This is a genomic window from Halosolutus amylolyticus, assembly GCF_023566055.1.
GTDB classification, from domain to species: Archaea; Halobacteriota; Halobacteria; order Halobacteriales; family Natrialbaceae; genus Halosolutus; species Halosolutus amylolyticus.
On record NZ_JALIQP010000002.1, the window covers coordinates 391,607 to 446,424 of the forward strand.

Annotated in this window: 57 protein-coding genes, 1 tRNA gene and 1 pseudogene (1 of these 59 cut by a window edge); 29 read left to right on the forward strand and 30 right to left on the reverse strand. The window is 64.5% G+C overall.

The window, feature by feature from the left end:
• The first annotated feature begins 82 nt into the window (after window positions 1-82).
• The 3 genes from MUN73_RS08320 (at window position 83) to MUN73_RS08330 (ending at window position 2,286) form a co-directional block, all read left to right on the forward strand.
• Window positions 83-1,174 (forward strand): ComEC/Rec2 family competence protein, encoded by a 1,092-nt coding sequence (locus tag MUN73_RS08320; RefSeq protein WP_250139997.1) that lies wholly within the window; start codon window positions 83-85, stop codon window positions 1,172-1,174.
• Window positions 1,171-1,449 carry a DUF3006 domain-containing protein gene (locus tag MUN73_RS08325; RefSeq protein WP_250139998.1) on the forward strand — a complete coding sequence of 93 codons (279 nt, stop codon included), beginning with the start codon at window positions 1,171-1,173 and terminating at the stop codon, window positions 1,447-1,449. Before MUN73_RS08320 ends, MUN73_RS08325 begins: the two co-directional genes overlap by 4 nt.
• 372 nt (window positions 1,450-1,821) lie before the next feature.
• Window positions 1,822-2,286, forward strand: a complete 465-nt coding sequence (locus MUN73_RS08330; protein ID WP_250139999.1) for a DUF5799 family protein — start codon at window positions 1,822-1,824, stop codon at window positions 2,284-2,286.
• 47 nt (window positions 2,287-2,333) lie between these two features.
• Here MUN73_RS08330 and MUN73_RS08335 read toward each other — a convergent pair whose 3' ends face one another.
• A complete protein-coding gene (locus tag MUN73_RS08335; RefSeq protein ID WP_250140000.1) occupies window positions 2,334-2,477 on the reverse strand; it encodes a DUF7557 family protein in 144 nt (47 codons plus the stop codon).
• Window positions 2,478-2,606: 129 nt separating this feature from the next.
• Between MUN73_RS08335 and MUN73_RS08340 the strand changes: the two genes are divergently transcribed.
• Entirely contained in the window at window positions 2,607-2,897 is a 291-nt protein-coding gene (locus MUN73_RS08340; RefSeq protein ID WP_250140001.1) for a DUF7545 family protein, read from the forward strand.
• A gap of 85 nt (window positions 2,898-2,982) precedes the next feature.
• Here the strand turns inward: MUN73_RS08340 and MUN73_RS08345 are convergent, their stop codons facing one another.
• A complete protein-coding gene (locus tag MUN73_RS08345; protein ID WP_250140002.1) occupies window positions 2,983-6,885 on the reverse strand; it encodes a DUF7282 domain-containing protein in 3,903 nt (1,300 codons plus the stop codon).
• Between the two features lie 472 nt (window positions 6,886-7,357).
• Between MUN73_RS08345 and MUN73_RS08350 the strand changes: the two genes are divergently transcribed.
• From MUN73_RS08350 to MUN73_RS08360, 3 genes are read left to right on the forward strand one after another with little or no spacing between them, the layout of a single operon-like run.
• Window positions 7,358-7,942 carry a biotin transporter BioY gene (locus MUN73_RS08350; RefSeq protein WP_250140003.1) on the forward strand — a complete coding sequence of 195 codons (585 nt, stop codon included), beginning with the start codon at window positions 7,358-7,360 and terminating at the stop codon, window positions 7,940-7,942.
• A gap of 22 nt (window positions 7,943-7,964) precedes the next feature.
• The gene (locus MUN73_RS08355) at window positions 7,965-8,684 is read left to right on the forward strand and encodes an energy-coupling factor ABC transporter ATP-binding protein (RefSeq protein ID WP_250140004.1); all 720 of its coding nucleotides are present in this window, start codon (window positions 7,965-7,967) and stop codon (window positions 8,682-8,684) included.
• Between the two features lie 3 nt (window positions 8,685-8,687).
• Window positions 8,688-9,392, forward strand: coding sequence for an energy-coupling factor transporter transmembrane component T family protein (locus MUN73_RS08360; protein ID WP_250140005.1), 705 nt, complete (start codon window positions 8,688-8,690; stop codon window positions 9,390-9,392).
• Between the two features lie 239 nt (window positions 9,393-9,631).
• Here MUN73_RS08360 and MUN73_RS08365 read toward each other — a convergent pair.
• A tRNA-Thr gene (locus MUN73_RS08365) sits at window positions 9,632-9,705 on the reverse strand.
• Between the two features lie 68 nt (window positions 9,706-9,773).
• Window positions 9,774-10,766, reverse strand: a complete 993-nt coding sequence (locus MUN73_RS08370) for a class I SAM-dependent methyltransferase (RefSeq protein ID WP_250140006.1) — start codon at window positions 10,764-10,766, stop codon at window positions 9,774-9,776.
• 149 nt (window positions 10,767-10,915) lie between these two features.
• Here MUN73_RS08370 and MUN73_RS08375 point away from each other — a divergent pair, with 149 nt between their 5' ends.
• Both MUN73_RS08375 and dph5 read left to right on the forward strand, forming a co-directional pair.
• Window positions 10,916-11,437 (forward strand): Rieske (2Fe-2S) protein, encoded by a 522-nt coding sequence (locus MUN73_RS08375; RefSeq protein ID WP_250140007.1) that lies wholly within the window; start codon window positions 10,916-10,918, stop codon window positions 11,435-11,437.
• Window positions 11,438-11,551: 114 nt separating this feature from the next.
• Window positions 11,552-12,334, forward strand: coding sequence for a diphthine synthase (dph5, locus tag MUN73_RS08380; RefSeq protein WP_250140008.1), 783 nt, complete (start codon window positions 11,552-11,554; stop codon window positions 12,332-12,334).
• Between the two features lie 109 nt (window positions 12,335-12,443).
• On the opposite strand, the gene MUN73_RS08385 is transcribed toward dph5, so the two are convergent.
• The 13 genes from MUN73_RS08385 to MUN73_RS08445 all read right to left on the reverse strand — a co-directional run bounded on the left by MUN73_RS08385 (window position 12,444) and on the right by MUN73_RS08445 (window position 23,596).
• Window positions 12,444-13,511: an alpha/beta hydrolase gene (locus tag MUN73_RS08385; RefSeq protein WP_250140009.1), complete on the reverse strand. Its 1,068-nt coding sequence runs from the start codon at window positions 13,509-13,511 to the stop codon at window positions 12,444-12,446.
• A gap of 89 nt (window positions 13,512-13,600) precedes the next feature.
• Window positions 13,601-14,083, reverse strand: coding sequence for a PTS fructose transporter subunit IIB (locus MUN73_RS08390; protein ID WP_250140010.1), 483 nt, complete (start codon window positions 14,081-14,083; stop codon window positions 13,601-13,603).
• 88 nt (window positions 14,084-14,171) lie between these two features.
• Window positions 14,172-14,444, reverse strand: a complete 273-nt coding sequence (locus MUN73_RS08395) for an HPr family phosphocarrier protein (protein WP_250140011.1) — start codon at window positions 14,442-14,444, stop codon at window positions 14,172-14,174.
• Window positions 14,444-14,902, reverse strand: a complete 459-nt coding sequence (locus tag MUN73_RS08400; protein ID WP_250140012.1) for a PTS sugar transporter subunit IIA — start codon at window positions 14,900-14,902, stop codon at window positions 14,444-14,446. Before MUN73_RS08400 ends, MUN73_RS08395 begins: the two co-directional genes overlap by 1 nt.
• Before the next feature lie 29 nt (window positions 14,903-14,931).
• Window positions 14,932-16,059 (reverse strand): PTS fructose transporter subunit IIC, encoded by a 1,128-nt coding sequence (locus MUN73_RS08405; protein ID WP_321575759.1) that lies wholly within the window; start codon window positions 16,057-16,059, stop codon window positions 14,932-14,934.
• A gap of 3 nt (window positions 16,060-16,062) precedes the next feature.
• The gene (gene pfkB, locus MUN73_RS08410) at window positions 16,063-16,971 is read right to left on the reverse strand and encodes a 1-phosphofructokinase (protein WP_250140014.1); all 909 of its coding nucleotides are present in this window, start codon (window positions 16,969-16,971) and stop codon (window positions 16,063-16,065) included.
• The gene (gene glpR / locus MUN73_RS08415) at window positions 16,968-17,729 is read right to left on the reverse strand and encodes an HTH-type transcriptional regulator GlpR (protein WP_250140015.1); all 762 of its coding nucleotides are present in this window, start codon (window positions 17,727-17,729) and stop codon (window positions 16,968-16,970) included. The genes pfkB and glpR overlap by 4 nt, the downstream gene beginning before the upstream one ends.
• 53 nt (window positions 17,730-17,782) lie before the next feature.
• Window positions 17,783-17,983, reverse strand: a complete 201-nt coding sequence (locus MUN73_RS08420) for a hypothetical protein (RefSeq protein ID WP_250140016.1) — start codon at window positions 17,981-17,983, stop codon at window positions 17,783-17,785.
• Window positions 17,980-19,107, reverse strand: coding sequence for an ABC transporter ATP-binding protein (locus MUN73_RS08425; RefSeq protein ID WP_250140017.1), 1,128 nt, complete (start codon window positions 19,105-19,107; stop codon window positions 17,980-17,982). The genes MUN73_RS08420 and MUN73_RS08425 overlap by 4 nt, the downstream gene beginning before the upstream one ends.
• Window positions 19,108-19,155: 48 nt before the next feature.
• On the reverse strand, window positions 19,156-20,076 hold the full coding sequence (locus tag MUN73_RS08430) for a carbohydrate ABC transporter permease (RefSeq protein WP_250140018.1): 921 nt from the start codon (window positions 20,074-20,076) through the stop codon (window positions 19,156-19,158).
• Window positions 20,073-21,002 (reverse strand): carbohydrate ABC transporter permease, encoded by a 930-nt coding sequence (locus tag MUN73_RS08435; RefSeq protein ID WP_250140019.1) that lies wholly within the window; start codon window positions 21,000-21,002, stop codon window positions 20,073-20,075. Before MUN73_RS08435 ends, MUN73_RS08430 begins: the two co-directional genes overlap by 4 nt.
• A gap of 42 nt (window positions 21,003-21,044) precedes the next feature.
• On the reverse strand, window positions 21,045-22,313 hold the full coding sequence (locus MUN73_RS08440) for a sugar ABC transporter substrate-binding protein (protein ID WP_250140020.1): 1,269 nt from the start codon (window positions 22,311-22,313) through the stop codon (window positions 21,045-21,047).
• A 302-nt stretch (window positions 22,314-22,615) separates the two neighbouring features.
• Entirely contained in the window at window positions 22,616-23,596 is a 981-nt protein-coding gene (locus MUN73_RS08445) for an isocitrate/isopropylmalate dehydrogenase family protein (RefSeq protein ID WP_250140021.1), read from the reverse strand.
• 172 nt (window positions 23,597-23,768) lie between these two features.
• Between MUN73_RS08445 and MUN73_RS08450 the strand changes: the two genes are divergently transcribed.
• Window positions 23,769-24,149 carry a CBS domain-containing protein gene (locus MUN73_RS08450; RefSeq protein ID WP_250140022.1) on the forward strand — a complete coding sequence of 127 codons (381 nt, stop codon included), beginning with the start codon at window positions 23,769-23,771 and terminating at the stop codon, window positions 24,147-24,149.
• A gap of 115 nt (window positions 24,150-24,264) precedes the next feature.
• Here MUN73_RS08450 and leuD read toward each other — a convergent pair whose 3' ends face one another.
• From leuD to MUN73_RS08490, 8 genes are all read right to left on the reverse strand, one after another.
• Window positions 24,265-24,900, reverse strand: a complete 636-nt coding sequence (gene leuD, locus MUN73_RS08455; RefSeq protein WP_250140023.1) for a 3-isopropylmalate dehydratase small subunit — start codon at window positions 24,898-24,900, stop codon at window positions 24,265-24,267.
• Entirely contained in the window at window positions 24,893-26,323 is a 1,431-nt protein-coding gene (leuC, locus tag MUN73_RS08460; protein WP_250140024.1) for a 3-isopropylmalate dehydratase large subunit, read from the reverse strand. Before leuC ends, leuD begins: the two co-directional genes overlap by 8 nt.
• The gene (locus MUN73_RS08465) at window positions 26,320-26,604 is read right to left on the reverse strand and encodes a DUF7989 family protein (RefSeq protein ID WP_250140025.1); all 285 of its coding nucleotides are present in this window, start codon (window positions 26,602-26,604) and stop codon (window positions 26,320-26,322) included. Before MUN73_RS08465 ends, leuC begins: the two co-directional genes overlap by 4 nt.
• Window positions 26,605-26,627: 23 nt before the next feature.
• Window positions 26,628-27,674 (reverse strand): ketol-acid reductoisomerase, encoded by a 1,047-nt coding sequence (ilvC, locus tag MUN73_RS08470; RefSeq protein WP_250140026.1) that lies wholly within the window; start codon window positions 27,672-27,674, stop codon window positions 26,628-26,630.
• A complete protein-coding gene (gene ilvN / locus MUN73_RS08475; protein ID WP_250140027.1) occupies window positions 27,667-28,332 on the reverse strand; it encodes an acetolactate synthase small subunit in 666 nt (221 codons plus the stop codon). The genes ilvC and ilvN overlap by 8 nt, the downstream gene beginning before the upstream one ends.
• Window positions 28,329-30,146 carry a biosynthetic-type acetolactate synthase large subunit gene (gene ilvB, locus MUN73_RS08480; protein WP_250140028.1) on the reverse strand — a complete coding sequence of 606 codons (1,818 nt, stop codon included), beginning with the start codon at window positions 30,144-30,146 and terminating at the stop codon, window positions 28,329-28,331. Before ilvB ends, ilvN begins: the two co-directional genes overlap by 4 nt.
• Window positions 30,147-30,466: 320 nt before the next feature.
• The gene (locus MUN73_RS08485; RefSeq protein ID WP_425492725.1) at window positions 30,467-31,723 is read right to left on the reverse strand and encodes a LeuA family protein; all 1,257 of its coding nucleotides are present in this window, start codon (window positions 31,721-31,723) and stop codon (window positions 30,467-30,469) included.
• A 464-nt stretch (window positions 31,724-32,187) separates the two neighbouring features.
• A complete protein-coding gene (locus tag MUN73_RS08490; RefSeq protein WP_250140029.1) occupies window positions 32,188-32,781 on the reverse strand; it encodes a winged helix-turn-helix transcriptional regulator in 594 nt (197 codons plus the stop codon).
• Window positions 32,782-32,879: 98 nt separating this feature from the next.
• On the opposite strand from MUN73_RS08490, the gene MUN73_RS08495 reads away from it, so the two are divergent.
• From MUN73_RS08495 to MUN73_RS08505, 3 genes are all read left to right on the forward strand, one after another.
• Complete coding sequence (locus tag MUN73_RS08495) at window positions 32,880-33,335, forward strand: ferritin-like domain-containing protein (RefSeq protein WP_250140030.1); 456 nt, start codon at window positions 32,880-32,882, stop codon at window positions 33,333-33,335.
• A gap of 133 nt (window positions 33,336-33,468) precedes the next feature.
• Entirely contained in the window at window positions 33,469-33,759 is a 291-nt protein-coding gene (locus MUN73_RS08500) for a DUF5779 family protein (RefSeq protein ID WP_250140031.1), read from the forward strand.
• 67 nt (window positions 33,760-33,826) lie between these two features.
• Window positions 33,827-34,264 carry a MaoC/PaaZ C-terminal domain-containing protein gene (locus tag MUN73_RS08505; protein ID WP_250140032.1) on the forward strand — a complete coding sequence of 146 codons (438 nt, stop codon included), beginning with the start codon at window positions 33,827-33,829 and terminating at the stop codon, window positions 34,262-34,264.
• A 16-nt stretch (window positions 34,265-34,280) separates the two neighbouring features.
• On the opposite strand, the gene MUN73_RS08510 is transcribed toward MUN73_RS08505, so the two are convergent.
• Window positions 34,281-34,967, reverse strand: a complete 687-nt coding sequence (locus MUN73_RS08510) for a VOC family protein (protein ID WP_250140033.1) — start codon at window positions 34,965-34,967, stop codon at window positions 34,281-34,283.
• A gap of 165 nt (window positions 34,968-35,132) precedes the next feature.
• Here MUN73_RS08510 and MUN73_RS08515 point away from each other — a divergent pair, with 165 nt between their 5' ends.
• Window positions 35,133-35,816 carry a hypothetical protein gene (locus tag MUN73_RS08515; protein WP_250140034.1) on the forward strand — a complete coding sequence of 228 codons (684 nt, stop codon included), beginning with the start codon at window positions 35,133-35,135 and terminating at the stop codon, window positions 35,814-35,816.
• A 212-nt stretch (window positions 35,817-36,028) separates the two neighbouring features.
• Complete coding sequence (locus MUN73_RS08520; RefSeq protein ID WP_250140035.1) at window positions 36,029-36,478, forward strand: JAB/MPN domain protein-containing protein; 450 nt, start codon at window positions 36,029-36,031, stop codon at window positions 36,476-36,478.
• A 232-nt stretch (window positions 36,479-36,710) separates the two neighbouring features.
• Here the strand turns inward: MUN73_RS08520 and MUN73_RS08525 are convergent, their stop codons facing one another.
• A complete protein-coding gene (locus tag MUN73_RS08525; RefSeq protein WP_250140036.1) occupies window positions 36,711-36,920 on the reverse strand; it encodes a ribbon-helix-helix domain-containing protein in 210 nt (69 codons plus the stop codon).
• Between the two features lie 109 nt (window positions 36,921-37,029).
• On the opposite strand from MUN73_RS08525, the gene MUN73_RS08530 reads away from it, so the two are divergent.
• Complete coding sequence (locus MUN73_RS08530) at window positions 37,030-37,359, forward strand: DUF5789 family protein (RefSeq protein WP_250140037.1); 330 nt, start codon at window positions 37,030-37,032, stop codon at window positions 37,357-37,359.
• A 61-nt stretch (window positions 37,360-37,420) separates the two neighbouring features.
• Here MUN73_RS08530 and aglJ read toward each other — a convergent pair whose 3' ends face one another.
• The gene (aglJ, locus tag MUN73_RS08535) at window positions 37,421-38,431 is read right to left on the reverse strand and encodes an S-layer glycoprotein N-glycosyltransferase AglJ (RefSeq protein ID WP_250140038.1); all 1,011 of its coding nucleotides are present in this window, start codon (window positions 38,429-38,431) and stop codon (window positions 37,421-37,423) included.
• A gap of 161 nt (window positions 38,432-38,592) precedes the next feature.
• Between aglJ and MUN73_RS08540 the strand changes: the two genes are divergently transcribed.
• The 4 genes from MUN73_RS08540 to MUN73_RS08555 all read left to right on the forward strand — a co-directional run bounded on the left by MUN73_RS08540 (window position 38,593) and on the right by MUN73_RS08555 (window position 43,867).
• A complete protein-coding gene (locus tag MUN73_RS08540; RefSeq protein ID WP_250140039.1) occupies window positions 38,593-38,775 on the forward strand; it encodes an HVO_A0556 family zinc finger protein in 183 nt (60 codons plus the stop codon).
• A 66-nt stretch (window positions 38,776-38,841) separates the two neighbouring features.
• A complete protein-coding gene (locus tag MUN73_RS08545; RefSeq protein ID WP_250140040.1) occupies window positions 38,842-39,816 on the forward strand; it encodes an NAD-dependent epimerase/dehydratase family protein in 975 nt (324 codons plus the stop codon).
• Between the two features lie 177 nt (window positions 39,817-39,993).
• Window positions 39,994-40,935, forward strand: coding sequence for an NAD-dependent epimerase/dehydratase family protein (locus tag MUN73_RS08550; RefSeq protein WP_250140041.1), 942 nt, complete (start codon window positions 39,994-39,996; stop codon window positions 40,933-40,935).
• A gap of 169 nt (window positions 40,936-41,104) precedes the next feature.
• Entirely contained in the window at window positions 41,105-43,867 is a 2,763-nt protein-coding gene (locus MUN73_RS08555; protein WP_250140042.1) for a YegP family protein, read from the forward strand.
• Between the two features lie 9 nt (window positions 43,868-43,876).
• Here the strand turns inward: MUN73_RS08555 and MUN73_RS08560 are convergent, their stop codons facing one another.
• Complete coding sequence (locus tag MUN73_RS08560) at window positions 43,877-45,466, reverse strand: HTTM domain-containing protein (protein WP_250140043.1); 1,590 nt, start codon at window positions 45,464-45,466, stop codon at window positions 43,877-43,879.
• A 224-nt stretch (window positions 45,467-45,690) separates the two neighbouring features.
• On the opposite strand from MUN73_RS08560, the gene MUN73_RS08565 reads away from it, so the two are divergent.
• Window positions 45,691-46,107 carry a thiol-disulfide oxidoreductase DCC family protein gene (locus MUN73_RS08565; RefSeq protein WP_250140044.1) on the forward strand — a complete coding sequence of 139 codons (417 nt, stop codon included), beginning with the start codon at window positions 45,691-45,693 and terminating at the stop codon, window positions 46,105-46,107.
• Between the two features lie 76 nt (window positions 46,108-46,183).
• Here the strand turns inward: MUN73_RS08565 and MUN73_RS08570 are convergent.
• Window positions 46,184-46,285, reverse strand: a pseudogene (locus MUN73_RS08570) (UTP--glucose-1-phosphate uridylyltransferase); the annotation flags it as partial.
• A gap of 60 nt (window positions 46,286-46,345) precedes the next feature.
• On the opposite strand from MUN73_RS08570, the gene MUN73_RS22690 reads away from it, so the two are divergent.
• From MUN73_RS22690 to MUN73_RS08605, 8 genes are all read left to right on the forward strand, one after another.
• The gene (locus MUN73_RS22690; protein WP_321575763.1) at window positions 46,346-46,528 is read left to right on the forward strand and encodes an HVO_A0556 family zinc finger protein; all 183 of its coding nucleotides are present in this window, start codon (window positions 46,346-46,348) and stop codon (window positions 46,526-46,528) included.
• A 157-nt stretch (window positions 46,529-46,685) separates the two neighbouring features.
• Window positions 46,686-47,828 (forward strand): glycosyltransferase, encoded by a 1,143-nt coding sequence (locus MUN73_RS08575; RefSeq protein WP_265339163.1) that lies wholly within the window; start codon window positions 46,686-46,688, stop codon window positions 47,826-47,828.
• 37 nt (window positions 47,829-47,865) lie between these two features.
• Window positions 47,866-48,996 (forward strand): glycosyltransferase, encoded by a 1,131-nt coding sequence (locus tag MUN73_RS08580; RefSeq protein ID WP_250140046.1) that lies wholly within the window; start codon window positions 47,866-47,868, stop codon window positions 48,994-48,996.
• Window positions 48,993-49,664, forward strand: coding sequence for a glycosyltransferase family 2 protein (locus MUN73_RS08585; protein ID WP_250140047.1), 672 nt, complete (start codon window positions 48,993-48,995; stop codon window positions 49,662-49,664). Before MUN73_RS08580 ends, MUN73_RS08585 begins: the two co-directional genes overlap by 4 nt.
• Window positions 49,665-49,666: 2 nt before the next feature.
• The gene (locus tag MUN73_RS08590) at window positions 49,667-50,986 is read left to right on the forward strand and encodes a sulfatase-like hydrolase/transferase (protein WP_250140048.1); all 1,320 of its coding nucleotides are present in this window, start codon (window positions 49,667-49,669) and stop codon (window positions 50,984-50,986) included.
• 742 nt (window positions 50,987-51,728) lie between these two features.
• Window positions 51,729-52,829, forward strand: coding sequence for a sulfatase-like hydrolase/transferase (locus MUN73_RS08595; RefSeq protein WP_250140049.1), 1,101 nt, complete (start codon window positions 51,729-51,731; stop codon window positions 52,827-52,829).
• Window positions 52,826-53,731 carry an alkaline phosphatase family protein gene (locus MUN73_RS08600; protein WP_250140050.1) on the forward strand — a complete coding sequence of 302 codons (906 nt, stop codon included), beginning with the start codon at window positions 52,826-52,828 and terminating at the stop codon, window positions 53,729-53,731. Before MUN73_RS08595 ends, MUN73_RS08600 begins: the two co-directional genes overlap by 4 nt.
• A protein-coding gene (locus tag MUN73_RS08605; protein ID WP_250140051.1) for a lipopolysaccharide biosynthesis protein crosses the window boundary here: on the forward strand, window positions 53,728-54,818 show its 5' portion. The gene runs 349 nt beyond the window's last position; 1,091 of the gene's 1,440 nt are visible here — the first part of the coding sequence; its start codon is at window positions 53,728-53,730; its stop codon lies off the right edge, out of view. The genes MUN73_RS08600 and MUN73_RS08605 overlap by 4 nt, the downstream gene beginning before the upstream one ends.

Consider the following 54,818-nt stretch of genomic DNA (forward strand, 5'->3'; position numbering starts at 1 on the left):
CCGCCGGTCGCGACGAGGCGACTACTGTCATCCAGTGTGAACTAGTCACAACCCACATATTCGTCCGCCCCCACGTCCGGATATGCGCCGTGGACTGGTGGTCGTGCTCGTCGCCGGACTGGTCGTCTCCGCCGGCTACGCCGTCGGGTTCGGCGCGAGCGACGAGTACGAGTCCGAGAACGCAGATCTCGACGGCGAACTCGAGGTACACCACGTCGACGTCGGGCAGGGCGACGCGACGCTGATCGTCACCCCACACGGCGAGACGATCCTGATCGATTCGGGCGACTGGCGGGACGACGGGCGAGACGTCATCGACTATCTCGAGTCCCAGGGGATCGATCGGGTCGATCACCTGATCGCGACACACGGCCACGCCGATCACATCGGCGGGCACGCCGCCGTTATCGAGCACTTCGAGGAGCACGGCGACGGCGTCGGAGCCGTCTACGACACGGGAGTCGTCCACACGAGCCAGACCTACGAGGAGTACCTCGACGCGGTCGAGGGCTACGACGTCACCCTGTTCGAAGTCGGGGACGGCTACGACCTCTCCCTCGAGAACGACGCCGTCGAGGCGAGCGTAGTGCATCCGCCGGCGGACACTGCCGATCGGACGGACGACCTCGATTACAGCAGTCTCGTCCTCGCGATCGAGTTCGGCGAGTTCACCTACCTGACAACCGGTGACGCGGGCGGAGACGCGGAGCAACGACTCGTCGAACAGCGGAGCCACGAGATCGACGCCGACGCCTATCAGGTCGGCCACCACGGCTCCTCGAGTTCGTCGACGGAGCCGTTCCTCGACGCCGTCGACCCCCAGGTCGCGATCGTCTCGAGCGCCGCCGACTCCCAGTACGGCCACCCCCACGACGAGGTGCTCGAGTCGCTCGCCGATCGGAACGTCCGGACCTACTGGACCGGTGTCCACGGCGACGTCGTACTCGAGACCGATGGCCGGACCGTTTCGATGACGACCGAACGAGACGCGTCGACGGATCCGCTGGATCTGCTCGAGGCGAAACACGCGCCCCGGACCGACCACCGGGGGAACGACTCGTCGACGACCGAGAGCGACTCGAACGACCTGCCGACGGCCGACCAGCCGACGATCGATCGATCGACGACCGTACCGACCGAGCCTCGACGCGGAACCGTACTGACAGCGCCATGACCGACCACTACACTGCGACGCTCGACCGGATCGTCGACGAGACCACCGCGGTGCTCCTGCTCGAGGACGAGGGTTCCGTGGTCGACGAACGCACCGTCGACGTGGAGCGACTCCCGCTGGACGGCCGCCACGACGGGGCCGTCTTCGACGTCGAACTCGCGGACGGATCGCTCCGGGCGGTGACCCACCGCCCCGACGCGGAACGCGACAGACGGGAGCGACTCCAGGACCGGTTCGATCGCCTCTCGGAACGCCCGCCTGACGACGACTCCTGACCGATCGCGGGGCAGGTCTCACTCGCATCCAGTCTACCGACTGGCGACCGGCAACCGCGGGGAGAAGGTGGAACGGAGGGGAAGCCGAACCCCAGTGGGTCGGGATGCCTGCGATGACACAGCAACGGGGTCGTCCCGGTCGCGCAGGGGCGCTGACCCCGTTGCACGTCGGCGGTTTTACACTGCCGGCATTATCCATGGTGCCAACATACATTGGGAATCCGGACCATCAGTGTCGGCGACTCGATCGAACCGCGTTCCAGTGCGAGGCGACTTCGAAACGGCTGGACCGATCCACGATCGACCGGCCGCGTCCCGCCAGCCCCGCCGACGAGGGAAACGCTGATACCGGCACCGGCCCAATCGAGGGCCATGAGCGACACGCAGTGGACCGACCGGATCGTCGGGGCGCGGATGACCGTCGATCAGGAGTTCTCCTCGCGGATCCAGGGCTCGCAGTTCTCGAGCCAGCAGTGGAGCCTGATCATGACCGCGACCGAGTTCGAGATCGAACACCCGGACGATCCGGATCGGGCGCGGATCGTCGCCAACACGGAGAAGGTCGAGCAGGTCATCCCCGAACTCGACAACATCCAGGCGGGGATGGGTGCGATGGGGGGCCAGGCCGGCAGTTCGGGCTCGCGATCGTCCGGCGGCGTCCTCGACTCGATCAAGGGGGCGCTCGGACTCGACGGCGGCGACGACGGCGGGTCACACGAGGAGCAACGCCGGGCCGCCGAACAGCTCACCCAGGAGTACGCCGACGAACTGCAGTCACACCTCGAGACGAACGGGCGGTGGGAGTCGGTGCGACGCACCGCGGCCGAGGACCAGTAAGAACGACACTCGCGCTTTAATCGCCTTCCCTACAGGCACGAACCGGCTCAATCGCCGGCGCGGAACATCGTGTACTCGCTGGCCTCGTAGATGTTGATGAGTTCGGTCACGAGTTCGTCGTAGGACTCGTCCTCGACGCGCAGCGTGTCCAGCCGTTCGATCGTCTCTTCCTCGAGTTCGACTGACGGCATACCCCTTCGTTCGTTGCCGAGGCGCAAAAACACACGGGGGTTACGTCACCGGGAAGCCACGACGGCCGAATACCGGCGACGTCGCCCCAAGCCACAGCACCTTTAGGCACGCTTCACGAGCGTAGTGGTATGACCGACGAAGTAGACACGACGACGATCTCGATCAGTTCCGACGACGGCTCCAGCGACGACGTGACGATCCCGAGCGGACTCGTCGACCTCGTCGCGGAAGGCGACCAGAGCACCGCCGAGACGATCGGCGACGTGACGCTGCTGTCGTTCGCCAGCCGCGCTCACCACCTCGTCCACCACGGCGAGGAGGCAGACCCGGAACTCGAGGCCCAGGAGGAACGCGTGATGGACCTGTTCGAGGACCGGTTCGGCGTCACCTTCGGCGAAGCGACCGGCCACCAGCACTGAGGGCCGGCGGGATCGAACGACGATCACGCGCAACACTCGTTTTCCGATCGATCGTCGATTCGAGACCGGTAGCCGGAATGGGCGGTTACGTCGCCCCGAGGCCGGAAATTCCGTCGAAGGGGTTGCCGAACGGATCACCGCCCGGTCCCTCACCCGGAGAGTCGTCCGGACCTCCGCCGGGAGGTTCGTCGGGCGGCCCATCGCCAGGTGTCTCGTCAGGCGGCCCATCGCCAGGTGTCTCGTCGGGCGGCCCGTCACCCGCGCCCGGTCCGTCGGCCCCGTCGCCGGGACCGGTCTCCCCATCAGGTTCATCGTTCGATCCGGGCGGTTCGTCTTCTCCCGGTTCGTCGGCCGGTCCTGTTTCTCCAGTTTCGGCGTCTGACGGCGCTATCTCGCCCGCAGTGGCAGTCTCAGCCGTAAGCACCTCCTCGTAATCGTAGCCGGTCATGTCGACCTCCCAGACGAGCCGTTCGTCGTCGGACTCGGGCGTCCACTCGACGGTGAACGTGTTCTCTCCAGGCTGGAGTTCCTCGATCGGCTCCTGGACCGTCGTCCCCTCGACGAACTCGCTTCCGACGATCAGGGGCGCGTCGTTGGAGTTGTCGTAGCCGAAGGTCACGTCGATTCCGTCGTCGGTCGGCGTCGTCTCCACGACGCCGATCGCGGGCAGTTCCGGCCGGACCTCGAGGATGCACTGCTCGGCGTCCGGGTTCGGATAATCGATTTCACCGGGGGTCGCGTCGGGCGAGGCGAAGCCGGTGATCGCAGCACCGAAGTCGCCCGACGGAACCTCGACAGTTGCCCCGTCTTCCGTCTCGGTGACGGCGAACTCCTCGCCGGTCTCGTAGGTGAACGTCCCGTCGAACGGGGCCGACACGTCCTCGCCGACGGTAATCGCGTACTCGCCGATCGAGTTGCCGTCCGCGCCCGACTCGTAGAAGCCAGTTGTGACGATAATCTCGTCGCCCTCCTCGAACGTCCCGGTCACCTCGGCGTTCGAACAGTCGAGGTACTCGACGGCGAACTCCTCGGCGACGGTGTACTCGATCGTCTCGGTCGCGAGGGGGTCCGCCTCGGGATCGACAGCGGACACGACAGCGACCTCGAGCGTCGCATCGTCTTCGAGCGGCGGGTCGAGATCGATCGTCTCGTTCTGGATTGGGTCCCCGGGAGCGAACGGGCCCGTTTCGCCGATCTCCTGGCCGTCCTCGTCGGTCACCGTGAGCGCGTACTCGACCGAGGCGTTCGCCGCTTCGACCGTCAGGTTCGTGCCATCGCCCGTCTGATTCTCGACCGACAGCGACGCCTCCGGCGCTTCGTCCTCGACCGTGTACTCGATCGTCTCGTTCGCGAGCGTCGCGTCGTCACCGTCCTCGCCGGCCGCGACGACGGCGACCTCGAGCGCCGCGTCGTCTTCGAGCGGTGGTTCCAGATCGAGGGATTCGTTTTCGATCGTTTCGTCCGGGCCAAACGCGTCGCTCTCGCCCAGTTGCTCACCGTCCTCGTCGGTCACAGTGAGGACGTACTCAACCGAGGCGGTCGCCTCGTCCACGACGAGGCTCCCACCGTCGCCGTCCTGATCTTCGACGGTCAGCGACGCCTCCGGCGCTTCGTCGTCTCCGTCGGCCTCGTCCGCGATCGCGTACTCGATCGTCTCGTTTGTCAGTTCCTCGCTGTCCGGGCCGACGAGCGCGACGTCGACGGTCGTGTTCTCCTCGATCGGCGGATCGAGGTCGAGGGACTCGTTCTCGATCGACTCGTTCGCGTCGAACGTCTCGCTCTCGACGGTCTCGCCATCGTACGCGGCCGTGAGCACGTACTCGACCGAGGCGTTCGCTTCCGCGATCGTCAGGTTCGTGCCGTCGCCCGTCTGATTGGCGACCGACAGCGTCCCCTCGGGTTCGGCCGCCTCGTCTTCCGCATCGCCGTCTTCGACTTCTCCCTCGTCGCCGACCGCTACGACTGCCGTGTCGAGGACGGGCGACCCGCCCGGCGTCACGTACGGCGGATCGTCCTCGCCACCGGTGTCGGCGTAGTCGAACGCCCCGTCGTCGTCCGTGTCGAGGTGGACAGCGGCGACCAGCGGCTGCTCCTCGGCGATCGCGTCGTCGAGTTGGATCTCGACGTTCTCGTGCGTGCCGGCCCCGAGGAACTCCGAGACGCCGAGGACGGCGTCGGGTTCGAGACCGACGTCGTCTCCCGCGTAGAGGGCCACGAAGCCGCCCTCCGAGAGGGAGACCTCGTCGATCACGACGCGATCGCCGGCGCTCTCCCTGTCCTCGAACGCGATCGACGCCTCGCCCTCGAGTTCGTCGACCTCCTCGAGTCGCTGTTCGGAGTCGGTCCTCGCGAACTGCCGGAGTTCGGCCTCCCCGTCGACCCCCTCGTCGACGGCGAAGGCGGCCGTGTCGGACGCCGTCTCCTGGCTCAGGATCTGTAGCTGTGTCACGCTGATCCGCTGGAACTGGACCACGCGGGCCGTCTCTTGGCTCGCCCCGCGGGCCGCGATCTGGATCTGCTCGATCGTCGCCTCCTGGTGCTGGACGAGCACGCCGCCCGCGGTTCCCTCGGCGAGTTTCTGTACCTGGACCACGTCGACGATCTGTTTCTGGATCACGGCCCCTTCGCCGGCGCCGCGTGCCGCGGCCTGGATCTGCTCGACCTCGACGATCTGGCGCTGGACCGCCGACTCGATCGACCCCTTCGCGGCCCCGAGGGCGGCGTACTGGATCTGCGTGATCGAAACCTCCTGTTGCTGGACGAGCACACCCTGCGAGGCCCCGTCGGCCGCCGCCTGGATCTGCTCGACCGTCGCCTCCTGGCTCTGGGTGATCGACCCCTTCGCCGCGCCGAAGGACGCCTCCTGGATCTGCGTGATGGAGATCCGCTGGACCTGCCGGACGGTGACCCGCTGGACCTGTTTCAGCGGCCCGCTCCCGGCACCGCGTGCCGCCGCCTGTGTCTGCTCGACCGAAACCGCCTGTTTCTGGACGATCGCGCCGGCCGCCGCGCCCGCGGCGGCCTTCTGGACCTGTTTGATCGTTACCCGCTGGCGCTGTTCGACGTCGACGTCTTGCTCCCCTTCGAGTGCCGCCCTCGTACTCCCGTCGAGCGCGCCCGCAGATGCGCCGGCCGCGGCGTTCTGGACGTGCTCCAGGGTGGTTCGCTGGCGCTGTTCGACCGTGATCTTCTGATATTGCTCGAGCACGCCGTAGGCCGCCCCCTGGGCCGCCTCCTGGATCTTCGGCTGTTCCCGGACGTCTTTGTCGCCGGCCTCGCTCGCGGCCCCGGCGGCGGCACCGCGGGTCGCCACCTGGATCTGCTCGACGGTCGCGCGCTGTTTCTGGGCGATCGCGCCGTGTGTCGCGCCCCAGGTCGCGCTCTGCATCTGGCTCGCTTCGACCGTCTGGTACTGGGCCAGCGCGCCGTCGGTAGCCCCGCCGACCGCCGACTGGACCTGCTCGACTTCGACGCGCTGTTGCTGGATCAGCGTGCCGTGGACCGCCCCTTTCGTCGCCTCCTGGACCTGCTCGACGGAGGCCTCCTGGTGCTGGGCGACCGACTCGCGCGCCCCCTCGATCGCGGCGGCCTCCTGCTCCTGGGTCACCTCGACGCCCTGGGACTGGACGAGGTCGATCCCCTCCTGGACGCCGGTCTCGACGGCGTCTTCCTGTGCTTGCGAGAGCGACGCGACGGCGGGACCGCCGTCGCTCGCCGACGCGGTCGTCGGTTCCATCGAAACCAGTCGCGAGTTCGTCGCCCCGCGATCGAGCGGGGTGACCGCCGCACCGTCATCGGACCCACTGGCTGCCGCCCCGTGATCGAACTGCGGTTGGCCGTCAGCGGCCGAAACGACACCGTCCGTGTCGGCCCCCGCGTCACCGACGTTTCCGGTCCCACCACCGAGGAGCGGCAGAGCGAGCATGCTCGTGGCCATTCCGACGGTGACGAGGACCACCACCGCCGCCGTCGCGGACGATCGTCTCATACATCTCGCCTCCGGGTCGCGGTCTGGACCCCGATCGAGGTCGTGGAACCGACCCCGATCCGCGTCGAACCCGTCCCTTCGCCCCGGGCCGCAGTCCCGGTCCGCGATCGAAACGTCGATCCTGTCCACCGATCTCCCCCACGCCGTACCGCCGTACTACTCGAACCCATGGCTCCCTCACGAGGGATCGAACGAGCGCATAAGGACGCCGTCCGTTTCGGTTGCATCGCGGACACAATCGGACGTTACGGTGTGAAACGCATTCCTCCGACCGAGAAAGTCCCGTCCGAAGAGGGGGCAGTCACGTCGCGCGACGCTACCGGACAGTCACAGGAGCCGACAGGTAGCCCGGTGTTTCGCGCCGATCGCGGCTCGTGCACGGACCCGTTCGAACGCGGGAGCGCGACGCCCGCTACCGAGACCGGTGTCGTAAACCGAAGTATTGATCCGGGTATACGAACGATCCGGCGGTATGGAAACGGAACAGTCCGACGTCGATCTCGTGGGAGGCGAAACCGTCAGAGCCGTCGCTCGAGCCGCGTTACTGGCGGCGTTGATGGGCGCGGCCGCCATCGTCACGATCCCGTACCCGCTGTCGCCGGCACCGGTCACGCTCCAGGTACTCGTGGTCTTTCTCGCCGGCCTCTACCTCGGGCCGCTGTGGGGAACGTTCTCGATCGGCCTCTACCTCGCCGCCGGCGCGATGGGTGCGCCGGTGTTCTCCGGTGCGACCGGCGGCCCCGGCGTCCTCCTGTCGGAGCCGACCGCCGGGTTCCTCTGGGCGTTCCCGATCGGCGCCCTGGTGATCGGCCTTCTCGTCCACCGGGAAGTCTCACCACGAGACCCTGCCGACGTCCCCGTCCCGCTCGTGGTCGGGAGCCTGCTCGCCGGACTCCTCGTCATCTACGCTGGCGGCGTCGGCTGGTTCGCCTGGATCGCCTCGACGAGTCTCCCGGAGGCCGCGGCCGCGGTCGCGGTGCCGTTCGTGCCGGCCGACCTCCTCAAACTCGCCGCCGCGCTCGCGATCGTTCGGAGCGGTCGACTCGATCCGGTATGAGCGGGCGGCGAGGGATCGGCGGATGATCGAGTTCGACGCCGTCTCGTTCGGGTTCGAGGACGTCCCCGTCCTCGATGACGTCTCCCTGACGATCGACGACGGCGAATTCGTCGTGCTCGCGGGCGCGAACGGGAGCGGGAAGACCACCCTGTGCCGTCACTGTAACGGCCTCCTCGAACCCGATTCGGGAACGGTCCGCGTCGACGGCACGCCCGTCCGGGACGACCTGGTGGGTGCTCGCTCGACCGTCGGGATGGTCTTCCAGCACCCGCGCGACCAGTTCGTCGCGGCGACCGTCGGCTCCGACGTCGCCTTCGGCCCCGAGAACCTCGGCCTCCCGCGCGCGGAGATCGATCGCCGCGTCGAGTCGGCGCTCGCCGCCGTCAACATGACCGGCCGCGAGACCGATCTGATCGACGCCCTCTCGGGCGGCGAGCAGTCCCGCGTGGCCATCGCGGGCGCGCTCGCGATGGACCCGTCCCACCTCGTCCTCGACGAACCGTTCACCGGGCTCGACGACCCCGCACGCCGGTCCGTCCTCGATCGGCTCGCGTCGCTCTCGAACGACGGGACGGGCGTCGTCCTCGCGACCCACGACCTCCGCGACGTGATCCCGCTGGCCGATCGCGTGATCGCCATGCGGGACGGCCGCGTCGTCGTCGACGGGACGTCCCCCGGCGCGCTCGACGAACTCGCCGACCTCCCGGTACGGGTGCCACGCTCGCGACGACCCCACGAGTAAGCGATGCTCACCTACGAACCCGACGAGACGATCGCGCACCGGCTCGATCCCCGCTCCAAGCTCGCGGTCCAGATGGGGTTCGCCGCGACGGCGCTGGCCCACACGAGTCCGCGCGCCCTCCTTGCGCTCTCGGTCGTGGCCGCGCTCCTCCTCGCGGCCGCGCGGGTCCCGCTGTGGCGGACGCTCGTCGCCTACCGCTTCGCGCTGGTGATTCTCGCGATCGCCCCCATTGTCGCAGCGGTGACCCTCGGCGCGCCCTGGATCGACGTCGGCGACGGCCTCGCGTCGGCTCGCGCAAGCTATCGCGTCCTGCTCGTCCTGCTCGTCAGCGCCGCCTACGTCCGATCGACGCCGGTTCGCCACTCCCGCGCCGCGATCCAGCGGACGATCCCCGGCAAACCCGGTCAGCTACTCGGGATCGGCGTCGCGCTCGTCTTCCGGTTCCTCCCGGTGCTCCGGGCCGACCTCCGGACGATCCAGGACGCCATGGCCGCACGCCTCGGCACCGAACGGAGCGCCGTCGAGCGCGCCAGCACGATCGGCGTCCTCGGCCTCGAACGCGCGTTCGACCGCGCCGATCGACTCTCGCTCGCGCTCCAGGCACGCTGTTTCGCGTGGAATCCGACGCTCCCGGCGCTGTCGTTCGGGCGGCTCGATTACCCCGCGATCGCGATCGCCATCGTGCTCGCGCTCTCGGCGTTCCTGTAGCCGTTCGAGGGAATCATCAGGTCTCGAACTCGATCCGTGGTGTCCGACGCCGATCGGCCGCGACGCTCGCGATTCGACTTCGTTTGTCCAAATCCCTCCAGAACGTAGTACCGGCTCACGGGTTTGGTCGCCGAAAAATAAGCCGGTGGAGGGGATTGTGAACCACGGTCGGAGCGAAGCTCCTCCCTGATTCAAATCCCTCCCTGCGGCTTTTCAGCCTCACTTCGTTCGGCAGAAAGAGCCGGTGGAGGGATTTGAACCCTCGACCTAATCCTTACGAAGGATTCGCTCTGCCAGTCTGAGCTACACCGGCGCGGTACGCGTTTATTCGTAGGATCGATACCAGCCATAAGGGTTGCGAATCGGACCGGTCGTGTGAGGCTATTGCGTGGTCGATCGCTCCAGACGGACGTCCAGACAGACGTTCTCCTCGTGGGGTGCGTACGAGCGGACGACGCGGCGGTTCTCGACGGTGACCTCGTACTCGGGTCGTGCGGCCGCGCGGATCGCGCGTTCGCCCGGCCCGAACGGGTCGTCCTCGTGCTGGATGTCGTAGTAGTGGACCACGCACTCGTCGCCCGCGAGTTCGACGGCGGTGTCGAGGAACTCGTCGGCGCTGTGAGGCAGGTTCATCACGAGTCGCGTCGCCCAGTCCGCGTACTCGCCGGCGACCTCGCGGACGTCGCCGTGGATGGCCGTGAGGCGATCCGCGACGCCGTTCCGGCGCGCGTTCTTCCGCAGGTACTCGATCGCGTCCTCGTTGATGTCCACGCCGACGCACTCCGCGCCGCGTTTCGCGAACGGGACGACGAACGGACCGACGCCCGCGAACATGTCGACCGCCCGATCGTCGGCCGAGACCTGCTCGGCGACGCGGTGGCGCTCGGTCGCCAGCCGCGGCGAGAAGTACACCGCGTCGAGGTCCAGCGCGAACTCGCAGCCGTACTCCCGGTGGACCGTCTCGGTCCCCTCGCCCGCGAGCACCTCCCAGTCGCGGACCCGCGTCTCGCCTTTCACCTTCGATCGCTTGTTGACGACCGTCTCGACCGGCAGGTCCGAGTCGACGATCGCCTGGGCGATCTCGAGGGCGCGTTCCTGGCTGTCCTCGTCGAGCAGGACCACGTCGCCGAGGCGCTCGTAGGACGGTTCGAACCCGAGCAGATCGGCGGGCATCGTCTGGGACCGGCGTTCCGGGACCGCCCGCGAGACGACCGTAAACTCCGCCGGGACCGCGTCGGGATCGGAAACCGGAATGTAGAGCTCCCCATCCTCGACGTCGATCTCGTAGTCGTCGTCGATCAGGTCCGCGTCGGCGAGTCGCGATCGCGTCGCTTCGCCCTCCTCGCGCGTGACGCGGACGCACGGCACCTCCATACCCGGAGTCGGAGACGGGTCGCCGTAACGGTGACGCTTCGAGACGATCGGGCCGTCGATCGATCGACGCCGCGTCGCGGTCGGCGACGCCGATCGAGCCGTCGGATCGTGAAGAATTTTCAGGACCCCGTCCCTACGTGGGCGGTAGCATGGCCGATCGGACGGAGCTGACGACCGTCGAAACGGTCCACGAGGAGGGATCGTGGCTGTTCACGATCTGGGATCGGTACGGAAACCAGGACGAGGTAATCCTCGTTCCGTGCGAGGACGGCGTCGAGCAGAACTCGATAGCCAGTCAGCGCGGGAACTCCGCTGACGACAGCGCCGAACAGAACTCGACTAGCAGTCGGCCTGCGACCGACGAGGGCGTCGAGGCGTGGATCAACCGCTGTACGCACGAGGCCCAGCGGTTCGATACCGGCCGCGGCGTCGCGATGCGCGACGGCCGGATCATCTGTCCGAAACACGGCTCGCTGTTCGACGCCTGTACGGGCTACTGCGACAACGGCAAGGCCGCCGACACGACCCTCCCGCCGATCGACATCGCGGTCGAGGACGGCACCGTCTACCTCACCGACGACGAAGTGTCGTTCGCCCACGCGGGCGCGATCGGCGCGGACGAGGACGATGACGACGACGGACCCGCCTCGACGTCGCACCTCTCGTTCTAGCCCGTGAGATCGAGGCGGTCGCGATCGTCGACGACGGACGAGCGGTCGGATCGCGATCACCCGGCCACGACCCGTCTCGAAAGGGTATTCCCGCCGCTCGCAGTACGTGTCCCCATGCTCACCTTCATCGGCCTCGGACTCTACGACGAGCGATCGATCACCGTCGAGGGCCAGGAGGCGCTCCGGAGCGCCGATCACGCCTACGCCGAGTTCTACACTAGCCGGCTGATCGGGACGTCGATCGACGACCTCGAGGCGTACCACGACGTGTCGATCGAAGTCCGGGACCGCGCCGGCGTCGAACAGCACCCCGAGGACATCCTCGCGGCGGCCGAGAGCGAGGACGTGGCCTTCCTGACGGCCGGCGACACGATGATCTCGACGACCCACGTCGACCTCCGACTCCGGGCACACGAGCGGGGGATCGACACGCGCGTGATCCACGGCGTGACGGCCCAGACGGCGACCAGCGCGCTGACCGGCCTCCAGAACTACCGCTTCGGCAAGGCGACCACCCTGCCGTTTCCCTACGCTCACGGGGCCGACGGGCTGCCCGCGAGCGTGACGAACACGATCGACGAGAATCGGGCCGACGGACTCCACACGGTCGTCTACCTGGATATAAAGGCCGATCGCGAGGACCGCGAGGAGTACATGACGGCCGACGTCGGCGCCGACCTGCTCGACGAGGAGTATCCCGACCTCGTCGGCGTCGTCGTCGCCCGGGCGGGCAGTCCCGACCCGCTTGTCGAGGCTGGCACGATGACCGACCTCGCCGACCGGGAGTTCGGCGACCCGCTCCACCTGCTCGTGATCCCCGGCGACTGTCACCTGCTGGAGGCCGACGCGCTGGTCGAACTCGCCGGGGCCGACAGGGAGACGCTCGACGTAGTCTGATACGGATTCCTGTACCGATGTACCGGCGCAACCGGACGGGTCGCGGTTGTGCCGGAACTGAGTACAGCGGTCCGTATGAACCGACTGCGGAGCGCCGAGTCGACGGCAGTTACTCGAGAAATTCCACCAGACGGTCCATGAAGTCCCCCGGTACCTCGACGTGCGGCGTGTGGCCGGTGTTGCCGAAGACGACCTCCTCGTACTCGCCGCCGCGATCGGCGTAGGTGTCGAGGACGGCCCTGGTCTGGTCGACCATGGGTTGCGGCGGGAAGACGTCCTCGCCGGGCCACCCGGGGACCTGTCCCATCCGGCCGAGCGTCCCGAGGTCGAACATGGATTCGTTGGAGACGATCTGGTCGGAGTCGCCGCGAATCCAGAGCACGGGCGGTTTCTCGTGGTCCTCGACGTCGGCGATCTCGTCGAGCGTGCAGTACTTCGGCGAGACGGCGTTGTTCACCCCGGTGTCGCCCGGGGCGACCCCCGGCCAGTTCTCGCTCTCGATCGCCGACCCCGGGTAGTTCTCGTCGCCCGTGACCGTATCGAGCATCCCGGTCAGGTACGACTCCTCGCGATCGGGGTCGAACTCGTGGGTCGGATCGACGTAGTAGGTCCGCAGGATCTTCCGCGGCGAGGCCTCGCCCGACGGGTCCCGCACGCGATCGGCGAGCGCCGAGACGAACTCGTCGTTGCCGATGCCGCCGCCCGACCCGGCGTAGTCGTCGAAACACGGCGTCCCCTCGACGTCTTTCGTCCCGCCGAACCCGTACGGCGAGACCGGGTTGACGAGTACGAGCGCGTCGACCACGTCGGGGTGGTCGATCGCGTACCGCATCGCGACGCCGCCGCCGATCGACCACCCGACGAGGGTCACCGGCCCGTCGATTTCGAGGGCAGTGAGAACGGCACGCAGGTCGCCCGCAAAATCGCCGAGACCGTTCGTCGCGTCGACCGGCTTCGTCTCCGAATCGCCGTACCCTCGCATGTCGGGCGCGATCCCGTGATACGTCGCCGGCAGGTCGACGAGCGTGTCCTCGAAGAATCGCGACGAGGAGACGTTCCCGTGCAGGAAGACGACCGACGGCCCGTCAGGATCGCCCGCCTCGAGGACGTGGGTCTCGAGGCGATCGGTCTCGACGACGCGGGAGTCGACGCCGGCACGGGTGTCGTCTCGGGTCATGGCCGGCGCTACCACGTTCCCCGTGTTAAGTCTCCGGCCGGAACGATCGGAAACGACCGTCGCGTCTACCCCTCGGAGACGGAACCGGATCAGGAAAACAGCCGCTTGAGGCGCGCGAACAGTCCGCTCGATCGATCCTCGCCACGGCGTGAGGTGGCAGACAGGCCAACCGGATCGGCGGCAGGCCTGCCATCGGAAGCAGTATCCGAGTCGCTATCGTCGGTCGCTTCGGTCGACTCCGCGTCGTCGGTCGCCGCGGTCGCGTGACTGTCGGCTTCCGCGATCGCCCGTTCGAGAAGCCCCTCGGCGTCGGCGATAGCGTCTTTCACCGACCCCTCGACGAGCGGTTTTCCCTCGAAGCGGTCGCGCGTGATCGACGTGTCGGTGGCGACGATGACGGCGTCGGCCGCCGCGATCGCCTCGCTCGAGAGTTCGTTCTCCTGGCCCATGGCCCCCTGCACCTCGACGTCGATCGCGTGATCGTTCGCCGCCGCGACCTGCTCCAGGTTCTCGGCTGCCATCTGACAGTGCGCGATCCCGGTCGGACAGGACGTAACTGCGACGAACTTCATGTGTTACCGCTCCGCTACGTACTCACGAACCGTAGTCTTCGTGGTCGTCTCGATCGCCCGGTTCGCGTGCTCGTCTCCGGACGCGGCCTCAAGTTTCGGATTCCGCTTCGGGGGACGAGAGGACCGCCTCGAGCGCGTCGAGCGCCGCCTCGGCGTCGTCTCCTTCGGCGACGATTCGAACGTCGGCCCCGCTCGCGACGCCGAGACTCGTGACGGCGAGCACGCTCGCCGCGTTCACCGGGTCGCCGTCGACGGGCGCGACCTGCACGTCCGCGTCGAACCGGGTCGCGGTCTCGACGAACGTCGCCGCCGGGCGCGCGTGGAGTCCGTCCGCCGGGACGACGGTGACGATTCGCTCCATCACGCGACCGCCTCCACGAGGGTGGCCCGGACCTCCGCGGGGGACGCCGCGTCGTGCAGACCCGCGCGCACGTCGTCGTGCATGAGCGCACGCGAGAGCGAACTGAGTATCGAGAGGTGGGCCTCGGTGCTGTCGGACGGGACGAGCAACAGGAACAGCAGCGTCGCCGGCGCTCCGTCCATCGTGTCGATGTCGATGCCCTCGTCTGAGCGGGCGAACACGATGGTCGGCTGGACGACGGCGTCGGTCTTTGCGTGGAACAGGCCGATTCCCTTCCCGATCCCGGCCGCCGTCTCCGCTTCCCGCGCGAGCAGGGCCTCGAGCGCGGCGCTCCGGTCCGCGACCCGATCGGCCTCGACGGCGCGATCGAGGAGGTACTCGATGCACGCGTCCTTGCTCGTCGGCGGTTCCTGGAGCGTGAGTAGCTCCGGCGCGAGTACGGCGTCGATGTCGTCCATGGGCGTAGTATACTGGTACTGTGGTTTAGTTAGTCGCTCTTCCGGACCGCCTCGATCGCGGCCGCGTTTTCCTCGTACTCGGGTTTGACGACCGTCACTATCGCGGCCGTGACGGCCGTCCCGAGGGCGAGACACGCCAGGAACAGGAGCCAGCTGTTCGCGAGGAAGACGACGAGGATGCCGCCGTGGGGCGCGGGCATCGTGACCCCGAGCCACATCGCAGTGGCGGCCGCGGTCGCGCTCCCCATCACGATGCTCGGAACGACCCGTCCCGGATCGGCCGTTGCGTAGGGGAGCACGCCCTCGGTGACGAACGACAGTCCCATCGGCACGGCGGCCCTGGCGGTTTCGTAGCGCTCCTCGGGGTACTTGTGCGGAGCGACGACGGTCGACAGTGCGAGTCCGAGCGGTGGCACCATCCCGGCGATCATCACCGCTGCCATCGGCCCGTAGATCTGCTCGGTGATCAGCGTCACGGCGAATACGTACGCGACCTTGTTGACGGGACCGCCACTATCGATCGCGATCATCGCGCCAAGGATGCCCCCGTACGCGAGCGCCTCCAGACCGGCCGCGTCCCGGGAGAGGGCGGTGAGCCACTCGGTCGCGAGTGCGAGCGGTGGCGCGAGCAGAAAGATGACGACGGGAGCGAGCAGCCCGGTTACGAGGACCGGAAGCAAGAGCACGGGTACGAGCGGTTCGACGGTGTCCGGCACGTCGACACGAGCGAAACGGTCGACGAGCGCCCCCGCAAGCAGGCCAACGCCGAGCGCGCCGAGAAAGCCGACCCCCGTCCCGCCGGTCTCGATGCCGACGATCCGTCCCGCTTGCTCGACGACCGCACCCTCCTGGACGATCGCGGTGAGGACGAACCCCGGCGCGAGACCGGGTCGATCGGCGATTCCGTAGGCGACGTACGCGCCGAACACGGGAACCACGAGCGCGAGACCCGCGCGGCCGATTTCGGCGAGGAACCACGCGAGAGTACCCGGCTGCTCGAGCGCACCGTCCCCGCCGACGACGCGGGCGACGGCGAGGAAGACGCCGCCGATAGTGACGAAGGGAATCATGAAGCTCACCCCGGTCATGAGATCCCTCCGCACCGACCTGAGGTGGGTGGAGATCGCAGTCGTAACGGACGTGGGCTTCTCTGTCACGGGTCACCTCGTGAAGAGGGGAACGTCGGTCGACTCCGAACGGACGCCGGACATCTCGGGAACGGTCGTTCCCGGAACCGAAACGACCTCGGCGGCGACGGTCACGCCCATGCGAAGGGCGGCGGTTCCGGACTGGCCGCGCGCGAACGTCGAGAGGACGCCCGCGAGTAGCGCGTCGCCCGCGCCGACGGTGTCGACGACCTCGACGTTCCGGGAGTCCGCCCGGTAGACGCCCTCCGGTGAGGCCAGCAACGCGCCATCCTCGCCAAGCGACGCGACGACGTGTTCGAACCCCTCCTCGCGGAGCGACTGGGCCGCCTCTACGCACTCCTCGACGGAGTGAACCGGCATTCCCGTCGCCGTCCCGAGTTCGCGACGGTTGGGCTTGCACGCGAAGTACTCGCTTCGAAGTCCCTTCAGCAGATCCCCCTGAACGTCCACGACGGTCCGCCACGAACCGGCGCTGGCGATGCGATCGATCGTCGCCGGACCCAGGTTCGGCGGGAGGCTTCCCGCGACGACGACCATCTCGGGGTCGTGCTCGCTGACCTTCGCGACGACCTCCCGAATGGTCTCCTTCTTGACGTTGTGGCCCGACTGGTTGATCTTGTACTCCTCCTCGTCGCTGAGGATCGTCGTGTTGAGGCGCGTACACCCGCCCATCTCGACGAAGTCGTTCGGGATCTTCTGGCGGGCGAGTTGCTCCTCGATGTACGACCCCAGGAAGCCGCCGGTGAGACCGGTCGCCACCGTCTCGACGCCGAGGCCGTGGAGGTACTTCGAGACGTTGATCCCCTTGCCGCCGGGGTCGTACTGGGACATGCTCGCCCGCTTGACCACGTCGGCATCGAGGTCCCCCTCGACGGTGATCGTGTGATCGACGGCGGGATTGAGGGTGACGGTCAGGATCACCGGACCACCCCGTCGACGACGTCGACGCCGGCCGCCTCGAACGGTTCGCGCTGCTCGTCGGGTAGCGTCGCGTCGGTCACGAACACGTCGATGTCCGCGAGGTCGGCGAAGTGGACGAAACTCCGCCGGCCGAGTTTGGAGCCGTCCGAGACGAGGACGACTCGCTGAGATTTCTCCACCATCAGCGACTTCATCCGCGCTTCGTCCTCGTTCGGCGTCGTCAGGCCCGCATCGGGGTGGATGGCGTTCGTCCCGAGGAAGACGGTGTCGAAGTTCGTCCGCTCGAGGAACTGCTCGCCGGTGGGCCCCACCAGCGCCCAGGTCTGTTCGCGAAGCGTTCCGCCGGTCAGCTTCACGTCGCCGCGTTCGCCCAGTTCCATCGCGATCAGTGGGGAGTTCGTCGCCGCGATGAACTCGACGTCAGGGGCGGCCTTCGCGACCTCGATGGTCGTCGTGCCGGAGTCGAAGAAGACGACCTGTCCCGCGTGGATTTCCCCGGCCGCGCGGTCGCCGATGGCGCGTTTCGCCTCGAGGTTCTGGACCTGTTTCTGGCTGTACGTTCGTTCCTCGGCGACGCTCGACGTCGGGAGCGCACCGCCGTGAGAGCGCTCGATCAGTCCGTCCGACTCGAGATCCTGCAGATCGCGGCGGATCGTCGCCTCGGAGACGCCGAGTTCCTCGGCGAGTTCGGTGACGGTCCGTCCGTTCTCTGCCGAGACGACCTCGACGATCTCGCGTTTCCGTTGTTTGGGTAGCATACCTGAGCGGGGAGAGAGCTGTTCGTTAGGCTAGGAGTTTCGACCCCGTGACCTTATGTGTTCTTGAACGTTTCTGACCGACTCTGCCTGCTGGAGAGGACGGTGAGAGCGAACGTGACGATCGCGCCGACGCCGGCGACGATCGCACCGCCGTAGATCCCCTGCAGGTAGTTGTACGTCGCGATCAGGACGAGCGCGACACCGAGGGCCAGCGGGGCGAACTCCGCGAGCGTCTCCGTGTCGATCGCCGTCACGCGAGTTGTTCTCCGCTTTCCGCCTCGGTCTCGTGCTCGCGATCGAACGTGAGCGACTCGCCGGACTCGGAGTCGAAATAGTGGAGCGAGCGGCGATCGAACTCGACGCTGACGCGGTCGTCGACCTCGACCGGTCCCCCCGGTTCGATCGACGCCTTCATCGTCGTCCCGTTGCCCAGGCCGAGTTCGAGCACGGTCTTTTCGCCCTGCGGTTCGACGACGTTGACCGTCGCCGGCAGTCCGTCCGGCCGCAGGGTTACGTCCTCGGGGCGGACCCCGAGGACGACGTCGTCGCCGATCGAGTCCTCGAGCGCCCAGTGGTACTCGTCGGGCACCTCGTGCTGGAACGAGTCGAGGTCGACGGCGAGGCCGTCCTCGTGGCGGCGAACCGTTCCCTCGAGGAAGTTCATGCTCGGCGACCCCAGGAAGTCCGCGACGAACAGGTTCCGCGGGTTGGAATAGACGAACGTCGGCGGACCGACCTGCTGGATCTGGCCGTCGTTCATGACGGCGATCTGGTCGCCCAGCGTCATCGCCTCGACCTGGTCGTGGGTGACGTACACCGTCGTCGTCGAGAGTTTGTCGTGGAGTTTGTTCAACTCGGCGCGCATCTGGACGCGGAGCTTCGCGTCGAGGTTGGACAGCGGTTCGTCCATCAGGAAGACGTCCGGTTTGCGGACGATCGCGCGCCCGAGCGCGACCCGCTGTTGCTGCCCGCCGGAGAGTTCGGCCGGCTTCCGATCCAGCAGGTCGTCGATCTGGAGCAAGTTCGCGGCCTCCGCGACGCGCTCCTGGATCGTCTCCTCGTCGACGCCCTGCTGTTCCAGCCCGAAGCGCATGTTCCCGCGGACCGTCTTGTGCGGGTAGAGCGCGTAGTTCTGGAACACCATGGCGATGTCGCGCTCGTACGCGCGTCGGTCGTTGACGACCTCGTCGCCGATCTCGATCGTCCCGCCGCTCGCACGCTCCAGGCCGGCGACCAGCCGCAGCGTCGTCGTCTTGCCACAGCCCGACGGGCCCACCAGCACGGTAAAACTCTCGTCGGGAATCTCGAGCGAGACGCCGTCGACGGCGACGATGTCGTCGAACCGCTTTACCAGATCGTCGAGACGTACTTCAGCCATCTATACCACCGCCCGTAGTCGTGTGTCGTAGGTGCATTGATTTCGAACTCATTCTTTCACCGCGCCCTGCGTCAGGCCGCTCACGATGTACCGCTGGAAGAACAACCCGAACAGGATGCCGGGTAGCGCGGCGATCATGCCGCCAGCGGCGAGGTGTGACCAGTCGACGAAGTCGTCGGCGACGAACAGGGAGACGGCGATCGGTAACGTCTGGGAGGCTTCGCTCCGGGTGAGCACCAGTGCGAAGATGAACTCGTTCCACGAGAAGATGAACGCGAGGATCGCCGTGGCGGCGATCCCGGGTTTGGCAACTGGGAGGATGATTTTCACGAACGCCTCCCAGGTGGAACAGCCGTCGACCTTCGCCTGTTCGTCGAGCGACGTCGGCACCCCGTCGAAGTAGTTCTTCATGATCCAGACCGCGAACGGCAGGTTGAAGAACGTGTACGTCAGGATGAGCGCCACTCGCGTGTCGGTCAAGTTGCCCGTCAGCCCGCCGATCAGCGGCGGACTCGACATGATCTGGAAGAACGGCACGATCAGCGCGATCGGCGGAATCATCCGCGCCGCGACGATCGAGAGCAACAGCGCCTTGTTCCCGAGGAAATCGTGTCGCGAGAACGTGTACCCGGTCATCGTGCCCAGCGTGACGCAGATGACGGTCGTGGTCGTCGCGACGATCAGGCTGTTGATCGTGTACGCCTCGAACGGCCGATTCCGGAAGATGTCGACGTAGTTCTGTGCCGTCGGCTCCTGCGGGAAGAACGTGATCGGGAGCGTGAGAACCTCGCTCTGGGTCTTCAGGCTGGTGATGAAGATGTAGTATATCGGGAACCAGATGACGACCACGTACAGGAGCAACAACCCGTACGCGAGCAGGCGTTCCCTGACGACGCTCGGCCACACGTCGTCCGTGTTGAGACCGAGGCGCGTAGCGACTCGACTGAAGTTTGAATCTTTCGTGCTCATGAATCGTAGGGTGTCCCTCCGAAGACCGAGTAGAGGATCGCCACGATGGCGAACGTGACCGCCAGCATGATGACGCCCAGCGCGGCTCCCTCACCGGTTCGCTGGAACTCCATCGACGTGCGGTAGAGCCAGGAGGCCCACACCTCGGTGGACTTCCCGGGGCCGCCCTTCGTCATCACCCAGACCAGATCGAGCGCCCTGATGTCGAAGATGATGCGGATCGTCAGTGCGACCAGGATCGACGGTTTCAGGAACGGATACGTGACGTTCCGGAACCGCGACCAGCGGCTCGCGCCGTCCACTTCGGCGGCGTCGTACAGTTGCTCAGGGACGTTCTGGAGGCCCGCGAGCAGGATGATCACGATGAACGGCGTGAACACCCAGATGTCGGCAATAATCAACGCCATCATCGCGAGCGTTCCGTCCGACAGGAACGCGATCTTCTCCGAAAGCAGGCCCGTCTGGACGAGGAGGCCGTTTATCGCGCCGTTTTTCGCCTCGAACATCCAGCGCCACATGAGCCCGCTCATCACGTAGGGGAGGATCCACGGGACGATCACGGCCGTCCGGAACCACCCGCGTCCCTTGAGGTCCTTGTTGAGCAGGATCGCGATGCCGAGGCCGAGCAGGAACGAAAACGTGACGCTGCAGCCGACGTAGATGATGGTGTTCTTCGTGAACGCGATGAAACTCGGGTTCAACATGCCCAGCGTGCCGCTGGGGTCGAGTAGCAGTCGTTTGAAGTTCCGCAGGCCCACGAACTCCGACTCTCGGGTGAGCGGATTCTCCCAGAACAGGCTCGACCACAGGAGCTTGAGCGTCGGATAGACGATGATCGCGGCGATCCAGATCAGCGTCGGACCGACCGTCAACGGAACGAACAACCGGTCGAGCGTTCGTCGTAGCGACTTCTCTGTCGTTTCCATGATGTTTGTGTTACTCTGGCGGGGATAGTCGTCGACTGTGCCTTACAGGAGGCCGATGTCCTGGTAGAGACGGGTGACGTTCGACTGGGCGTCCTCCAGCGCCGTCTGCGGGTCTTTCTCGCCGAGCAGGGCCGGCGTGATCTGCTCGTCGATGTAGTCGTCGACCTGCGGCTGCTGGATGTAGGTCTCGCTCTTCGCGTGCTCGAGGTTGTACTTCATGTCCTCGAGGAGCCAGGACGGGTACTCGTCCTGGATCTCGTCGTCATCGTAGACGTCGGGGACGACGCAGGGGTTGCCCTCGACGAGCATGTTGTTCTTACAGGACTCCCGGGTCGTCATGAACTCGGCAAACTTCCGGGCCGCGGCCTTGTTCTCCGAGAACGCCGAGATACTGATCCCGTTGGTGTCCTGGAAGGTGGCGCGGCCACCCGGCCCCTCCGGGGGCTTCGCGCTCCCGACACGCTCCTCGCCCCACTCCTCGATCGCTCGCGAACCCAGCGGCGTCCACGATTCGACGGTCGCGAACTCGCCAGCGATGAACGCATCGCCGACGGGTCCTTCGCCCATGCTCGAGATGCCGTCGGGGAGGATTCCCTCGTCACGGAGGTCTATGACGAACTCCATCGCCTGCTGGCCCTCGTCGCCCGCGAACACCGGTTCGTTGTCGTCGTTGAACAGCGACCCGCCAGCCTGGTAGATCAGCTGTTTGAACGTGAACACGGACTTGTCGGCCCACGTGAGCCCGAACCCGGCACGACTGCCGTCGCTCAGGTCGCCCCCCATTTCCAGCACCTCGTCCCAGGTGTCCGGCGCGGTCTCCACGACCTCCGTGTCGTAGAGGAACGAGCCCCACTTCCCGAACTCGGGCGCCATGTACGGGTCGCCGTCGAAGGTGACGAGGTCGACGAGACTGTCCGGGAACTTGTCCATGTGTTCGTCCGAGAGGTCGATCGGTTCGAGCCAGCCGGCGTTGACGAAATCGGCGAGCCACCAGGTCGGCCCGTTGAACGCGTCGACCTTCGGGCTCTGGCTGTTGAAAATCGTCGTCAGGCTGGTTTTCAGGTTCGCCCAGGGCACCTCGTTGACGTTGACGGTGATGCCGGTTTCCTCCTCGAACCGCTCGATGTTGGCTTCGGTCCCCTGGTCGAACTCGAGGCTCCCCGCGTTGTAGAACGTGATCTCGTCGGCCATTTCGCCGTCGTCCGTCTCCGAATCGTCCCCCAGACAACCCGTGAGGCCCACGATACTGGTGGCGCTCAGCGCACCTGTCGTCTTCATGACCGTCCGCCGTGAGTGCCGTTTGGATGGCATACCATCACACATTCAAAGAGGTAGTAATAAAACTTGCGCAATTTCAATCATTTACGATCAAGCACACATAAAATCAAAAACCTCCTGCGCGTATATGGCTGTTCGATCGACGAACTACGATCGGGCGAGCCTGCAGAAGGGTCGAAATCCGGGAACGACCGCTGGTTCTAGGGCGATTAGCGGGTCGAACGAGAAACGGCGACGCGAACCGATCCACCGAACGGTTCAGTCGGGAACGCGTCCCGATCGCGACGCGCGGTCAACAGAAACGATCACGGGCAGTCAAATTCGAACAGGCCGCGTTACAACCGATCGATGATCGCGTTCGTCACGTCGCTGGTCGAGGCGTCACCGCCGAGGTCGGGCGTCCGCGGCCCCTCTGCGAGCGTGGTCTCGACCGCCGCCTGAACGGCCTCGCTCTCCTCCTCGTGACCGAGGTAGTCGAGCATCATCGCGGCGGAGATGATCTTCGCGGCCGGGTTCGCGACCTCGTCGCCGGCGATGTCCGGAGCGGTGCCGTGGACGGGTTCGAACAGGGCCCGATCGGGGCCGACGTTGGCGCTGGGCAACAGGCCGAGTCCGCCGACGAGGCCGGCGGCGAGGTCCGAGAGCACGTCGCCCGCGAGGTTCGGGCAGACGACGACGTCGAACTGCGCCGGGTCGAGACAGACGTGGGTCGCGAAGGCGTCCATCAGCACCTCGTCGGTCTCGACGCCGCGCTCCTCGGCCACCTCGGCGACGGTGTCGCGGAAGAGGCCGTCCGTCTCGCGCATCACGTTCGCCTTGTGGGCGATCGTGAACCCGTCGTGCTCACTGTCTTCGACGTAGTCGCAGGCGAACTCGGCGAGACGCCGGGACGCGGACTGCGTCGTGACCCGGGTCAGCGTCGCGACGTCCTCGGTGAGTCGGTCCTCGATCCCCGCGTAGACGCCCTCGGTGTTCTCCCGGAGGAAGACCAGATCCGTCTCGGGACGGACGGCGTCGATGCCCGGGTACGCCTTCGCCGGCCGGACGTTGACGAACGAGTCGACCGCCTCGCGGAGCGGCAGGATCACGTCCGCGGCCGTCTCGCCGGCCGCGCCGAACAGCGTCGCGTCGGCCGACGCCGCGAGGTCGTAGGTCTCCTGCGGTAGCGCCTCGCCCGTCGCTTCTTTCACCGCGTCGCCGGCCTCGGCCTCGACGAACTCGAAGTCGATGTCGAGCGACTCGAGGACCTCGACCGCGGCGGGTGTCACTTCCTGTCCGATCCCATCGCCCGGAACGACGGCGATTTCGTGAGTCATACCCTACCTCGATGCGGCGCTGCAAAGAGCGTATCGATACCGTCATCGATCGCGCCACGGGATCGCGATCGACGGACTGTCGGTCCCCCGATGAATTTCCCATCGAAGTTCGTGACTATCAGCGGACCGGGCATTCCATACCTCAAAATAGTCGACCTCCGTAGCACGTTGTATGAGTTCGAATGACCGAACCCGAGTCGACGAAGTGATGTCCACGCCGCTCGAGACGATATCGAAGGACGCGACGGTTCAGGACGCCGCGAGACGGATGCGCGACGAGGAAATCAGCGCACTGGTCGTGACGACCCACCCGCCCTCGATCGTCACCAGCACGGACGTGGTTTCGGTCGCCGCCGACGGTCGCGACCCCGGCGAGGTGCCCGTGACCGACGTGATGACGGAGTCAGTCGAGACCGTCCCGCAGGACATCTACCTCGAGGAGATCGCCGCGATGATGACCTCCTTCGGGATCAAACACCTGCCGGTCGTCGACGAGGACGACGAGTACGTCGGGATGGTCTCCTCGACGGACGTCACTGCACAGCTCTCCTGATACGGCCTCCCGTGGGTCAGTTTCGGTGAACCACAGACCGATCGCGATTACACCTGAAACGCGGGACGGCAGACCGTACGACCGATCGAAAAACGCGTCTCCGCGGCGAGTCCCGTTACTCCGCGTCGGGGGTCGCGCGGTCCTCGACGTACGGCAGGTCCTGTGCCAACTTCGCAACTTCGCCCGCGTTGGACTTCATCAGCGCCGTCGTGTCCCAGACGCCCTCGACGAGCGCCTTGCGCTGGGCGTCGTCGACGGTGACGTCGATCGTCTCGCCCCCGTACGTCACTTCTTCGGCCGCGACGTCGATCTCGATCTCGCCGTCGGGGTTCGCGTCGACCCAGTCCTGCAGTTCTTCGATCGTCTCGCTGTCGGCGGTGACGGTCGGGATGCCGAGCGCGAGGCAGTTACCCGCGAAGATCTCGGCGAAGCTCTCGCCGATGATCGCGTCGATCCCCCAGCGCATCAGCGCCTGCGGGGCGTGCTCGCGCGAGGAGCCACAGCCGAAGTTGCTGTTGACCACCATCACCGAGGAGTCCTGGAAGCGCTCCTCGTTCATCGGGTGGTCCTTCTGATCGTCGTTCTCGTCGAACCGCTGGTCGAAGAACGCGAACTCCCCGAGGCCGTCGAAGGTGACGACCTTCATGAACCGCGCGGGGATGATCTGGTCGGTGTCGATGTCGTTGCCCCGGATGGGAACGCCCGTCCCCGACACCGCGTCGACCGACGGGATCTCGAGTTCCTCAGACATCGGCGGTCACCTCCGACTCGGCCAGGTCGCGCACGTCCGTGACTTCGCCGGTGACGGCCGCGGCCGCGACCATCTGCGGGTTCATCAGGACGGTCCGCCCCTCCTTCGAACCCTGGCGACCGACGAAGTTCCGGTTCGACGACGAGGCGGAGGCCTCGTCGCCCTCTAGCTGGTCGTCGTTCATGCCCAGACACATCGAACAGCCGGCGTTGCGCCAGTCGAATCCGGCCTCCTCGAAGATCGCTTTCAGGCCCTCCTCCTCGGCTGCCTCCTGTACTCGTTGGCTGCCGGGGACGACCATCGCGCGGACGTCGTCGTGGACCTGGCGGCCCTCGACGATCGCCGCCGCACGTCGCAGGTCGGGCAGGCGGGCGTTCGTGCAGGATCCGAGGAACGCCACGTCGATGTCGTACCCTTCCATCGTCTCGCCGGGTTCGACGCGCATGTGCTCCTGGGCGCGTCTGGCGGTGTCCTGCTTCTCCGCGGGCAGGTCCTCGGGTGCCGGGATCGGTTCGGTGATGCCGATCCCCTGCCCGGGCGTGGTGCCCCAGGTGACGACCGGTTCGAGTTCGTCCGCGTCGATGTGGACGACGTCGTCGTACTCCGCATCCTCGTCCGAGCGGATCGACTCCCAATAGGGCACCAACTCGTCGAACCGTTCGGGATTCTCCTGGAAGTAGTCGGTCTCTTTCAGCCACTCGTAGGTGGTCTCGTCGGGGTTGACGTAGCCCGCGCGGGCGCCGCCCTCGATCGACATGTTGCAGATCGACATCCGACCCTCCATGCCGAGGTTCTCGATCGCCTCCCCGGCGTACTCGTAGACGTAGCCGACGCCGCCCTCCGTTCCGAGTCGGCGGATGATCTCGAGGATGACGTCCTTGGCCTCGACGCCCTCGCCGAGTTCGCCGTCGATCTGGATCTTGCGGACTTTCTGTTTCTCCATCGCGACGGTGCCCGTCGCGAGCACGTCGCGGATCTGGGAGGTGCCGATCCCGAACGCGAGCGCGCCGAACGCGCCGTGGGTCGAGGTGTGGCTGTCGCCACAGACGATCGTCTTCCCCGGTTGCGTGAGCCCCTGCTCCGGGCCGATGACGTGGACGATCCCCTGGTCGCCGGTCGTCGGATCCGAGAAGTCGATGCCGGCCTCGCGGACGTTCTCCTCGAGTTCGCTCATCATCTCCTCGGCGGCGTCCTCCTCGTAGGGGCGGGACTGGTCGGCCGTCGGGACGATGTGGTCGACCGTCGCGTGGGTGAGTTCGGGGAAGGCGACCTCGAGGTCGCGCTCGCGGAGCATCCCGAATGCCTGCGGACTGGTCACCTCGTGGATGAGGTGGAGGCCGACGAACAGCTGGTCCTGGCCGGTCGGCAGGGTCGTCACCTTGTGCCGATCCCACACCTTGTCGTACAGCGTTCCCTCGCTCATTCTGCGTCCTCTACGTGTTCGCGGCCGCGTTCGAAGACGCGATTGGCGTCGTCGGCGTCCTTCGGCGGCGTGTGATCGACGTCCGCCATCCGGTCAGTCGCCGTCTCGGTCGGTTCGCTAGCTGTGCTCCCGTCGGGATCCGTCGCAGCCGGTTGCCCGCCGTCGGCCGCGACGACGGTCGGTCCGCGGCTGAACAGGCGGCCAGCCGTCTCCCCGGTGTAGGGGTTAGTGTGGCTGACCTCGCCCATCGTGTCCGTGGTGTCGTGCTCGTGTTCGCTCATTGGTTGGGTCTGCGGTCGCGGGGTCAGTCGTCTGCCGGAACTTCCTCGGCGGATTCGGTCGCGTCCTCGTCGGCCCACGCGAACAGGTCGCGCAGTCGCCCGCCGACGTCCTCGATATCGTGGTTCTGCTCGGCCTGGCGAAGCTGGGTGTAGCTCGGGCGGCCGGCCTGGTTCTCGAGGATCCACTCGCGGGCGAACTCGCCGTTCTGGACCTCCTCGAGGACCTCCTCCATGTTCTCGCGTACCGTCTCGTCGACGATCCGATCGCCGCGGGTGAGCCCGCCGTACTCGGCGGTGTCGGAGACGGAGTTCCACATCTCCATGTTCCCACCCTCGTACATCAGATCGACGATGAGTTTGAGCTCGTTCAGGCACTCGAAGTAGGCAATCTCGGGCGAGTAGCCCGCGTCGACCAGCGTCTCGTAGCCGTGCTTGACCAGCGCCGTGACGCCGCCACAGAGGACGGCCTGCTCGCCGAAGAGGTCGGACTCGACCTCCTCCTGGAACGTCGTTTCGATGACGCCCGCGCGGGTGCACCCGATCGCCTTCGCGTACGCGAGGCCACGCTCGTGTGCGTCACCCGTCGTGTCCTGGTAGATCGCCAGCAGACCGGGGGTCCCCTCGTCGTTCTCGTAGTTGCGACGGACGAGGTGGCCCGGACTCTTCGGGGCGACCATCGTCACGTCGACGTCCTCCGGCGGCTGGATCTGGTTGTAGTGGATGTTCAGCCCGTGGGCGAACTGTAGCGTGTCGCCGGCCTCGAGGTTCGGCTCGATCGCGTTCTCGTAGACGTCCGCCTGGACCTCGTCGGGCACGAGGATGGAGACGTAGTTCGCCTGCGCGACCGCCTCCGCCGGCGTCTCGACCGTCAGGCCGTCGGCTTCGGCTGCCGATCGTGACGAGGAACGTTCGCGCAGACCGACGACCACGTCGACCCCGCTTTCGTGGAGGTTCAGCGCGTGGGCGTGGCCCTGGCTGCCGTAGCCGAGCACGGCCACGGTGTCGTCGTCGAGCGTCGATACGTCTGCGTCGTCGTCGTAGTAAATGTCGGTAGTGAATTCGTCAGTCATCGTCTGCTGTGTATGATTGGTCCTGCTGGTTCGCCGTCTCGGCGGCCGATTCGGTCGCGCTCATGGGTGCTGCGGTATCGTCGGTGCCGCGGGCGAGCGCCGTCGTCCCGGTCCGAGAGATTTCGCGGATCCCGAACTGGCTGAAGGTCTCGATCGCCGCCTCGATCTTCTGGCGGGCCCCGGTGATCTCGAAGGTCGCCGTCTCGGGACTCGAGTCGACGGTCTTGGCGTCGTACATGTCCGCGACGGCGTTGACCTGGGCCGGATCGGCGGCGTCGACCTTCACGAGCGCCAGTTCCCGGCGCATCGCGTCGGGCGCGAGCTCGCGCACGGAGATGACCGGCACCAGTTTGCGCAGTTGCTTCTTGACCTGTTCGATGCCGGGGTCGGGTTCTTCGACCACCAGCGTGATTCGGGCCCGATCGTCGTCGTCGGTCGGTCCGACGGTGAGGCTCTCGATGTTGAACTGCCGCCTCGAGAACAGCCCCGAGACGTCCGAAAGCACGCCGGGTTCGTGTTCGACGAGCGCCGAGATCACGGTCCGTCGCGGCTCGTGGGTCGCCTCGACCTCGGGGTCGATGCGGATCCCCTGCTTGTTGCGCCGACCCGCGGGCGTCGGTCGCTCCTCCGGGGCCGGGCCGTCGAGTCCGCGCTTCATAGCTGGTCCTCCGTCAGTGCGAACTGACCGTTGTCGCCGCCGCTCGGAACCATCGGGTAGACGTTCGCCTGCGGGTCGATGTGGACGTCGATCACCGACGGCCCGTCGTAGGCGATCGCCGCCTCGATCGTCTCGGCGACGTCGTCGTAGTCGTCGATTCGGAACCCGCACGCGCCGAAGGCTTCGGCGAGCTTGTCGAACTCGGGCATCCAGTTGTACTCCGACGCGGCGTGGCGGCCCTCGAAGAAGGCGTCCTGCCACTGCCGGACCATGCCGATGTACTCGTTGTTGAGCACGGCGACCGTGATGTCTAAGTTCTCGCGAACGGCCACGGACAGGCCCTGCAACGTCATCAGGAAGGAGCCGTCGCCGTCGACGCAGACGACCTCCTGGTCGTCGTCGGCCGCGAGGCGCGCCCCGATCGCCGCGGGCAGTCCGTACCCCATCGTCCCGAGTCCGTGGCTCGAGACCCACGTCTGGGGCTCGGTGAAGGTCCAGTACTGGCAGGCCCACATCTGGTGTTGCCCGACGCCGGTGGTGACGATCGCGCTGTCGCTCGTGGCCTCGTCCAGGGCCTCGACGACGAACTCCGGCTGGACGGGTTCGTCTTCCGGCGCGTCGTAGGCCATCGAGTAGTCGGACTTCCACTGCTGGCACTGGGCGCGCCACTTCTTCGCCTCCGGTGAGGCGTCGACGGCCGCCGCCAGCTGCTCGACGACGGTTTCGGCGTCGCCGACCAGCGGATAGTCCGCGTGGATGTTCTTCGAGATCTCCGCCGGGTCGATGTCGACGTGGATCAGTTCCGCGTCGGGCGCGAAGGTCTCGATCCCACCCGTCAGTCGGTCGTCGAACCGGGTGCCGATCCCGATCAGGGTGTCACAGTGGGTGATCGCCATGTTGGCGTAGCCCGTGCCGTGCATCCCCGCCATCTCGAGGGAGAGTTCGTGATCCTCGGGGAACGCCCCGAGGCCGGGCATCGTGGTGATGACCGGGATCTCGTGTTCCATGGCGAACTCGCGACAGGCCTCGCTGGCCTCGCCCTTGATGACGCCGCCGCCGAGCAGCATGACCGGTCGGCTCGAGTTCTCGATCCGCTCGGCCGCGGCGTCGACGAGATCCTCGTCGGCCCGTTCCTGGACCTCGTAGGTATCGGGCGTCGTCGGCGCGTCCGGTTCGCGATCGGTCTCGGACTTGGTGACGTCTTTCGGCAGGTCGACCAGGGTCGGTCCCGGTCGGCCCTCGCTTGCGAGGGCGAACGCCTCGCTGACGTCGCTCCCGACCCGATCGGGGTCGGCCGCGAAGGTGTTGTCCTTCGTGATCGGGGTCGTGACGCCGGTGGTGTCCGTCTCCTGGAAGGCGTCGTTGCCGACGAACTCCGTCGGGACCTGGCCCGTCAGGGCGACCATCGGGTCCGAGTCCATGTCGGCGTCCGCGATGCCCGTGACGAGGTTGGTCGCGCCCGGGCCCGACGTGGCGAGACAGATGCCCGGCTCGCCGGAGACGATGCCGTAGGCGTCGGCCGCGTGGGCCGCGCCCTGCTCGTGGGCCATCGTCACGTGAGTGATGTCGGAGTCGTAGAGCGCGTCGTAAACGGGCATGATCGCCCCGCCCTGGACGCCGAAGGCATACTCGACGCCCGCGTTCTCGAGCGCGCGGACGACGGCCTCGGCCCCGCTGGTGACGGGGTCGGTCGTCGTCTCCGACTCGGTGACGTCGTCCGTCTCCGGCGTCGCGCCGTCCGTGATTTCGGCGTCGGCGCGCTGTTCGTCGTCCTGTTCCTCGGTCGGCGTGATCGATGCTGCGCGTTCGCTCATCGAGTATCTCCCGCCGGTGGGCGGCGAGTCGTGGATCCGGGTGTTGGGTATGGTGTCATCTGGTGGATTGCTGGTCGCTGTGGAATCGGTGCGAGTACGGATCGGTGGCGAGTGTGATGAGGGGCGGTTACGCCCCTACAATACGAATAAGAGCGAGCGCGCTGCTGTCGACCGTGCGAGCCGACGTTGACGCGCGGAACCTCATTATCCTCCACGTACGTGACTCGATGGTCATAACTGTTGCGAGTCAGTCTCGCTCGCGATCCGATCGCGTCCGATAGCCGGTGCTCGCGACCGGTAGCAAACGGGGCGGGCATCGGTTAGACGCGCACCTCCTCCTGGTCCCCCTGCCGTTCGACGTCGGCTTCCTCGGCGAAGCGTTCCAGATCGTCGACCGTGATCTGGCGCTTCTCCGCACCGTAGTCCTTGACCCGGCGGGTGACCGCGCGTACCTGCTCGTCGGTGGGCGAAAAACCCAGTTCGTGCAGGCGTTCCCGGACCGAGTGGGTGCCGGTGTGTTTCCCCATGACCAGTCGGCGCTCGGCGCCGACCATCTCGGGGGTCATCACGCCGGGCTCGAAGGTATCGGAGTTCTCGATGACGCCGGCGGCGTGGATTCCGCTCTCGTGGGAGAAGGCGTTGGCACCGACGACGGGCTTGTTGCCCGGCGTCTCCATGCCGCTTTTCTCCTCGACGACGTTCGAGAGTTCGGCGATGCGCGTCGTGTCGATCCCTGTCTCGGTCTGGTAGAGCGACTCGACGGCCATCACGAACTCCTCGTAGGCGGCGTTGCCGGCCCGCTCGCCGATCGAGTTGACCGAGACCTGCGCCTGGTCGGCCCCCGCTTCGATGCCGGCCAGCGCGTTCGCGGTGGCCAGTCCGAAGTCGTCGTGGGTGTGGACGTCGATCCGTGCGTCGGTGTGGGCCCGGACCTTCTCGATCATGGCCTTGAACCGCGTCGGGGTGGCGACGCCACACGTATCGGGAATGTTGATCCAGTCGACGCCCGCCTCGGAGACCGCCTCGATGACGTCGATCAGGAACCCCTCGTCGGTTCGCGTCGCGTCCATCGGCGAGAACATACAGGTCGTTCCCGTCTCGACGACGCGTTCGACCGATTCGACTGCGCGCTGTACGACCTCGTCTCGCGTAGCGTGCATCGAGTCCTCGATCTGGACGTCGCTGGTGGACACGAACGTGTGTACCATTTCGACGCCGGAATCGAGCGCCGCGTCGATATCTTTGTCGACGACGCGGGCCAACCCGCAGGTGGTCGTCGACGTCGAGGAAGCGATGTCACGAACGGCCTCGAACTCCGCGTCGGAGTTGACGGGGAACCCGGCCTCGATGACGTGGGTTCCCATGTCGTCCAGGATCGAGGCGATCTGCCGTTTGTCGTCGTACGAGAACGAAGTTCCGGGCGACTGTTCACCATCCCGGAGGGTGGTATCGAAGACACGTGCTGACTCAATTTCGTCAGTGGAATCTAACGTGCCCTGGAAGAACTCGACCCCCCTGACTGGTGTCAGAGGACGGGTTGTCGTGTGAAGACATTGTATCAGGACCCGACGTTCGATGAGGTATATAAAACTACCGCTGATCGGACCGCTGGTACGTGCGAACTCGTGACATGCAAGAGAGATCGGGATCAAAAATCGCAAGACATCAACGCCCTAATATGGGGCCCAATACCCTATTACGATACTAGAGGCAGGAGCGAGAACGCACCCGGGACCGAGTCGATCGCGATACTATCGGCCGCGATCGGCGTGGACGAAACGATCGATCGCTCGCGCGCGCTCCCTGAGTGGACGTTCGGGCATCCAGACCGGGGCTGATACGCCCGGTGTTCGAAACAGATCCGATATCGCGCCCATCAGTGACCATCCGTTCAAATAGAACTCCTCGTGGTGGAGGTGATACCGGCGACGATCGAGTCCGTTCGATAGTCGTCCGGTTCGACGCCGGATCGGACCCTCCCCGACATCGATTCGACGCTGGATCGGTCCCTCCCCGGCACTGGCCCGGCGCGATCGACCGGCTACTCCAGGGCCTCCCGGTGGGACTCGTACTCCGTCAGGTACCGGTCTTCGCAGGAGGGACAGCAGAACGTCTTGATCTCGCCGTCGACGGTCGCCGTCACGCCGCCGTCGGTCACTTGCTGGCCACAGACGACGCACTCGAGCGAGAAATCGGTGGCCGAGACGCCGGTGAGTCGGTCCGATCGGGCCAGCAGCGTGACGTCGTACCCGGACAGCGTCTCGAAGTCGAGTCCCGATTCGAGCCACGATCGGACGTTGGCGTCGGGCAGCGTCGCGTGGACGATCACGCGCCCGTCCATCCCCTCGAAGACGTGGTCGACGCCGTCGAGGTCGGTGGCCGCCGCGTAGACGTCGTCGACGGCACCCGGGTTCGCGTCCAGTTCGGCCAGGACGGCCACGTCCCGGCGGAGTTTCGCCCGATCGATGTCGACGGTGAAGCCCCGGATGATCCCCTGGTCTTCGAGGCGGGCGATCCGATCGGAGACCGCCGGCGGCGTCAGGTCGACGTGATCGGCGATCTCGCTGTAGGGCCGGCGGGCGTCCTCGGTGAGCAACTGGAGGATCTCGAGGTCGGTGTCGTCGAGGTCGCGCATGCGCGATTCTTGGGCCGGGACGACAATGAGTGTACGCCACGTCTCGCGCGCCGGCCAGTGTGAGAACTTTACCCCCGGGCGTGGTAGCCACGCCGGCAATGACGACAGACGAGATCACGGACCTCCTGACGGGGGCCTACGTCGACGAACTCGAAACCGTGATGAACTACCTCTCGAACGCGATCGTGCTGGACGGCATCCACGCCGAGGAAGTCAAGGAGAGCCTGGAGGAGGACATCCAGGAGGAACTCGACCACGCGCGGATGCTCGGCGAGCGCCTGAAGCAACTCGACGAGTCGCCGCCGGGATCGGAGGGGTTCGAGGCCAACCAGCACAGCCTCCAGCCCCCCGAAGACACCACCGACGTTCAGTCGGTCATCGAGGGCGTCCTCGAGGCCGAGGAGGACGCGATCGAGACCTACCGCTCGCTGATCGACGCCGCCGACGACGCGAACGACCCCGTCACGGAGGACGTGGCGGTGACGATCCTCACCGACGAGGAGGCCCACCGGACCGAGTTCCGCGGGTTCCAGAAGGAGTTCCCCATGGACTGATCGCCCCGAACACCCAACGGCCGGAGAGATGCTCGCAGTCTCCGCGAGTGAGCGGGTGCGCGGCGCATAGCGCCGCGCGAAGGCGAACGATCGGAGGCGAACGTTTTTCTCGTCGGGGTTCGACCGGACCCACATGAGCGATTTCGACCTCGACCTGCGGGCCGTCGAGGAACACATCGACGAGGAACTCGAACTCGAGGGCGAGCTCGTCCTCGGCGTCCTCGACGGATCGACACCAGCCGAGGAGTGGCTCGAAACGATCGCGGACGGGAACGTCCTCGTCCTCTGTGTCGACGGGGACGTCAACGAACTCGCCGCGGGATTCGCCCGCGACGTCAAGGAATCGGGCGGGAACCTCGTTCACTTCCGCGGGTTCCTGATCGTGACGCCGCCGGGCGTCGACGTGAGCACCGATCGGCTCTAGCTCGGTCTCGGCGACTCCCGCGCGGCGAGCGTAACCCCTATTCTCCGTTGTGTCCTCGCTTCGCGCAATGAGTCACCGCACGTTCGACGACGTGATCGTCGGCGAGACGATCGATTGCGGAACGAACGCGGTCACGCGCGCGGAGATCACGTCGTTCGCCGGGGAGTACGACCCGCTGGCGATCCACGTCGACGCGGAGGCCGCCACGGCGTCGCCGTTCGGCGGACTGATCGCGAGCGGCATCCACACCTTCGGACTCACCCAGCCGCCCGTCGTCGATCACTTCTACGGCGACTCGGACCTGATCGCCGCGGGCCGGATGGAGGAGCTCTGGTTCCCCGCCCCGGTTCGGCCGGGCGACACCCTCCACGTGACCCTCGAAATCGAGGACAAGCGGGTCTCGGAGACCAACGACGAACGCGGCGTCGTCACCGCGCGCCGAACCGCGACGGTCGACGACGAACTCGTGCTCTCGTTGCGGAATCACACCATCTGGCGACGCTGAGCGGCGGACCAGTCGGTCATCCGGACCGGAACGTCAGGACGTGCCCGTCCGGATCGCGAACCACGACCGACTCCTCGTCCTCCCGATCGATCGACCTGACCCGATCGCGCACCGCGTCGAGCGCCGCGCCCGGGTCGTCCGTCTCGAACCCCAGGTCGACGTGGACGCCGCCGCGAGCGTCGGCGATCCCGAGGTGCGGCTCCCAGAGTTCGAGCGCCATCGGCCCCTGCAGCCGGACGCGCTTGCGGTCCGCGCCCTCGTCGACGGTCTCGAACCCGAGGTCCTCGTAGAAGGATCGGGCCCGATCGAGGTCCTCCACCTCGAGGACGACCTCGAAGATGCCGTCGATGCCCGGCCCCGCGACGTCCTGCTGGCCGAGTTCGACGCAGTTCCCGTCGGGATCGTACAGGTACAGCGATCGGGCCGGCCCGAACCTGGCTTCCTCGAGGTCGTACGCCTCGCCCAGGCGATCCCACCAGTCGTCGTACTCGGCCTCGGGGATCGAGAACGCGAAGTGAGTGTGGAGCCCCCCGCGCGGGTATCCCTCGGGACGGCGGAGCACGAGGTCGGTCTCGCCGGCCCCGAGCGCGAGTTCCCCGTCGCGGTCCTCGCGGACGGTCAGTCCCAGCCGCTCCTCGTAGAACGTGCGTGCTCGATCGAGGTACTTGACCTCGAGTGCGAGCCACGACAGCCGACCCAGCATATCCGATCGTACTCCGTCCGGGAGCAAAGAAGCGTCGCCGATCGAAGGGCGGGTCCGGACCACGAACGAACCCTGTGGAAACCGGAACGCGGTTTGCAAACGTGTATTCGAGCGAAATCGGCCGGTTCTCCCGCGTTTATGCACGCGACGGTCCTACGGTGTGGTATGAGCTTCCGCGTCGACGAGCGCGCGACCGACTTCAGGGAGATCGACCGGTTCGACGGCGGCGTCGGCTGGATCGCCCATCCGGACGAGCGGATGCAACGGGCGAGTCACGCCCTCGAGATCGACGGCGAGGTCTGGATCCTCGACCCCGTCGACGCCGAGGGACTGGACGACCTCGTCGCCGAGTTCGGCGACGTCGCCGGCGTCGTCGTCATGCTCGATCGGCACAGACGCGACGCCGCCGCGATCGCCGACCGATACGGCGTCCACGTCTACCTGCCCGACTTCTTCGAGGGCGTCGCCGAGGACCTCGACGCGCCGATCGTTCGCTTCGGCGGCGAGCTCGCGGATACCGGCCTCGAGGCCCGGACGGTCGTCGACAACCGGTTCTGGCAGGAGGTGTCGCTCTACAACCCCGACGACGGGACCCTCGTCGTTCCCGAATCCGTCGGGACGGCCGACTACTTCCGCGCCGGCGGCGAACGACTCGGCGTCCATCCGATGCGGCGGTTCGTTCCCCCGCGGGACGCGCTGGGCGACCTCAGTCCCGAGCGGGTGCTCGTCGCCCACGGGGCCGGCGTGATGGACGACGCGGCGGCCGCGCTCGCGGACGCCCTCAGCGGTTCCCGGAAACGGACCCCCAGGCTGTACGCCGAGGTCGGGCGGGACGTGCTGCCGTTCTAGCGCTCCTCCACCGTCTCCCGATCGGACGCGCTCGCAGTCGCCGCACGCGCCTCCGCTCGCAAACGTCCAGGCAGGTACACACTCGCAGTAGCGGCCACGAACACCCCTCGCAGTAGCGGCCACGAATACCCCTCGCCGATCGGCGGCCGCGGAGAACTCCCGATCGGTAGGCCGGGGATACACCTAACTGCGCGCCGCCCGTGTTATCCACCGTGGTCTACGTCACGCGGGCCCTCGTCGACGTGTTGCTCGACCTGGCCAGCGACGCCGATCCCGATCGGGTGACGACCGGCGTCTCCGTGACGCCCGCCGGCGAACTCGAGGGCGAGGACGCAGTCGCGATTCCCGACGAGACGCCGGTATTCACCGACTTCTACCTGCCCGACCCCGGCAATTCCGTCAACGCCGTCTTCGGCGTCGACCTCACGACCCCCGCCCGACAGGCCCAGGGGCAGTTCGTCTCCCACCCGCTCCGGGAACTCGAAGTGACGAAACGGGACGACCTCGCGGAAGTGATCTTTGTCGCCGTCCCGCCCTGGGAGATCGGCAAACGATCGTTCGCCGCGTTCGATCGATCCGGCGACCGTCACCCCCTCGAGATCATCGAGGCCACGGCGCCGGACCAGTCGCTGTCCGACGTCGAGTGGAAAACGGGACCGTGATACCGTCGGTCTCGAAACGACCTCCGCCCGATGCTGGAGGCCACGGCGCCGGACCAGTCGCTGTCCGACGTCGAGTGGAAAACGGGACCGTGATACCGTCGGTCTCGAAACGACCTCCGCCCGATGCTGGATCGCTAGACGCTCAAAAGCGTTCGGCCGACGGTAACGGGCATCCCGCTCCGCCGCGACGGAGATCCGCGGCCGGCGATCGGTCGACGACGAAGCCCGACCCTCAGTCGAGATAGCCGAGACCCTGGAGCTGTTCGGCGATCTCCTCGAACTCGGCTTCCGTCAACTGTCCCTCCTTCTGGTGCTGGATGACGATACTGCGCAGGAGAAACCGAACGAGGTCGCTCGTGCTCTGGAAACTCGTCCCCTCGATCGTCTCGTCGACCCGATCGGCGAGTTCCTTCGGGATCGACACCGTCGTGTATTCGGTCATACCCGATACTCCGTCGCCGAGGTCAAAGGCGTGTCGGCGCGGTCCACGGGCGTCGGACCGACGGATCGTCTCCGTAGCGGTTTTTATACCTCCCTGACTAGCGCTACGTATGGGAGTCCGGCCACCATCGAGTGGAGACGACGACGAACCCGAGAGCGTCGAGTTCGGTATCGCCGCCGTCGACGTTCGGCTCAAAGACGCTGATCTCACGTTCCCGGCGACGAGAGACGACGTCGCGGCGGAACTCGGTCACGAACGCATCCCCTACGACGTCCACGGCAACGACGTCGCCCTGGGCGAAATGCTCGCGGAGGTCGACGCCGACGAGTTTCGATCCCGCCAGGAACTGCTGAACGCCCTGCACGAACCCTTCGAGGAGTACCGGCGACGACACTCCGGCGGCGTCGTCCAGCAGGTCCGATCGCTCCTGCCGTTCTGATCGGTTCTCGTCCCGATTCGAGGAGCGCCCGGAGACGGTTCGGGCCGGTTCGGGGAACGGGTTAGTCGTCGTCTCTCTGCCTCGAATCCCGCGCGATCTGTTCGAGCCGGCGGCGCTGTTCGCGGTGTAACGTGACCAGCATGTCCGAGAGGACGCCGAACATGATCAACTGGACGCCGAGCAAGATCGCGGCCGCGGAGACGAGCGCCATGATCTCGTGGCCCTGCTGGTACTGGATCCACTGCCAGAGGACGTACGCCGCGATGACGCCGCCGGAGAGGACGCCGGCGACGCCGAGGCTCCCGAAGTAAAACAGCGGGTTGTTCGTCTTGGCGAGCGTGTACAGCGCCAGCAGGATCGTCCCGCCGTCTTTGATCGGGTGGAGGTTCGTTTCGGATTCGTCGGGCCGGGCGCTGTAGCTGACCGGCACGACGGTCGTCTCGATCCCGTGTTTCACGCACTCGACGGCGAGTTCGGTCTCGATCGTGAACCCGTCCGAGTCGAGCGAGAGGCGATCGAACGAGTCGACGGTAAACGCCCGGTAGCCCGAGAGGATGTCCTCGTAGCTGGCCCCGTGGATGAACCGGAACGATCGGTTGATCAGCCGGTTCCCGAACCCGTTCAGCGCGCGCATCGCGTCGTCGTCCATGTCGGCGAACCGGTTCCCGATCACGTGGTCGTACCCCCGCGAGAGCGGTTCGATCATCCGGTCGGCGTCGGCAGGGTCGTAGGTCCCGTCCCCGTCGAGCATCAACACGTACGGGACGGTAACGTACTCCAGCGCCTCCCGGACGGCCTGGCCCTTCCCGTCGCCGGACTGGACGATGACCTCGGCACCGCGGTCGCGCGCGATCGCCTGCGTCTCGTCGCTCGAACCACCGTCGACGACAACCACGTTCGTATACCCCTGCTCGCGAAAGCCGTCGATTACGTCGCCGATCGTCGCGGCCTCGTCGAGCGTCGGAATGAGCACGCAGACCTCCTCGGGCGCGATATCGCGCGTCTCCTCGGTCATCCCGAGGACCTCCTGCGTTCGGTCGACCGGGTCCACGCGTGCCCCGTCATGCTCCATTGCCAGGTACTCCCGTGTCGGACCGCAAAAGGTTGCTGATGATGGAGCGGTGGTCGTCGTTCCAGCTTCGGTCCCCGTGAGACGTTCGGCCGCCGGTCGTTCGTTTCGAACGTATCTCTCAGCCAGAAAGTTCTTGATACCGATGTTCGAACCTACGAACGATGAGTTCTGCTACCGGTCGATCGCGGACGGTCTCGGGAACTGACGCGCTCGCGCTACTCGAACGGAACGACTGCGCGTTCTGTGCCGATGGAACGCTCGTCAGAGAGCGGTACCGGGACAACGACGCCGTCGTCTGCGACCAGTGTGGAACGCCAGCGATGCAACTCTGGGACCCGGAGTGAGTTCGAGCCGGTCCGCTGACTGCACCGATCGGAAAGACCTTTTTCCACGACTGCCGACCGTCCCGTATGGATCTCACCGACGCTCGGATTCTCGTCACCGGCGGTGCGGGATTCGTCGGATCGCAACTCGTCGATCGCCTCCTCGCCGACGGTAACGAGGTCGTCGTCGTCGACGACCTCTCGAACGGCCGCGCGGAGTGGGTTCCCGCCGACGCGGACCTCTTCGAGGCCGATCTGACCGACCCCGCCGCCGTGAACGAGGTCGTCGACGCCGACCTCGATCTCGTCTTCCACTTCGCCGCCCGGAAAGACCCGAACGACGACGATCCGCGCGGGCAGTTCGCCGAGAACACGACGATGACCCACCGCCTGCTCGAGGCGTGTCGCGACGCGGGCGTCGAGGGATTCGCGTTCGCATCGTCCTCGACCGTCTACGGCGAAGCGCCGCGCCCGACCCCCGAAGACTTCGCCCCGCTCGAACCGATCAGCGTCTACGGGGCGAGCAAACTCGGCGAGGAGGGGCTGGTCTCGACTTACGCGCACTCCCACGGCCTCACCGCGTGGACGTTCCGCTTCGCGAACGTCGTCGGCCCGCGCCTCCGCGGGGCCGTCATTCCCGACTTCGTCGAGAAACTGCGGGCGAACCCGGACGCGCTCACGATCCTCGGCGACGGCCGCCAGGAGAAGTCCTACCTCCACGTCGAGGACTGCGTCGACGCGATGTGCCACGTGATCGAGACCGCCGGCGCCGACGCGGCCGAGGAGGGCGACGCTGCGGCGGAGGGCGCAATGTACACGTACAACCTCGGCACCCGGACGACCACCTCGGTCGATCGGATCGCCGACATCGTCAGCGACGTCCTCGATCTGGATCCCGACTACGAGTACACGGGCGGCGATCGCGGCTGGACCGGCGACGTCCCGCGGATGCGCCTCTCGATCGAGAAACTCGCGGCGATCGGCTGGGAACCGGCGCTCGAGAGCGACGCCGCGGTACGACGGGCCGCCGAGGAACTGGCCGCCGAGATCGACGGCGAGTAATACGGTTTACTGTACGTCATTTCCGGCGCAACCGCGATCCGGGCGGCGGTTGCGCCGGTAACTCGGTACAGCAATCCGTATACGTGTCGGCCAGCCGGTCGACGCGGACCGCAAACCGGGCGCGTCGATCGGACCGATCTCGAACACTTTTTACTCGGGTGACGAAAGGGCCTCCGTATGCAAGACCACCGCGTCCTCGTCACGGGCGGTGCGGGATTCATCGGCTCGAATCTCGCGAACCACCTCGCGACGGACAACGACGTGATCGCGATCGACGACTGCTACCTCGGGACCCCAGCGAACCTCGCTGAGGGGGTCGATTTCGCCGAGCGAAGCGTCCTGGAGGACGACCTCCCGACCGACGTGGACGTCGTGTTTCACCTGGCGGCGCTCTCGTCGTACGCGATGCACGAGGAGGATCCGACGACGGGGGCGCGGGTCAACGTCGAGGGGTTCGTCAACGTCGTCGAGCAGGCCCGACAGGACGGCTGTGACACCGTCGTCTACGCGTCGACGTCGTCGATCTACGGAAGTCGCACCGAACCCTCGCCCGAGGACATGCCGGTCTCGGTCAACACCGGCTACGAGGCCTCCAAACTCGCCCGCGAGCGCTACGGCGAGTACTTCGCGAACCACTACGACATGTCGATGGCCGGCATGCGGTTCTTCTCGGTCTACCAGGGCTACGACGGCGCCGAGGAGCACAAGGGGGAGTACGCCAACGTGATCGCGCAGTTCGCCGACGACGTCGCCAGCGGCCGATCGCCGAAACTGTACGGCGACGGCACGCAGACGCGGGACTTCACGCACGTCTCCGATATCGTCCGCGGGCTCGAACTGGCCGCCGACCACGAACTCACCGGCATCTACAACCTGGGGACGGGCGAGGCCTACGCCTTCGATACGGTCGTCGACCTGATCAACGAGGAACTCGGCACCGACGTCGACCCCGAGTACGTCGAGAACCCGATCCCCGAGTCGGTGTACGTGCACGATACCTGCGCTGATTCGTCGAAGATTCGCGAGGAAACCGGCTGGGAGCCACGGATCGACTTCGAGGAGGGGGTTCGGCGCGTGTGTGCGCCGTACACCGACGAGCGAGAGTCAGCGGACGACTAGTCGAGATAGTGGCTCGTTTTCGGCGATCGGTGGCGATCGTACGATTCGAATACCATCGGTAGTGAACCGGGGACGAGCGGTAATGGGCCGGCGACGATTCGGGATCCGGACGCGGCGTTCTGTACGTCGCTCATTATTATGGGTCAGTCAGTGATCCGGGCTGGTACGAATGGGTTTCGCGCGTTCCGTACATCGCTGGCGACTCGCCGAACGTGCCCGTCGGGAGCGCACGCCTCACCTCCAGCCCACGAGCGACAGGCTGGGCCGCCTGCTCTGCGGGTTCGGGATCGCGTCGATCGGGGTGCTCTCTACCGGCTGGCTGGCCCAGGTGACGGAGTTGGACACCGAGGTGATCGCCATCGTGATCGGCATCGCGATCGTTCTGGGCATTCTCACGTTCGCGCTCCTCCTGGCCGCGAAACGGACGGTCGTCGGACCAGCGGACGAGACGTCCGTAGCGCCAGCGACCCCGACCGGAGACGCCACCGAGAGCGCCCAGGTCGCGGTGGTCCAGGACGAAACCGGCGACTGGACGTGGTCCGTCCTGCACCTCGAGAGACGCGCGGAGAGCACGGACCGGGCCGCGTCGCGGTCGGCGGCGACGGAGCAGGTCGAGCGGTTGCAGGCGGCGATCGAGGCCGCCGACTGCCACGAGGTCCCCGAGGCGGCGTTCCGACTGTCCGCCGATCGGGACGACACCTGGCGGTGGACGCTGGACCGCGCCGGCGGCAGTCGCGTCGGTGTCGCCCCCCAGGCGTTCGACGAGCGCGAGGCCGCCGAATCGGCGGTACATTTCCTGCGAGATCACGGCCCCGACGCGGACCTCGTCGACATCGAGGGCGGCGCGTTCACGTTCGATGAGCGTCACGACGGCTGGCACTGGCAACTGGCCGCCAGCGATCGAACCCCGCTCGCCGAGAGCGCCACCGGCTACGAGAGTCGCGACCGCGCCGACGAGGCCGCCGAGACGGTCTCGGACCTGGTCGCCCAGGCAGACCTCCTCGATATCGACCACGTCGGCGCCGAACTGTACGATCGCGAGGACGGCTGGGCGTGGCGGCTGGTCGACGACGCGGACGCCGTCGTCGCCGACTCGACCGGGACGTTCGACACCCGCCGCGACGCCGAGCGCGCCGCGGACGCGGTGCTCCCGGCGCTCGAATCCGCCGCGGTGATCGACGCGGGCGAACCCGCCTTCGAGCGGTACCGGACCGGCGGGCAGTGGCACTGGCGACTCGTCGACGGCACCGATCGGGTGGTCGCCCGATCGGCGGCCGGCACGTCCGCACGGAGCGGGACGGACCGGGCCATCGAACGGTTCGAAGGGACCGCCCGGGACGCCGATATCGTCGAGATCGAGGCCGCGGAGTACGAGGTGTACCCCGTCGCCGCCGACGGTGACGAGGGGCGAACCGCACCGGTAGCCGGGACCGACAGTCGATCCACCGCCGTCGCGGACGGGGCGGGCACGGCGACTCCAGAAACGGCCACGGTGACGTCTGACGACGCCGTCGAGACGTCCGACTCCGGGTCCGCCTGGCACTGGCGGCTCGTGACCGGCGACCGCGACGTGATCGCGGCGAGTTCCGACCCCTGCGCCGACGCCGAGGCTGCCCAGGAGGCGATCGAGCGGGTGCGCGAGCAGGCCCGCGACGCCGAGTTCATCGAGTTCGAAAACGCGGCGTTTCGCGTCTACGAGAGCGACGCCGGCGAGTGGCGCTGGCGGCTGCTCGACGAGGACGGAACGGTCCTCGCCGACAGCGGCGCGGAACACGCCTCCCGGGGCGAGGCCGCGGAGGCGATGCTGACGCTGAAAGAGCAGGCCCCCGACGCCGACGTCCTGGAGATCGAGACGCCCGCGTTCGAACTGTTCGTCACCCCGGACGACGAGTGGGGCTGGCGGCTGATCGACGGCGCCGGCAGACTCGTCGCCGAGGATCCCGACACCCATCCCACCCGGGAGGCCGCCCGCCGCGCGATGACCCGGCTGCTCGACCACCTCGAGGCCGACGTCCGCACGATGGATCGGCCGATCTTCCAGGTCTCCGGGGCCGACGACTGGCACTGGCGGTTCGTCCTCCCGACGGGCGAGCCCGTCGCGATCGCCGCCACGTCCCACCCGACCCGGGACGCCCTCGTCGAACGGCTGTCGACCGTTCGCGAGACCGCGGCGGCCGCCGACGACGCGACGATCGACGAGGTCGCGATCCAGCTCTACGACGGCGGCGACTGGCACTGGCGCCTGCTCGATCGCGACCGGGAAGAACTCGCCGACGGGCGGGGGACGTACCCCGATCGGGAGACGGCACTGGAGGCGGTCGAGACGCTCACGGCCCACGCCGAGGAGGGACCGATCTTCACGATCGAGGACGCCGCGATCCGCGTGGGCGGTGGGGACGGCGCGGGCGGCCACGATGATGACGGCGGGGACGGCGATGGCTGGCACTGGGACCTCGTCGACCGGGATCGCGAGATCCTCGCCACCGCGGCCGACAGCGCCGACAGCCGGTCGGCGCTCGTGGCGGCCATCGACGACGTTCGCCGGCTTGCGCCGCTTGCCGACCCAGTCACGTTTGGGGACGCGTCGTTCGACCTCGTCGCGACCGCGGACGATCGCTGGCAGTGGCAGCTTCGCGACGAGGACGGCCAGGTCGTGGCGACCGGCTCGGAACGGTACGCGACGAAGGCGACCGCTCGCGACGCCGTTTCGGACGTTCGACGGCTGGTCGATCGGGCGAGCGTGTTCACGATCGACAGCCCCTCGTTCGAACTGTACGCGGACGACGAGGAGTGGGCCTGGCGACTGGTCGCCGAGCACGACACGGTGCTGTTAGAGAGCACGCAGACCTACGGGACGCGCACGGCTGCCCGGGACGCGATCGACGATCTGAAAGCGTACGTACCGGATGGTGCGGTTACAGTTGTCGAGTGATCGGCGGAGTCAGGTGTTCCCGTTCTGGACGAACTCGCCCGAACAGTCGTACTCGAGCAGTTCGTATCTGGCGACGTCCGGGGATTCCTCGTACGGGCCGGATCGATCCGTCAGTCCGTAGACGGTGAGCGACTCGACGTTCGTCTCGTGTGAGGCGTTCCAGCGCTCACAGAGGTAGTTCGCGAAGTACGATCGGTGCTTTTCGTTGCCGGCGTACCGCATGTTCGACACGTACTTTCGCTCGCGTGCAGTGTCGTAGGTCGCATCGACCGACGGGGGCCGGTCCCAGTCGACGTCCGAGTCGTGCAGGACGTCGGCTTTCGACCCGTCTTCCAGTTCACCCGGGACGACGAGCCACCGTGCCGTCGAGGTCGGATTGGGTGCGAACATCCGCCAGCTCTGATCGGCCCGTACCGTGTCGAGGACGTCCTCGCCCGTCTCGGGGACCTCGGTGTAGCCGACTGCCTCCGCGTTCGAGAGCACGACGAGGACGAGCAGGACCCACGGGATCACCGTCGCGAACAGGACGCGGCCCCGAGTGGCGACGGCCGAAAACGACGGCACGTCCGGTCGAGTCACGTCCAGCTCGCTGGGACCAGGAACCGGGAGAACGGGGACTGTGGCCTGAAGTCGGTCCAGACTCCGACGAAGTGGGACGTCGACTCCGATTCGCGCGGCCACCGCGGTGGCCCCATTCCAGACGCGGGGCGGGTAAAACAGCACCAGCCCTGCAACGACGATCAGGGGAAACAGGTCGATCCGGAGCGTGACGAGCATCCCGAGGTGCATCCCGACGAACAGCGACGCGATCGACGCGCGCTTGAGCCCTGTCGAGAGAACGAGTAGCGGAGACAGAACGATGAGGATCATCCACGCGTACGTGAACGCCTGCAACAGGAGGTTCTGTCCCGCGAGGACGTTGCCCAGCAGATACGTGAGGTGATCCGCCTGAAAAATGTGGACGACCGCCTCGCCGCTCATCCACAGGTCGCTCTGGGTCTTGTGGATGGCGTTGGTCACGTACATGAGAAGGACCTGGAGGAGGACCGCCATCGTTCCCACTGAGACCACGGTCGGACGCAGTGCATCCCGATCGATCCGACAGGTGTCGACAGCCCACCGCGAGCCGAGGGGCAGAAAGATCCCCCAGAACAGGAGCATTCGCAACAGGACGTCGCCGGAGTTGAGCACCATCGGATTTCGGAGGTGAAGCGATACCAGGAGGAGCCACGAGACGATCGTCGCGGTCCGCGTTCGATAGCCGACGAGCAACGCGAGAGCGACGACTCCCGCAACGCAGAACAGGAGGGCCTGGGCCCATACCTCGCCAGAGACTGCGTGCAGGGAATACGTGTAGGGTGCCGAGTAGTCCGCGAACAGCGCTTCCCGGGGGAGCACGCCGGAATCCGTGTAGAAGTCCTCGAGCTTTCGCGCCCGTCGGAGGAGATCGACGATCAGTAGCGTGCCGAGCGCGATTCGGAATGCGGCCAGGGCTCTGCGATCGATCTCGAACCGCCGCTGGATGCCCGCTGCGATTCGATCCACGATATCTGCGACGCGATTCCGCGCTGAAGAGCGGCGCTGCCGATCCGGTGTCATTGTGATGGTCGTCCGTCTGTCACGACTCTCGAGCAGACCGGTATAAGCTTGTTGAACAGTAAAGAGATCGTTTCACCTTGGGACCCCGGGTCACGGCCGAGCGAACCGACGGTCACGGCTGACGACCGCGTCGGCGTGTGCGATCGGGGCGTTCGACACTGGGCCACCTCGCTCGAACTGCACGATCGGAATACTGAACTATCGAGGCTGCCAACTGCAAGCCGATGGGCGACGAGATTCCGGACGAGGACCCGATCGTGCTCTTCGACGGCGTCTGCAACCTCTGTAACGGGTTCGTGCAGTTCCTCGTGCCGCGGGACACGGAGGAGCAGTTCTACTTCGCGTCGCTCCAGTCCGAGGTCGGAACGCAGTTACTGGCCGACCACGGCCTCCCGACCGACGAACTCGAATCGATCGTGCTGATCGAGGGCGACGACTGCTACGTCAAGTCCGATGCGGTCATCCGGATCGCCACGATCCTCGGCGGCATCTACGCACTCCTGGCACCGTTTCGAGTCGTGCCGCGATCGATTCGGGACGGACTGTACGATTTCGTCGCCGCCAACCGCTACCGCATGTTCGGCAAGAAAGAGCAGTGTCTGATGCCGACTGGAGACGTTCAGGAGCGGTTTCTCGAGTAGTTCGATCGGTCCCGTGGCCGTCCAGCCGCGCGATCGCGGCAACTCCGTCTTCTCGACGGTCCCCGCGATCGACTCCTCACTCCGCCTGTGCGATGGCGGGTTCGGTGAGACGTTCTTCCGCCCGATCGCGATCCTCCGGATACCCTACGTCGATCCGCCAGCCGTCCATCCGGATCGGAATGTGATTGATTCCCTCGGACAGAAGATATTTGTTCTATGCAGACAGTCGCTCACTCAGATGGAATCCGTTTCCGATCATGCCGTCGACGCCGCAGAACCTTCCCCTCTCGACCAGCTCGAAGATACGGCCTGCACGTTCTGCGATAGTGGATTGCTCGTTCGTAATCAGTACAAGGGAAACGACGCCGTGGTCTGCAACAACTGCGAGACGCCAGCGATGCAAGTCTGGGACGTGAAGTGACCACCATCGATTCTGCGTCAGTTGTTTCGTTCGGTCTCGATCGAATGATGGCCGAGCCAGTCTGTGAGTCGGTCTTTCTGGTAGCGCCTGGATCGATCCACGCCCGAGGCTGGCCGGATGCCGAAGAGGTTTTTATCGAACGCTATCAATGCCGACCATGAACCTGCTTGCGGTGGCTGCCGTCTCGCTTCTTTTCGTGACAGCCGTCCCCTATATCTGCTACCTCGGACTATATGCGTGGATTCGACCGCAGGGCTCACCCGCTGACAAAGAACCCGCAGAACCAACGGTGAGTATCGTTCTCCCGACGTATAATGAAGCACAGATTGTGGAAACGAAACTCGACGATCTGCTCGAACTCGACTATCCGATGGAAAAGGTCGAACTCGTCGTCGTCGACTCGTCGACCGACGACACCCGAGAACTCATCCGCAACTACTTCGCGGACATGGATGCCCCGGAACTGGTGCTGCTGGAAGAGGACGAGCGTCGCGGGCTCGCGCCGGCGCTCAACGACGCCTACGAGGCTGCATCGAACGAGATGGTCGTGAAGACCGACTGCGATTCCAAACTCTCGCCGGACGTGCTCCGGGAAGCCGCCGCGAATCTCGCGGACGACGACGTCGCGGCGGTGACTGGCCGGAACGTGGAGGTGTTAGGCGGGAGTGAGGTCGAATCCGGCTACCGTGGCGTCCAGAGTCACATCCAGCAGTTAGAGTCACACCTCGATTCTACGCTCATCTTTCATGGCCCCTTCTCTGCGTTTGAGAACGACGCACTGCTTCCGATCGATCCGAACTCGCTGGCCGACGACACCGAACTCGCGCTGAAGATTCGGCGCCAGGGCGATCGCGTGCTCTTCGATCCCGCCGTCCAGTACATGGAGGCCAGTCACTCTGAGTTCGTCAAGCGGCGAAAGCAGAAGGATCGCCGCGGAATGGGATTGATTCGGTTGCTAGTGCAGCACCGAGACGCGATCGGCAGGTACGGCAAGTACGGACGCGTGGTGTTGCCGTTCAACTGGTGGTTCATGATCGTCTCGCCGTGGCTGCTCGCGGTGACGATCGTGATTTGGACCGGCGCGGCCCTTTCCCTGTTTGGGATCGGCGGGCTGGCGGTTCCGGTGGCAATCAGTGTATTCGTATTTCTCGGACAGCGTGACTTACTCGGGCCTGTACAGACGCTGTACTCAATATTCGACACACAAGTGTCGCTGCTACGGGCCAGCGTAGAACTGTTAATTGGCGACTCGGACGGAACGTGGGATGTCGATTCGGAGTTGCGGGAGGCGTTCGAATGAAGAACCGAATTCACGTTGGAACAAGGAGGCAACTACAATGACGGATGATCTCAAGGATCAGGACGTTTCAGTAGCAATTCTCCACGATCGATTCCCAGGAATCGGTGGTGGGGAAAAGTTCGCTATCGAGGCAGCTCGAGTGCTAAATGCGCCGGTATACACAATGTATGTTTACCCAGGAACAGAGATTCCAGACAACGTGGAGGTCATTCCAATACGACAGAAGAAGTACACAGGCGGTCTCTCTCAGCGGATTCTCGCGTGGCGGAACGAAGGTTCGAATCCACTCGAGACATTGAGCGTCGCGATGGACATGACAGACGCTCACCCTGAGCTCGTAGATTATGATGTGGTTCTCTCCAGTGCACCGCTCAGTAAGAATTACGTCCCGACCACTGACCAACGAGTCGTCCACTATCCTCATAGCCCGCCGCGCTGGTTGTATGACCTATTCCGCGACCGTATGTCGTCGTTCGACTACTCTGGGATTCGGTTCATATTGAAAGCCTACGCAAAGTGGTGGCGTGCGCTCGACAAGGAGGCGAACGACTACGTGGACACGTTCGTCGCCAACAGCGAACTTATCCGGGATCGCATTCGACGCTACTACGATCGGGATGCAGAGGTTGTCTATCCACCTATAACAGGGGAGTGGCGTAACGAGGGTGACGACGGTTACTTCGTCACATGGTCGCGCCTCGCGCCTGAGAAGCGAATTGATCTGATCGTAGAGGCGTTTACCGAACTGGATGAAAAACTCGTTGTGGCTGGCGATGGTGAACAGCGCGAAAAGCTCGAACGCATGGCACGTGGCTACGATAACATCGAAATCCGAGGGTTCGTCGAGGACATCGAATCGCTGGTCGCGAAGGCGACTGCAGTCGTGTATGCGCCAAAGAATGAGGACTTTGGCATGGTTGGAGCAGAAGCCATGATGGCAGGAAAACCGTTGTTAGGTGTAGATGAGGGGTTCACAAAGTATCAGGTCGAACAGAGGATCACCGGAGAACTATTTGAGCCAACTGCCGAGTCGATACGAGAAGCGGTCCAAGAGTTCGACGCGAGCATTTATGACGGAGACGAGATCCAAGATCGTGCCAGACGATATCGGTACAAGGAGTTCGAGACGGGATTGCGGCACATCGTTTCAAAGGTGACAAACGAATGAATGTCGAGCGTCCGATTACTCACGACGACCCCGACATCACAATCGTGATCCCGACGCTCCCTGTGAACAGTCACGACCAGGTGGTTGACGATCTTCACAATCAGACACACGACGCTGTTGAGGTCATCGTAGTGAACGACCCGGAGAAAGACATCTGTGAGGCGCGCAATGCCGGCATTGAGGCAGCGTCAGCACCGATCGTCGCGCTAACTGATGACGATTGTCGGCCACCAGCAGTGTGGGTAGAGCGCATCGTTGCAGCCTTTGAGGCCAATCCCCAACTGGTATGTCTGGAGGGGAGCGTTCGTGGTGGTCGCACATATGACGGTAAGCGGAAGTACGTAGGATGCAACCTTGCGTTCAACCGAAAGGAAGCATTAGCTGTCGGTGGATTCGATAGCGATTACGCCGGATGGCGGGATGACACTGAGTTCGGCTGGCGGATGGAGCGAGATGCTGAGGGACACTGTATGTTCCTTGCTAATGTAGAAATGATCCACCCAAACAAACCACGCGCAAGGATTGATAAGGGGAATGAAAATCGGCTGCAAGCCGGGTATCCGGGCAAGTATAACAAAATTATTTTACCCAATACCCTCCTTGGTCGTTTTAATGACTGGTTGTGGCGATGGGGTTTCTGGGACGCCGTTGACCGCATCCGTACCTGATCATGACTAATATTGCACTTATTGTATTGGACACGCTTCGGAAAGATACGTTTGATGAACACTTTGACTGGTTACCCGGCCAGCAGTTCGAGAATGCGTGGTCAACGAGTCACTGGACGGTGCCTGCACACGCGTCGCTGTTTACAGGCAAGTATGCGAGCGAAGCAGGGGTCTACCGCGGCGCACAGATGCTTGATGTGGACGAAGAAGTGCTCCCCGAACGATTTTCTCGAGCGGGATATACTACCCGCGCATTCAGTGCCAATCCAAATATCTCTTCGCAGTTCTCATTTGACCGCGGATTTGATCAGTTCAAGGGGAGTTGGCGGTTGAACGCCATGGACGATAACCTGTTTGACTGGGACGTGTTTATCGAGAAACATCGTGAGGACGGCGCGTCACGCTACCTGAAAGCAATCTGGGAGTGCGTCATGGGCGACTGCAAAACTATCCCATCACTGAAGCGTGGCGGGTTGCTCAAACTGCGCGATCTGGGTTACGGAAAGTCAACTGTCGATGATGGTGCACAGTCGGCGCTGGAACTTATTGAGAACACGGACTTTGGTGATGAAGAGTTCTTCTTCGCAAACCTGATGGAAGCGCACTCTCCGTACTCCGCCCCAGCGGAGTATCAGACTGTCGAGCCACCAGAAATACGAGGTCTTGAAGCTACTTTCACTGAGGTTAATTCAAACCCAGATCACATCAGGCAGGCATACCATGACGAAGTGCGCTACCTTTCGGACATGTATCAAAAGATGTTTACAGAACTACGTGAAGCCTTCGATATTATCATTACCGTGTCAGATCACGGCGAACTCCTAGGTGAACACGATGCATGGGAGCATATGTACGGCATATATCCTGAGTTGACTCACATTCCTCTCGTTGTCTGGACCGGCGAAAATGATGCCGAACGCCGGAGCGAGAGCGTAAACTTGCTCGATATCTACCGTACCGTTCTTGAAATCGCCGATATCGATCCAGCAGACACGCGAGGCCGTGACCTCAGGACCGAACTTGATGATGCGAAGTGTCTTACCGAATATCACGGCATCTCAGAACGACACTACCAGTCGCTGTTAAACAAGGACATCGTCAATATTGAACACCTCCGTCAGGAACTCTCGGGGTTCGCGTGCCACAAGTACTACTACCACGAAACGTTCGACGGGTACAGAGAATACGGCGAGTCGCCCTACGACGATCCTGGCAGCCATTTATCTGACCTCGTTTCGAGTTTGGAGAAGCATTACATTGATGAGGAAGATGATATAGACGACGCCGTATTGGACCACTTAGAAGATCTGGGATATGCCTGAGGAAACATTATGCGTCATAGCGCTTGATGCTGTCGACTACCAACTATAGTAGCCACTGAAAGTCAATGCACACCTGATCGCAGGACAGCTTTGCGATCAGTGTGTAAATCGTTTCAGTGGCTACTATAGCCGGTAAATAGAACTGCAAGAACGTTCTTCTTGACAAGCACCGATAATTAAAAACGTTCTCGTACTCGAAAAAGGGGTGTAGTGACCTTGGAAGTCTGGACTTCCGTTGCGACTGGTGTCATCCCCGCGACCATGGAATGAGGTTAACAGGAGAGCGACAAGAGTGGAACAATCCACTACTTCGAATCGCGGGTCGGAGAGAACGTTGACGAGATGCTAGGTAAGGATTGTGACTACGTTAATCGGCTTGTGGTGTTCTCTGATCGCGGAATGGTGGTTGGATGGATAGATGGCGACAAAGGGCCGGGTTCACACGGTTGGCAAGCTATGTTCGGAACAACCGAGAGCAAACCGTTACCAAAAGATATCTATGATGTTCGAGAATGGTTAGAGGAGCAGAAATCCGATCACGATGGTAATCGTGATACTACATCTCTCGGCATGGCTCGTGAACCCCTCAAAGAGCTCGGATACTTGTAAGGGGCATAATACAGCGATTAAGTATCGATACCCCCCAAATAGGCTGTGAAAATTGGTTGATTATATGTTGTGAAAACATCCGAGAAGATAAAAGAGACATCTTCAAATCCCTTGGCTCAAAAAGGGATTACTGATGAAGACCCTCCTGGTTACTGTGGACTCGCTTCGTCACGACCACTTCGAGTATATGCCGAACACATTAACCTTTCTTGACATGAACCACAACCGTGCATTCGCCCCCTCGACGGCGACGATCGGCAGTTTTCCAGGGATTATTGGCGGGGAGTTCGCAAATGGGGCTGGGCTCACTGGAACAAGCATTGCAACTCGTTTTGACGAGTACAGCGTAGGCTTAACGACCAATCATCTTCTCTCAGAGGAGTACGGCTACGACGAGGGGTTCGATGTGTTCAACTCGCCGAAAGGCGGTGGTGACTCGATCAAGGACAAAGCCGCTATCTACCTTACTCGCGGCTCGTTTGCGTACCGGCTTGCCTCTTGGGGCTGGAGCCACTACCAGCGACTTACGAACCTATCTGGTGACGTCGAGAAATCCTTTCGGTCTGCTGAGAAGATTATCTCTCAGTTTGACTCAGAGATCGACAACCGAGAAGAGTGGTTCGGTTGGTTGCATTTTATGGAACCACACCATCCGTACGACCCAGACGGTAGCGAAATGAGCCGTGCTCAGGCGCAGAGACTCACACGTAAGGTTCTTGCTGGGAGCGGCGGCGAGTCAGATCAAGAGCGCGTTCGCGAACTCTATCGATTGGAAGTAGCTGAACTTGACAAGAAGCTGGATATGCTCTGGAAAGCGATTCCAGACGACACGCGAGTCGTGTTCTGTGCCGATCACGGAGAACTTCTAGGTGAAGACGGAATGTGGGGGCATCCGGGAGAAATGCGGCCTGAACTTCTTCGCGTTCCGTTTGGAACGAAAAATGCTCCAGAAATCGGTGGCGTCGTATCGCTCCTTGATGTACCGTCAATACTACTGGGATCTGAATACGGACTGGGAGAATTGGACCGTGACGTTGCCTTCGCAACCTATGGGGTGAAGAAAGCGGCAATGAATGCCAACAACATAGCAACTGATAAGGGAGTTATATCATTCGACAGCAACGAGCCCACCGAAGATCCGAGTTTGGAGCGGGCACTCGATCGGTTCGAACCCGGTAGCGTGGTCAAGGAGGATGCGCTTAAGGAGGACTTGGAGGACCTCGGATACGCATGACTGTCGTAGTTCTCGCCCTCGACGCACTAGATGCGGGTCTCGTAGAGTACTTTGATGCGACTGAGTTTGAACTCGAGTCGAGTAAGCAAATTCAAACATTTGCCCACAGTAAAGACAATCCCTATACCCCTGAAGTATGGGCAACGGTAGCTACAGGGCTTGGACCGGATGAACACGGCATAACTGGTTCTGGCACGAGCGAGTGGAACAATTCGATTTTTGAGTTCGCTTCGCGGTTTACTGGGAGACTGGACGAATCGACACGCGGGACGCTCGGCCGATTCGTTCGCGAGAAGACCGGCGAGCGCGAACAGATCGGGGAGACTGACGTCGAATCGATATTCGATCGTGATGGAGCAGTCGTGCACAATTGGCCGGGTGTCCACGATGGCAGTGATCTACAACGGGCATGGGACCTGATGAACGCAGTTGCTGAAGGCAAGCCGAAACACGAATTCGAACAGGAGCTCCTCGGACTTGCTGCCCAGCAGTTTGGGTGGGTTCGAGAAATGCTTCACCACAATGTTGCGCTTGCAGGCGTTCATATCCATACCCTTGATGCTGCAGGTCACGCATACGCCGAGGACGAGGAATCGCTCCAACGGATCTACCAACGAGTCGCTGGTTTTGTAGACGAACTTGTACAAATTCTCAATCCGGATGACAATCTCCTTCTATTGAGCGACCACGGAATGTGTACCTCTTTCTATAGGCCAACCGACAGAGACGGGAGTCCAGGCTCGCATTCTTGGCGTGCATACGCGAGTTCAACCACTACCGATGTTCCGGCCGACGTCTTTGATGTCGTCGACTGGATTGATGAGCACGTAAAGAACGGAACAATAGCTGATGAACAAATCGATATCGACGAAGAGCATCTCAAAAATCTCGGTTACATATGAACGTCGGTGAGGCAGACTTCGGGCTCGAAATCTCACGAGGCGTCCTCGCAAAGTTCGCTATGGCCGCCATCGGCTTTGCTGGTTCCGTGATCTTTGCTCGAGTACTAGGACCGAGTGGCTACGGAACGTTCTACGTCGTCCTAACGCTCGTCCATGTCCTCGATAACCCCGTAACTGGATGGGGAGGAGCCTGTAAAAAACGAATTTCCGAAACGGGTTTTCCGACGGCAGAGGCACTTGGTTCAGGGCTATTCGGTGCAGTGTTGCTCCCACTCATCATGTTGCCTATTGTGTATACATTTCACTATTTTACGGACATTTACGATCTCACTGGGTTATTTATTCCGTTCTCCACACTCTTCACCATTATTTGTTTTTTTGCAGTTACAAATAGAATTCTCTCGGCACGTTCGAATTTTTCTGCCGCTGAATGGTCCGACACACTTCGATCACTCTTCACAACTCCCCTGCAACTAGTATTTATCACTCTTGGGTTCGGAACCGCTGGAATGGTATACGGGCTAACTCTTGCGACTGCGTTGACTGTCCCTTACGTCATCTACCGTATTCACGTCAAACCAGTACTTCCTACCAGAGAATCGTTATTTAGTATTGCATCCTATGCCAAGTATAGTATTCCGAATGGTTTTATCGGAACTGCTCAGTCGCGCTTCGACATACTTCTTCTCGGCGCACTTCTCACATCGTCGGCAGTTGGCGACTACCAAGTTGCAATGCAACTCACTTTAGCAGGAACGTTTATCGGTGCTGTTACGTCAAAAGGGTTGATGGCTCGAGTAAGCGAACACTGGAGCAGAAACGACAAGTCAGCGGTGGTTACCGATGTTACGAATTCGCTCGGCTATGCGAGCGTTCTCGCAATACCGATTTTCTTCGGTGCTGCTGCGATGCCGAACACTCTGGTAGAGACAATATTCGGGTCACAGTACACTGGTATTGGATTGGTTCTCGTTGGGTTAGCCTTCTTCCGAGTGTTAAAAGTGCAATCAGCTCAGCTTCAATCGACAATGGCCGGTCTAGATCGGCCAGACATTAACATGCGAATTGGAATAATTGTTTTAATTCT

What these genes read in the sequence shown, in the direction of transcription:
- MUN73_RS08525 (WP_250140036.1), bottom strand. Translation starts at nt 36,920, where the DNA reads ATGACCGAATACACGACGGTGTCGATCCCGAAGGAACTCGCCGATCGG.
- MUN73_RS08440 (WP_250140020.1), bottom strand. Translation starts at nt 22,313, where the DNA reads ATGCCATCCAAACGGCACTCACGGCGGACGGTCATGAAGACGACAGGT.
- MUN73_RS08590 (WP_250140048.1), top strand. Translation starts at nt 49,667, where the DNA reads ATGACTAATATTGCACTTATTGTATTGGACACGCTTCGGAAAGATACG.
- MUN73_RS08335 (WP_250140000.1), bottom strand. Translation starts at nt 2,477, where the DNA reads ATGCCGTCAGTCGAACTCGAGGAAGAGACGATCGAACGGCTGGACACG.
- MUN73_RS08540 (WP_250140039.1), top strand. Translation starts at nt 38,593, where the DNA reads ATGAGTTCTGCTACCGGTCGATCGCGGACGGTCTCGGGAACTGACGCG.
- glpR (WP_250140015.1), bottom strand. Translation starts at nt 17,729, where the DNA reads ATGCTACCCAAACAACGGAAACGCGAGATCGTCGAGGTCGTCTCGGCA.
- MUN73_RS08390 (WP_250140010.1), bottom strand. Translation starts at nt 14,083, where the DNA reads ATGAAGTTCGTCGCAGTTACGTCCTGTCCGACCGGGATCGCGCACTGT.
- ilvC (WP_250140026.1), bottom strand. Translation starts at nt 27,674, where the DNA reads ATGACTGACGAATTCACTACCGACATTTACTACGACGACGACGCAGAC.
- MUN73_RS08585 (WP_250140047.1), top strand. Translation starts at nt 48,993, where the DNA reads ATGAATGTCGAGCGTCCGATTACTCACGACGACCCCGACATCACAATC.
- leuC (WP_250140024.1), bottom strand. Translation starts at nt 26,323, where the DNA reads ATGAGCGAGGGAACGCTGTACGACAAGGTGTGGGATCGGCACAAGGTG.
- MUN73_RS08375 (WP_250140007.1), top strand. Translation starts at nt 10,916, where the DNA reads ATGGCCGATCGGACGGAGCTGACGACCGTCGAAACGGTCCACGAGGAG.
- MUN73_RS08595 (WP_250140049.1), top strand. Translation starts at nt 51,729, where the DNA reads ATGAAGACCCTCCTGGTTACTGTGGACTCGCTTCGTCACGACCACTTC.
- MUN73_RS08395 (WP_250140011.1), bottom strand. Translation starts at nt 14,444, where the DNA reads ATGGAGCGAATCGTCACCGTCGTCCCGGCGGACGGACTCCACGCGCGC.
- MUN73_RS08345 (WP_250140002.1), bottom strand. Translation starts at nt 6,885, where the DNA reads ATGAGACGATCGTCCGCGACGGCGGCGGTGGTGGTCCTCGTCACCGTC.
- MUN73_RS08550 (WP_250140041.1), top strand. Translation starts at nt 39,994, where the DNA reads ATGCAAGACCACCGCGTCCTCGTCACGGGCGGTGCGGGATTCATCGGC.
- ilvN (WP_250140027.1), bottom strand. Translation starts at nt 28,332, where the DNA reads ATGAAGCGCGGACTCGACGGCCCGGCCCCGGAGGAGCGACCGACGCCC.
- MUN73_RS08355 (WP_250140004.1), top strand. Translation starts at nt 7,965, where the DNA reads ATGATCGAGTTCGACGCCGTCTCGTTCGGGTTCGAGGACGTCCCCGTC.
- dph5 (WP_250140008.1), top strand. Translation starts at nt 11,552, where the DNA reads ATGCTCACCTTCATCGGCCTCGGACTCTACGACGAGCGATCGATCACC.
- MUN73_RS08555 (WP_250140042.1), top strand. Translation starts at nt 41,105, where the DNA reads ATGGGTTTCGCGCGTTCCGTACATCGCTGGCGACTCGCCGAACGTGCC.
- MUN73_RS08575 (WP_265339163.1), top strand. Translation starts at nt 46,686, where the DNA reads ATGAACCTGCTTGCGGTGGCTGCCGTCTCGCTTCTTTTCGTGACAGCC.
- MUN73_RS08560 (WP_250140043.1), bottom strand. Translation starts at nt 45,466, where the DNA reads ATGACACCGGATCGGCAGCGCCGCTCTTCAGCGCGGAATCGCGTCGCA.
- MUN73_RS08320 (WP_250139997.1), top strand. Translation starts at nt 83, where the DNA reads ATGCGCCGTGGACTGGTGGTCGTGCTCGTCGCCGGACTGGTCGTCTCC.
- MUN73_RS08505 (WP_250140032.1), top strand. Translation starts at nt 33,827, where the DNA reads ATGAGTCACCGCACGTTCGACGACGTGATCGTCGGCGAGACGATCGAT.
- MUN73_RS08580 (WP_250140046.1), top strand. Translation starts at nt 47,866, where the DNA reads ATGACGGATGATCTCAAGGATCAGGACGTTTCAGTAGCAATTCTCCAC.
- MUN73_RS08360 (WP_250140005.1), top strand. Translation starts at nt 8,688, where the DNA reads ATGCTCACCTACGAACCCGACGAGACGATCGCGCACCGGCTCGATCCC.
- MUN73_RS08510 (WP_250140033.1), bottom strand. Translation starts at nt 34,967, where the DNA reads ATGCTGGGTCGGCTGTCGTGGCTCGCACTCGAGGTCAAGTACCTCGAT.
- MUN73_RS08435 (WP_250140019.1), bottom strand. Translation starts at nt 21,002, where the DNA reads ATGGAAACGACAGAGAAGTCGCTACGACGAACGCTCGACCGGTTGTTC.
- MUN73_RS08400 (WP_250140012.1), bottom strand. Translation starts at nt 14,902, where the DNA reads ATGGACGACATCGACGCCGTACTCGCGCCGGAGCTACTCACGCTCCAG.
- MUN73_RS08565 (WP_250140044.1), top strand. Translation starts at nt 45,691, where the DNA reads ATGGGCGACGAGATTCCGGACGAGGACCCGATCGTGCTCTTCGACGGC.
- MUN73_RS08545 (WP_250140040.1), top strand. Translation starts at nt 38,842, where the DNA reads ATGGATCTCACCGACGCTCGGATTCTCGTCACCGGCGGTGCGGGATTC.
- leuD (WP_250140023.1), bottom strand. Translation starts at nt 24,900, where the DNA reads ATGTCTGAGGAACTCGAGATCCCGTCGGTCGACGCGGTGTCGGGGACG.
- ilvB (WP_250140028.1), bottom strand. Translation starts at nt 30,146, where the DNA reads ATGAGCGAACGCGCAGCATCGATCACGCCGACCGAGGAACAGGACGAC.
- aglJ (WP_250140038.1), bottom strand. Translation starts at nt 38,431, where the DNA reads ATGGAGCATGACGGGGCACGCGTGGACCCGGTCGACCGAACGCAGGAG.
- MUN73_RS08370 (WP_250140006.1), bottom strand. Translation starts at nt 10,766, where the DNA reads ATGGAGGTGCCGTGCGTCCGCGTCACGCGCGAGGAGGGCGAAGCGACG.
- MUN73_RS08490 (WP_250140029.1), bottom strand. Translation starts at nt 32,781, where the DNA reads ATGCGCGACCTCGACGACACCGACCTCGAGATCCTCCAGTTGCTCACC.
- MUN73_RS08340 (WP_250140001.1), top strand. Translation starts at nt 2,607, where the DNA reads ATGACCGACGAAGTAGACACGACGACGATCTCGATCAGTTCCGACGAC.
- MUN73_RS08515 (WP_250140034.1), top strand. Translation starts at nt 35,133, where the DNA reads ATGAGCTTCCGCGTCGACGAGCGCGCGACCGACTTCAGGGAGATCGAC.
- MUN73_RS08325 (WP_250139998.1), top strand. Translation starts at nt 1,171, where the DNA reads ATGACCGACCACTACACTGCGACGCTCGACCGGATCGTCGACGAGACC.
- MUN73_RS08430 (WP_250140018.1), bottom strand. Translation starts at nt 20,076, where the DNA reads ATGAGCACGAAAGATTCAAACTTCAGTCGAGTCGCTACGCGCCTCGGT.
- MUN73_RS08600 (WP_250140050.1), top strand. Translation starts at nt 52,826, where the DNA reads ATGACTGTCGTAGTTCTCGCCCTCGACGCACTAGATGCGGGTCTCGTA.
- MUN73_RS08465 (WP_250140025.1), bottom strand. Translation starts at nt 26,604, where the DNA reads ATGAGCGAACACGAGCACGACACCACGGACACGATGGGCGAGGTCAGC.
- MUN73_RS08495 (WP_250140030.1), top strand. Translation starts at nt 32,880, where the DNA reads ATGACGACAGACGAGATCACGGACCTCCTGACGGGGGCCTACGTCGAC.
- MUN73_RS08530 (WP_250140037.1), top strand. Translation starts at nt 37,030, where the DNA reads ATGGGAGTCCGGCCACCATCGAGTGGAGACGACGACGAACCCGAGAGC.
- MUN73_RS08500 (WP_250140031.1), top strand. Translation starts at nt 33,469, where the DNA reads ATGAGCGATTTCGACCTCGACCTGCGGGCCGTCGAGGAACACATCGAC.
- MUN73_RS08445 (WP_250140021.1), bottom strand. Translation starts at nt 23,596, where the DNA reads ATGACTCACGAAATCGCCGTCGTTCCGGGCGATGGGATCGGACAGGAA.
- MUN73_RS08350 (WP_250140003.1), top strand. Translation starts at nt 7,358, where the DNA reads ATGGAAACGGAACAGTCCGACGTCGATCTCGTGGGAGGCGAAACCGTC.
- MUN73_RS08425 (WP_250140017.1), bottom strand. Translation starts at nt 19,107, where the DNA reads ATGGCTGAAGTACGTCTCGACGATCTGGTAAAGCGGTTCGACGACATC.
- MUN73_RS22690 (WP_321575763.1), top strand. Translation starts at nt 46,346, where the DNA reads ATGGAATCCGTTTCCGATCATGCCGTCGACGCCGCAGAACCTTCCCCT.
- MUN73_RS08385 (WP_250140009.1), bottom strand. Translation starts at nt 13,511, where the DNA reads ATGACCCGAGACGACACCCGTGCCGGCGTCGACTCCCGCGTCGTCGAG.
- MUN73_RS08330 (WP_250139999.1), top strand. Translation starts at nt 1,822, where the DNA reads ATGAGCGACACGCAGTGGACCGACCGGATCGTCGGGGCGCGGATGACC.
- MUN73_RS08450 (WP_250140022.1), top strand. Translation starts at nt 23,769, where the DNA reads ATGAGTTCGAATGACCGAACCCGAGTCGACGAAGTGATGTCCACGCCG.